This is a genomic window from Frigoribacterium sp. CFBP 13707, from assembly GCF_014842245.1.
In the GTDB taxonomy this organism is placed as follows: Bacteria; Actinomycetota; Actinomycetes; order Actinomycetales; family Microbacteriaceae; genus Frigoribacterium; species Frigoribacterium endophyticum.
Map to the genome: position 1 here is coordinate 456,686 of NZ_JACYVL010000003.1, position 56,928 is coordinate 513,613.

Annotated in this window: 49 protein-coding genes and 1 pseudogene (2 of these 50 only partly in view); 16 read left to right on the forward strand and 34 right to left on the reverse strand. The window is 72.5% G+C overall.

The window, feature by feature from the left end; all coding sequences use genetic code 11:
• The 4 genes from IFT45_RS09095 to IFT45_RS09110 form a co-directional block, all read right to left on the reverse strand.
• Window positions 1–163 carry the beginning of a hypothetical protein gene (locus tag IFT45_RS09095; protein WP_192045655.1) on the reverse strand. 1,220 nt of this gene lie to the left of the window's left edge, so the window shows 163 of its 1,383 coding nt (coding positions 1–163); the start codon lies at window positions 161–163; its stop codon lies beyond the left edge, outside the window.
• A 109-nt stretch (window positions 164–272) separates the two neighbouring features.
• Entirely contained in the window at window positions 273–1,661 is a 1,389-nt protein-coding gene (locus IFT45_RS09100; RefSeq protein ID WP_371810931.1) for a glycosyltransferase family 2 protein, read from the reverse strand.
• On the reverse strand, window positions 1,658–2,707 hold the full coding sequence (locus IFT45_RS09105; protein WP_192127725.1) for a hypothetical protein: 1,050 nt from the start codon (window positions 2,705–2,707) through the stop codon (window positions 1,658–1,660). The genes IFT45_RS09100 and IFT45_RS09105 overlap by 4 nt, the downstream gene beginning before the upstream one ends.
• The gene (locus IFT45_RS09110) at window positions 2,704–3,639 is read right to left on the reverse strand and encodes a WcbI family polysaccharide biosynthesis putative acetyltransferase (protein ID WP_192127727.1); all 936 of its coding nucleotides are present in this window, start codon (window positions 3,637–3,639) and stop codon (window positions 2,704–2,706) included. The genes IFT45_RS09105 and IFT45_RS09110 overlap by 4 nt, the downstream gene beginning before the upstream one ends.
• 329 nt (window positions 3,640–3,968) lie before the next feature.
• On the opposite strand from IFT45_RS09110, the gene IFT45_RS09115 reads away from it, so the two are divergent.
• The 11 genes from IFT45_RS09115 (at window position 3,969) to IFT45_RS09165 (ending at window position 16,906) form a co-directional block, all read left to right on the forward strand.
• Complete coding sequence (locus tag IFT45_RS09115; RefSeq protein WP_192127729.1) at window positions 3,969–6,281, forward strand: glycosyltransferase; 2,313 nt, start codon at window positions 3,969–3,971, stop codon at window positions 6,279–6,281.
• Window positions 6,278–7,336 (forward strand): glycosyltransferase, encoded by a 1,059-nt coding sequence (locus IFT45_RS17800; protein WP_192045652.1) that lies wholly within the window; start codon window positions 6,278–6,280, stop codon window positions 7,334–7,336. Before IFT45_RS09115 ends, IFT45_RS17800 begins: the two co-directional genes overlap by 4 nt.
• The gene (locus IFT45_RS09125) at window positions 7,324–8,172 is read left to right on the forward strand and encodes a galactosyltransferase-related protein (RefSeq protein WP_371810932.1); all 849 of its coding nucleotides are present in this window, start codon (window positions 7,324–7,326) and stop codon (window positions 8,170–8,172) included. Before IFT45_RS17800 ends, IFT45_RS09125 begins: the two co-directional genes overlap by 13 nt.
• Window positions 8,173–8,203: 31 nt before the next feature.
• On the forward strand, window positions 8,204–9,238 hold the full coding sequence (locus IFT45_RS09130) for an iron chelate uptake ABC transporter family permease subunit (RefSeq protein ID WP_192127731.1): 1,035 nt from the start codon (window positions 8,204–8,206) through the stop codon (window positions 9,236–9,238).
• A 120-nt stretch (window positions 9,239–9,358) separates the two neighbouring features.
• A complete protein-coding gene (locus IFT45_RS17805) occupies window positions 9,359–10,309 on the forward strand; it encodes a FecCD family ABC transporter permease (RefSeq protein WP_371810941.1) in 951 nt (316 codons plus the stop codon).
• Window positions 10,306–11,211 (forward strand): ABC transporter ATP-binding protein, encoded by a 906-nt coding sequence (locus IFT45_RS09140; RefSeq protein WP_192127733.1) that lies wholly within the window; start codon window positions 10,306–10,308, stop codon window positions 11,209–11,211. Before IFT45_RS17805 ends, IFT45_RS09140 begins: the two co-directional genes overlap by 4 nt.
• Window positions 11,212–11,233: 22 nt before the next feature.
• Window positions 11,234–12,262 (forward strand): ABC transporter substrate-binding protein, encoded by a 1,029-nt coding sequence (locus IFT45_RS09145; RefSeq protein WP_192127735.1) that lies wholly within the window; start codon window positions 11,234–11,236, stop codon window positions 12,260–12,262.
• 163 nt (window positions 12,263–12,425) lie between these two features.
• The gene (locus IFT45_RS09150) at window positions 12,426–13,817 is read left to right on the forward strand and encodes a GntP family permease (protein ID WP_056054456.1); all 1,392 of its coding nucleotides are present in this window, start codon (window positions 12,426–12,428) and stop codon (window positions 13,815–13,817) included.
• A 79-nt stretch (window positions 13,818–13,896) separates the two neighbouring features.
• Window positions 13,897–14,664 (forward strand): SDR family oxidoreductase, encoded by a 768-nt coding sequence (locus tag IFT45_RS09155; protein WP_056054451.1) that lies wholly within the window; start codon window positions 13,897–13,899, stop codon window positions 14,662–14,664.
• A 19-nt stretch (window positions 14,665–14,683) separates the two neighbouring features.
• The gene (locus IFT45_RS09160; RefSeq protein WP_192127737.1) at window positions 14,684–15,697 is read left to right on the forward strand and encodes a zinc-binding dehydrogenase; all 1,014 of its coding nucleotides are present in this window, start codon (window positions 14,684–14,686) and stop codon (window positions 15,695–15,697) included.
• 162 nt (window positions 15,698–15,859) lie between these two features.
• Window positions 15,860–16,906: an NAD(P)-dependent alcohol dehydrogenase gene (locus IFT45_RS09165; protein ID WP_056054448.1), complete on the forward strand. Its 1,047-nt coding sequence runs from the start codon at window positions 15,860–15,862 to the stop codon at window positions 16,904–16,906.
• A 122-nt stretch (window positions 16,907–17,028) separates the two neighbouring features.
• On the opposite strand, the gene IFT45_RS09170 is transcribed toward IFT45_RS09165, so the two are convergent.
• From IFT45_RS09170 to IFT45_RS09185, 4 genes are all read right to left on the reverse strand, one after another.
• Window positions 17,029–18,357, reverse strand: a complete 1,329-nt coding sequence (locus tag IFT45_RS09170; RefSeq protein ID WP_192127739.1) for an ABC transporter substrate-binding protein — start codon at window positions 18,355–18,357, stop codon at window positions 17,029–17,031.
• A 116-nt stretch (window positions 18,358–18,473) separates the two neighbouring features.
• Window positions 18,474–19,307, reverse strand: a complete 834-nt coding sequence (locus IFT45_RS09175; protein WP_056055866.1) for a carbohydrate ABC transporter permease — start codon at window positions 19,305–19,307, stop codon at window positions 18,474–18,476.
• An 89-nt stretch (window positions 19,308–19,396) separates the two neighbouring features.
• Window positions 19,397–20,341, reverse strand: a complete 945-nt coding sequence (locus IFT45_RS09180; RefSeq protein WP_243861369.1) for a carbohydrate ABC transporter permease — start codon at window positions 20,339–20,341, stop codon at window positions 19,397–19,399.
• Window positions 20,338–22,380, reverse strand: coding sequence for a beta-galactosidase (locus IFT45_RS09185; RefSeq protein WP_192127741.1), 2,043 nt, complete (start codon window positions 22,378–22,380; stop codon window positions 20,338–20,340). The genes IFT45_RS09180 and IFT45_RS09185 overlap by 4 nt, the downstream gene beginning before the upstream one ends.
• Window positions 22,381–22,611: 231 nt before the next feature.
• Here IFT45_RS09185 and IFT45_RS09190 point away from each other — a divergent pair, with 231 nt between their 5' ends.
• On the forward strand, window positions 22,612–23,631 hold the full coding sequence (locus tag IFT45_RS09190; protein WP_056054433.1) for a LacI family DNA-binding transcriptional regulator: 1,020 nt from the start codon (window positions 22,612–22,614) through the stop codon (window positions 23,629–23,631).
• A gap of 73 nt (window positions 23,632–23,704) precedes the next feature.
• Here the strand turns inward: IFT45_RS09190 and IFT45_RS09195 are convergent, their stop codons facing one another.
• The 10 genes from IFT45_RS09195 to IFT45_RS09240 all read right to left on the reverse strand — a co-directional run bounded on the left by IFT45_RS09195 (window position 23,705) and on the right by IFT45_RS09240 (window position 36,831).
• Window positions 23,705–24,943, reverse strand: coding sequence for an alpha-hydroxy acid oxidase (locus tag IFT45_RS09195; protein WP_192127743.1), 1,239 nt, complete (start codon window positions 24,941–24,943; stop codon window positions 23,705–23,707).
• A gap of 30 nt (window positions 24,944–24,973) precedes the next feature.
• Window positions 24,974–26,491 (reverse strand): rhamnulokinase family protein, encoded by a 1,518-nt coding sequence (locus IFT45_RS09200; RefSeq protein ID WP_192127745.1) that lies wholly within the window; start codon window positions 26,489–26,491, stop codon window positions 24,974–24,976.
• Between the two features lie 7 nt (window positions 26,492–26,498).
• Window positions 26,499–28,544, reverse strand: a complete 2,046-nt coding sequence (locus IFT45_RS09205) for a bifunctional aldolase/short-chain dehydrogenase (protein ID WP_192127747.1) — start codon at window positions 28,542–28,544, stop codon at window positions 26,499–26,501.
• Between the two features lie 72 nt (window positions 28,545–28,616).
• Entirely contained in the window at window positions 28,617–29,780 is a 1,164-nt protein-coding gene (rhaI, locus tag IFT45_RS09210) for an L-rhamnose isomerase (RefSeq protein WP_192127749.1), read from the reverse strand.
• The gene (locus tag IFT45_RS09215; RefSeq protein ID WP_082514342.1) at window positions 29,777–30,247 is read right to left on the reverse strand and encodes an L-rhamnose mutarotase; all 471 of its coding nucleotides are present in this window, start codon (window positions 30,245–30,247) and stop codon (window positions 29,777–29,779) included. The genes rhaI and IFT45_RS09215 overlap by 4 nt, the downstream gene beginning before the upstream one ends.
• Window positions 30,248–30,323: 76 nt before the next feature.
• Window positions 30,324–31,823, reverse strand: a complete 1,500-nt coding sequence (locus IFT45_RS09220) for an L-fucose/L-arabinose isomerase family protein (RefSeq protein WP_192127751.1) — start codon at window positions 31,821–31,823, stop codon at window positions 30,324–30,326.
• Window positions 31,824–31,932: 109 nt separating this feature from the next.
• A complete protein-coding gene (rhaS, locus tag IFT45_RS09225; RefSeq protein ID WP_056054413.1) occupies window positions 31,933–33,000 on the reverse strand; it encodes a rhamnose ABC transporter substrate-binding protein in 1,068 nt (355 codons plus the stop codon).
• A gap of 69 nt (window positions 33,001–33,069) precedes the next feature.
• Window positions 33,070–34,167 (reverse strand): ABC transporter permease, encoded by a 1,098-nt coding sequence (locus tag IFT45_RS09230; RefSeq protein WP_192127753.1) that lies wholly within the window; start codon window positions 34,165–34,167, stop codon window positions 33,070–33,072.
• Window positions 34,160–35,191 (reverse strand): ABC transporter permease, encoded by a 1,032-nt coding sequence (locus IFT45_RS09235; RefSeq protein ID WP_167259077.1) that lies wholly within the window; start codon window positions 35,189–35,191, stop codon window positions 34,160–34,162. The genes IFT45_RS09230 and IFT45_RS09235 overlap by 8 nt, the downstream gene beginning before the upstream one ends.
• Complete coding sequence (locus IFT45_RS09240) at window positions 35,188–36,831, reverse strand: sugar ABC transporter ATP-binding protein (RefSeq protein ID WP_192127756.1); 1,644 nt, start codon at window positions 36,829–36,831, stop codon at window positions 35,188–35,190. Before IFT45_RS09240 ends, IFT45_RS09235 begins: the two co-directional genes overlap by 4 nt.
• Before the next feature lie 224 nt (window positions 36,832–37,055).
• Between IFT45_RS09240 and IFT45_RS09245 the strand changes: the two genes are divergently transcribed.
• Complete coding sequence (locus IFT45_RS09245; protein WP_056054408.1) at window positions 37,056–38,078, forward strand: LacI family DNA-binding transcriptional regulator; 1,023 nt, start codon at window positions 37,056–37,058, stop codon at window positions 38,076–38,078.
• Window positions 38,079–38,112: 34 nt separating this feature from the next.
• On the opposite strand, the gene IFT45_RS09250 is transcribed toward IFT45_RS09245, so the two are convergent.
• The gene (locus IFT45_RS09250; protein ID WP_192127758.1) at window positions 38,113–38,439 is read right to left on the reverse strand and encodes a hypothetical protein; all 327 of its coding nucleotides are present in this window, start codon (window positions 38,437–38,439) and stop codon (window positions 38,113–38,115) included.
• Between the two features lie 108 nt (window positions 38,440–38,547).
• Between IFT45_RS09250 and IFT45_RS09255 the strand changes: the two genes are divergently transcribed.
• The gene (locus IFT45_RS09255; RefSeq protein ID WP_156369925.1) at window positions 38,548–38,724 is read left to right on the forward strand and encodes a hypothetical protein; all 177 of its coding nucleotides are present in this window, start codon (window positions 38,548–38,550) and stop codon (window positions 38,722–38,724) included.
• A 189-nt stretch (window positions 38,725–38,913) separates the two neighbouring features.
• On the opposite strand, the gene IFT45_RS09260 is transcribed toward IFT45_RS09255, so the two are convergent.
• The 4 genes from IFT45_RS09260 to IFT45_RS09275 form a co-directional block, all read right to left on the reverse strand.
• The gene (locus IFT45_RS09260; RefSeq protein WP_192127760.1) at window positions 38,914–39,618 is read right to left on the reverse strand and encodes a response regulator transcription factor; all 705 of its coding nucleotides are present in this window, start codon (window positions 39,616–39,618) and stop codon (window positions 38,914–38,916) included.
• Window positions 39,615–40,802, reverse strand: coding sequence for a histidine kinase (locus IFT45_RS17810; protein ID WP_192127762.1), 1,188 nt, complete (start codon window positions 40,800–40,802; stop codon window positions 39,615–39,617). Before IFT45_RS17810 ends, IFT45_RS09260 begins: the two co-directional genes overlap by 4 nt.
• Window positions 40,803–40,912: 110 nt before the next feature.
• Window positions 40,913–43,147 carry an MMPL family transporter gene (locus IFT45_RS09270; protein ID WP_192127763.1) on the reverse strand — a complete coding sequence of 745 codons (2,235 nt, stop codon included), beginning with the start codon at window positions 43,145–43,147 and terminating at the stop codon, window positions 40,913–40,915.
• Window positions 43,148–43,481: 334 nt separating this feature from the next.
• Window positions 43,482–43,970: a helix-turn-helix domain-containing protein gene (locus IFT45_RS09275; RefSeq protein ID WP_192127764.1), complete on the reverse strand. Its 489-nt coding sequence runs from the start codon at window positions 43,968–43,970 to the stop codon at window positions 43,482–43,484.
• A gap of 29 nt (window positions 43,971–43,999) precedes the next feature.
• Here IFT45_RS09275 and IFT45_RS09280 point away from each other — a divergent pair, with 29 nt between their 5' ends.
• Window positions 44,000–45,031 (forward strand): ABC transporter permease, encoded by a 1,032-nt coding sequence (locus IFT45_RS09280; protein WP_192127765.1) that lies wholly within the window; start codon window positions 44,000–44,002, stop codon window positions 45,029–45,031.
• A gap of 49 nt (window positions 45,032–45,080) precedes the next feature.
• On the opposite strand, the gene IFT45_RS09285 is transcribed toward IFT45_RS09280, so the two are convergent.
• The 5 genes from IFT45_RS09285 to IFT45_RS09305 all read right to left on the reverse strand — a co-directional run bounded on the left by IFT45_RS09285 (window position 45,081) and on the right by IFT45_RS09305 (window position 51,031).
• Window positions 45,081–45,974, reverse strand: a complete 894-nt coding sequence (locus IFT45_RS09285; RefSeq protein ID WP_192127766.1) for a 3,4-dioxygenase subunit beta — start codon at window positions 45,972–45,974, stop codon at window positions 45,081–45,083.
• A 117-nt stretch (window positions 45,975–46,091) separates the two neighbouring features.
• The gene (locus tag IFT45_RS09290; protein WP_192127767.1) at window positions 46,092–47,627 is read right to left on the reverse strand and encodes a mannitol dehydrogenase family protein; all 1,536 of its coding nucleotides are present in this window, start codon (window positions 47,625–47,627) and stop codon (window positions 46,092–46,094) included.
• Window positions 47,628–47,685: 58 nt separating this feature from the next.
• The gene (locus IFT45_RS09295) at window positions 47,686–48,594 is read right to left on the reverse strand and encodes a carbohydrate ABC transporter permease (RefSeq protein WP_082514337.1); all 909 of its coding nucleotides are present in this window, start codon (window positions 48,592–48,594) and stop codon (window positions 47,686–47,688) included.
• On the reverse strand, window positions 48,591–49,583 hold the full coding sequence (locus IFT45_RS09300) for an ABC transporter permease subunit (RefSeq protein WP_192127768.1): 993 nt from the start codon (window positions 49,581–49,583) through the stop codon (window positions 48,591–48,593). Before IFT45_RS09300 ends, IFT45_RS09295 begins: the two co-directional genes overlap by 4 nt.
• A gap of 86 nt (window positions 49,584–49,669) precedes the next feature.
• Window positions 49,670–51,031, reverse strand: a complete 1,362-nt coding sequence (locus IFT45_RS09305) for a sugar ABC transporter substrate-binding protein (protein WP_192127770.1) — start codon at window positions 51,029–51,031, stop codon at window positions 49,670–49,672.
• A 164-nt stretch (window positions 51,032–51,195) separates the two neighbouring features.
• On the opposite strand from IFT45_RS09305, the gene IFT45_RS09310 reads away from it, so the two are divergent.
• Window positions 51,196–52,131 (forward strand): AraC family transcriptional regulator, encoded by a 936-nt coding sequence (locus IFT45_RS09310; RefSeq protein WP_156369923.1) that lies wholly within the window; start codon window positions 51,196–51,198, stop codon window positions 52,129–52,131.
• Between the two features lie 45 nt (window positions 52,132–52,176).
• Here the strand turns inward: IFT45_RS09310 and IFT45_RS09315 are convergent, their stop codons facing one another.
• The 6 genes and pseudogenes from IFT45_RS09315 to IFT45_RS09335 all read right to left on the reverse strand — a co-directional run.
• Entirely contained in the window at window positions 52,177–53,133 is a 957-nt protein-coding gene (locus tag IFT45_RS09315; RefSeq protein WP_056054373.1) for a PfkB family carbohydrate kinase, read from the reverse strand.
• Window positions 53,130–53,693 carry a zinc-binding dehydrogenase gene (locus IFT45_RS17135; protein ID WP_235491208.1) on the reverse strand — a complete coding sequence of 188 codons (564 nt, stop codon included), beginning with the start codon at window positions 53,691–53,693 and terminating at the stop codon, window positions 53,130–53,132. The genes IFT45_RS09315 and IFT45_RS17135 overlap by 4 nt, the downstream gene beginning before the upstream one ends.
• A gap of 87 nt (window positions 53,694–53,780) precedes the next feature.
• A pseudogene (locus IFT45_RS17140) lies at window positions 53,781–54,134 on the reverse strand (alcohol dehydrogenase catalytic domain-containing protein); the annotation flags it as partial.
• A 166-nt stretch (window positions 54,135–54,300) separates the two neighbouring features.
• Window positions 54,301–54,795 (reverse strand): lipocalin-like domain-containing protein, encoded by a 495-nt coding sequence (locus IFT45_RS09325; protein WP_056054366.1) that lies wholly within the window; start codon window positions 54,793–54,795, stop codon window positions 54,301–54,303.
• A 14-nt stretch (window positions 54,796–54,809) separates the two neighbouring features.
• The gene (locus IFT45_RS09330; RefSeq protein WP_192127773.1) at window positions 54,810–55,802 is read right to left on the reverse strand and encodes an aldo/keto reductase; all 993 of its coding nucleotides are present in this window, start codon (window positions 55,800–55,802) and stop codon (window positions 54,810–54,812) included.
• Between the two features lie 50 nt (window positions 55,803–55,852).
• Window positions 55,853–56,928: the 3' portion of a sorbosone dehydrogenase family protein gene (locus IFT45_RS09335; protein ID WP_371810934.1), read on the reverse strand. It continues 67 nt past the right edge of the window; only the last 1,076 of its 1,143 coding nucleotides appear in the window; the start codon falls outside the window, past its right edge; its stop codon occupies window positions 55,853–55,855.

Sequence of the window (56,928 nt, forward strand, 5' to 3'; positions counted from 1 at the left end):
GGCGGAGCTCCTGGTCGGTCGCCTCGGGCGGGGCGGTGGCCTCCGCCTCGGGCGACGTGCGGGGCACCGGCTCGACGAAGGTCGAGCGGTGCCGCTGGGGCGCGTCGTCGGCCTCGGGCACCACGATGGTGTCGCCCTCGGCCGTCCGCACGCTGTCGGTCATGGCGGGACGGTACCTCGGGCGGCACGCCGGGCCGGGGAGGCTCGCCGGTGTGACCAGCAGGAACGACGGAGTCGCGGGGCCGTCGGCAGGCCCGTGCGGTGCCTGCCCCTCAGCCCCACCCGCCGAGCCACGCCGCGAGGGAGGGCTCGCCGACGAGGGGCTCGAGGCCGTCGGCCGCGCGGCGCTCCGTCCGGAAGAGGTCGCTGCGCTCCCAGCGCGCCCGCCGCAGCTCGGCCCGCCGGGACGTGACGCGGGCGACGACGACGGGCGCGGCTCCGCCGGCCTCGTCGCCTCTGCCGCCCTCCCGCCCACCGTCCTCAGGCTCCACGGCGCACAGCTCGACGGTGCCCAGCTCGCCGACGCCGACCTCGGCCACGGCCCGGACGAGGGCCACACCGTCCCGGACCCTCACCTCACCAGGCAGGTCGACCGTCACCCGGGCACCCGTCACGATCTCGGGCCGCGTGGCGACCGCCGCCGCGGAGACGACGCGCGGGTCGCCGCCGACGGCCGACGCGACCTCGCTCGGGACGACGACCCGCGCCTCCGGCAGCACCGCCAGGACGGAGTCCGCCGTGAGGAATGCACGCCCCGGCGACAGGGCGCGGCCGAGGCGGACGACGACGTCGACCGGCCCGTCGCCCCCCCGCAGCGCTCGGGGGCGGGAGCCGGACACGGCCACCAGCCTGCTGAGCGTGATCGTCTCCGCGTTCTGACGCCGCTGCCGGGCCTCGTCGTCGCCGGAGCGACCGGCCCAGTCCGGGCCGTCGTGCCAGGCGACCGCATCGCGGACGTGCGCGAGCACGGCCCCGCCCCGCCAGGCGCGGTGGACCCACTCCCAGTCCTCTCCCCCGTACTCGATGAAGCCCTCGTCCCAGCCGCCGACCTCCTCGACGAGCCACCGGCTGCAGGCCGTGACGGCCCCGATGACGTGGCGGTACGACCGGTCGTCGGCGTCGAGCAGGTCGCGGCTGGCCCGGTGGGCGTCGTCGAGCCACGCGGGCGACGGGAGCTCGGCGGCCGGCCCCGCGACCTCGACCGGTGCGTCGACCGGGACGCCGCCGAAGTCGGCGTGCCGGCGGCGCCCCACGGCCACCACCTCGGGCGCGAGGGCCGGCAGCCGGGTCACCGCGGCGACGTAGCCCGGCTCGGGCGCCGTGTCGGCGTCGAGGAAGACGAGCACGTCGCCGGTCGCGGTCCGCACGCCGAGGTTGCGCGCGGCGGCCAGCCGGAAGCCCTCGTCGCGCTGCCGCACGAGCACGACGCCGGGCGGCACGACGGGCGCCTCGGGCGACCCGTCGTCGACGACCACGACCTCGAGGCGGTCGGCGGGGTGCGTCTGCCGGGCGAGGGCCGCGAGCGTCCGGTCGAGCTCGGCCTGCTGACGGTAGTGGGGCACGACGACGCTCACGCGGGGCGGCTCCGCGGGGAGGTCGCCGTCGAGCAGGTCCCAGCGGTTGCCGGGCAGGCCCCGCCCCCACGGCGGCCGCGCGGTCACCAGGCCACCTCGTCGGCCCACCAGCGCACCGAGGCCGCCGCGACGTCGGCGAGGCCGGGCGCCGTCACCGCCGTCGGCCCGAGCCAGGTCGAGGCGGGGTCGGCGAGGGCCGCCGCCAACGCCGTCACGAGGTCGTCGGGGTCGACGAGGGTCAGGGTGCCCGGCCGCAGCTCGGCCATCTCGCGGGAGTACCTCGTGTCGGGGACCAGCGGGCGCCGCCCGGCCGCGATCCAGGTCGCGATCGATCCGGAGGCCGAGACGTGGCGGTGGGCGGCGACGGGCACCGCGGCCCGGCGGCAGCGCTCGAGCAGCTCGTCGTCGTCGAGGTAGCCCGTGACCTCCAGTGAGACTCCGCGGGAGGCGGCGCCGGCCACGAGCTCGGCGAGCTCGCCCTCGTGGCCCGTCGACGCGCGCCCCAGGGCCGCGACCCGCAGGGCCGACCCGGCGGCCCGCAGCGCGACGACGGCGTCGACGAGCTCGGCGTGGCCCTTGCCCGGGTAGAAGAACCCGATGACGGCCGCCGTCCCGTCCGGCCGTGGGCGCTGCCCGGGCGCGGGCACCGGCCCGACGGGGTCGACGGCCAGGGGCAGGACGGCCGCCCGGGCGCCCGCCCCGGCGAGGACGTGCTCGTCGAGCAGCAGCGCCTCGTGCCGGCTGTTGCAGACGACGCCCGCGGCCGCCTCGACCACGCGCCGGTAGCACTCGGCGCGCCGCGGGAGGTTGCGCTCGCCGTCGGAGGGCTGCGGGAGGTCGTGCAGGGTGACCGTGAGCGACGTCCGGCGCGCGAGGTCCTCGACGCGGTCGGCCGCCTCCTCGGGGGACCCTCCCCAGAGCCGGTCGGTGAAGTGGAGGTGGGACCGGGCCGGAGGCGCGGTGCCGGTGAGCGCGTCGGGCCCGACCGCGAGGTCCCGCCCGACCAGGGCCGCCACGGCCTCGGCGACGCGACGGGCGTACGTCGAGACCCCGTGCTGCGGGTCGTCGGTGACGACGAGGGCCGGCAGGCCGGCGGAGCCGGACGCCGAGGGCGCCGGCACCGGGCCGCTCACGACAGCCCCAGCAGGCGCAGCGCGTCTTCGTGGCGGGCGAGCGCCGCCGTCACGACCTCGGGGTGGTCGGCGTACCAGCCGAGGTGCGCCTCCTCGACCTCGGCCGCCTCGACGCGGCGGCCGCCGACGACCCAGTGGTCGGTCGGCGCCTCGTCGAGGCCGAACGCCTCGACGACGACGGCCTCCCGGGGCGCGTGCACGCTGTCGAGCAGGGGGCGCCCCGGGTCGACCTCGTGCTCGGGCAGGGCGAGCCGACGACGGACCCGCTCGGCCAGCGAGCGCCAGACGGGGTTGCCGGGGTGGTTGAGCGTGCGCATCTGGGCGAAGGAGGGGCGGTCGAAGAGGTCGGAGACGACGACGGCGTCGTGGGCCTCCTCGCGCCGGCGCAGCTCGGCCCGGGAGAGCTCGGCGACCGCCCGCACGGACTCGGGCCGGAGCGGGGGCAGCGGCGAGGGCGCGTCGACGGCGCCGCCCCGCGCCGCGGCCCGCACGACGAGCCGCAGGTCGTGGTACTCGACGACGGGCGGCACCAGCGACGCGTCGCTCGGCGGCCGGACGATGGCGTGGGCCGGGTAGAGGCCCGCGAACCGGATGACGGGCACCCGCACGACCCGGGCCCGCGCCGGCAGCGCCGCCGCGAGCTGCGCCGTCCCGAGGGGCAGGCCATGGTAGTCGTCGCGGACGGGCTGCGAGACCAGCAGCTCCGCCCGGGCGAGCCAGCGGGCGAGGTGCGGGAGGTCCGTGGCGACCAGCTCGTGGACGGCGGGCGTCCGCACCGTCCGCAGGCCGCCTCCCTCGAGGGCGATGCGGAGCGACTCCGCCTGGCAGTTGCCGACGACGAGCGCGACGGCGCCGTCGCCCTCGGGCTCGCTGAGCCCGTAGAAGTCGCCGTAGTGGCGCGTGCGGCCGTCGACGACGGGGGTGGTGGTCACGATGGGGTCGCCTTCCTGCCGGCGACGGTCGTGGCGGGCAGCCCCAGCTTGCCGGGTCCGGGGCCCTCCCGCCCGGCGCGGATCAGAGGGGTACACGCACACAGGGCCTGAGAGCCTCCCGAGGACTAGCGTCCGTGGAGGCCGCTCCCATCGGCTCACCCCCTCCTCGACACCGACCGGCCCCCGGACGTCAGCAGGGTCCTGCGGACTCGTCCGCCCCGCCCCAGACGACACGCCGAGGAGGCACGATCATCGATCCCCTGAACGACCGGGTCGCTCCCCCGCAGCCGCTGCTCCGGGTCGCGTCCGTCCCCGCCGCCCACCCCTACGTGCGCGCGCTCGACGCGGCGGACCGCCCCGCCACGGTCGTCCGCCTCGCCGACCCGGCCCCGGCCGGCGCCGGCCCCGGCCAGTGGTGGCCCCCCGTGATGGTCGACGCCGGCTGGGTCCGGGCGCACGCCGACGAGTTCGACCTCCTGCACGTCCACTTCGGCACGGAGTCGTTCACCCTCGAGCACCTCGTGGGCGTCGTCGCCGCGCTGCGCGAGGTCGGCAAGCCGCTCGTCTACACCGTCCACGACCTCGAGAACCCCCAGCTCGTCGACCAGGGCGACCACGCCGCCCAGCTCGACCTCCTGGTGCCCGCCGCGGACGTCGTCCTGACCCTCACGCCCGGGGCCGCCGCCGAGGTGGCCCGGCGCTGGGGGCGCGAGGCCGTCGTCGTCGCGCACCCCGACCTGCTGCCCCTCGACGCCGAGGCGCCCTCCGGCCGGGCGTCCGACGCGCTGGTCGTCGGCGCGGCGCTCCGCGACCTGCGACCGAACATCGACGCCGTCCGCGCCGTCGAGACGCTGCTGGCCGCGGCCGAGCTGCTGCGCCGCGACGGCACCGACGTCGTCGTCCGCGTCGACCTCAACGAGCGCGTGCGGGACGAGGAGGCGCGGGTCCGCGTGGCCGCGCTGGTCGCGTCGGACCCCCACGCCGTCCTCGACGTGCACCCCCGCCTCTCCGACGACGAGCTCGCCGCGTCGCTCGCCGACCTCGACGTGGCCGTGCTCCCCTACCGGCACGGCACCCACTCCGGCTGGGTCGAGCTCTGCTGGGACCTCGGCGTCCCCGTCGCCGGCCCCCGCGTCGGCTACGCGGCCGAGCAGCACCCGGACTCCTTCGCTGCGTTCGACGCCGGCGACCCTCCCGCGCTCGCCGAGGCCCTCCGCACCCTGACCGACGGCCGGGGAGGCCGTCCCGGCAGCGCCGCCCGGGCCGAGCTCGTCGCGCGCCGGCGCCTCGTGCGCCGGGTGCAGCGGCGCACGGTGGCCGCGACGCACGACGAGGCCTACGCCGCCGCGCTCCGCTCGGTGGCCGACCGCTCGGGCGCCTCCGCGCCGGAGCCGCGCGGCCGGGCGGACGCCGCCGAGCCGGGCGACGCCTCCGGCCGCGACGGGGAGCCCCTCCGCATCGCCGTCGTCGCACCGCTCCGGTACCCCATCCGCCAGCCGCACGCGGGCGGGCTCGAGTCGTCGGTCTGGAACCAGGTGCGGACGCTCCGTGCCCGCGGCCACCACGTCGTGCTCTGCGCCCCCGAGGGCAGCGACTTCCTGGAGGGCGGGCCGACCGAGTTCACCCTGCCGCCCGTGGTGTGGGACGACCCCTCCGAGGCCACCGACACGACGTACCCGGCCGGCTACCTCGAGCGGGCGCTGCCGGCCCTCGACCGGGCGCTGGCCTGGGTCGCCGACCACGCCGACCAGTTCGACGTCGTCGAGAACCACAGCCTGCACGGCCTGCCCCTCTCGTGGGCGGGCCGACTCGGCGTGCCCGTCGTGTCGACGCTGCACACGCCGACGCTGCCCGACCTGCTCGAGCACCACGCCCGCGGGCCCGAGCCGCGCAGCGCCTTCCTCGCCGTCAGCGACCACACGGCGCGGGAGTGGCGGGCGGCGGGCGTCGAGTCGCTCGTGCTGCCGAACGGCGTCGACACCGACCTGTGGCCGCTCGGGCCGGGCGGCGACGACCTCGTCTGGTCGGGGCGGCTCGTGCCCGAGAAGGGCGCCGACCTGGCGATCGCAGCCGCCCGGCGGACCGGTCGGCGCCTCGTGCTCGCCGGCCGCGTCGGGGACGCGGCCTGGTTCGAGGAGGCCGTCGAGCCGCACCTCGGCGACCGGGTCCGCTACGTCGGCGAGCTCGACCAGCGCAGCCTCGCCGACCTCGTCGGCCGCAGTGCCTGCGCGCTCGTCACGCCCGTGTGGGAGGAGCCGTTCGGCCTCGTCATCGCCGAGGCGCTCGCCGTCGGGACGCCGGTGGCGGCCTTCGACACCGGCGGCGTCTCGGAGGTCGTCGGCTCGTCGGCCGGAGCGGGCCTCGTCGCCATGGGCGACGCCGACGCGCTGGCCCACGTCGCGGAGGGGCTCGCCGCGCAGTCGCAGAGCACCCCCGGGTTCCGGGCGCGCATCCGCGAGGACGCCGTCGACCGGCTGTCGCTGCGGCACCGCGCGGGCGTGCTCGAGGGCCTCTACCGGTCGCTCGTCGAGACCCGCCGAGGCGTCTCGTCGACGTCGTCGCCCTCCCCGGTCGACACGGGCACGGTCGACACGCTCGACTCCCTCGACGTGACCGACGCCGGCGCCCGGGCCGACGCGTGAGCGACGCCCCGCCGCTCGTCGGCTGGTACGTCCACCACCACGGGGCCGGCCACGTCACGCGCTTCACGGCCGTGCGCCCGCACCTCGCCGCGCGGGTGGTCGTGTTCAGCAGCCTGCCCGCCCCCGCCGGCCTCCCCGCCGACACCGAGTGGGTGCTCCTGCCCCGCGACGACGGGCCCGTCGCGCCCCGCTCGGGCGACGGCGCCGACCTCGACCCCCGCGACGCCTCCCCGACGGTGCGGGGCCTGCTCCACTGGGCCCCGCTGCACCACCCCGGCCACTCCGGGCGGCTGGCCGCGATCGCCGGCTGGGTCGGCGAGCACCGGCCCGCGGCGTTCGTCGTCGACGTCTCGGTCGAGGTCGCGCTGCTCGTCCGCCTCCTCGGCGTGCCGCCCGTCGTCGTCACCCAGCCGGGCGACCGCTCCGACGAGCCCCACCTCCTCGCCTTCCGCGCCGCCGAGCGGGTCCTCGCGCCGTGGGCGCCGGGCCTCCACGCCTCCCCCGCCCTCGACGTCGCCGCCGACCGCGTCCGGACGGTGGGGGGCATCTCCCGCTTCGCCGGTCGACCCCGCGCGGTGCGCCCCACGGCCTCGGCGGGCCCGCGGGTGCTGGTGCTGCCGGGAGGGGGCGACGGAGGCGCGGGTCGCCTCGCCGACGACGTCGCGCGCGCCGCGGCGGTCACCCCCGGCGCCTCGTGGACCCTGCTGGGCGGCGAGGCGGGCGCGTGGGTGGACGACCCCTGGGAGCTCCTGTCGACGGCCGACGTCGTCGTGACGGCGGCCGGGCAGAACAGCGTGGCCGACCTCGCCGCCGCCGGGGCCCGCGCCGTCGTCGTGCCGCAGGGCCGCCCGTTCGACGAGCAGGGCGCGACGGCGCGCCTGCTGGCCGACCGCGGCCTCGCCGTCGTCGTCGACGGGTGGCCGGCCGACGAGGCGTGGCCCGCCCTCCTCGACCGGGCGCTGGCGACGACGCCCGACTGGTCGACCTGGCAGGTCGAGGGCGCGCCCGCCCGGGCCGCGGCCGTCGTCGCGGAGGTGGCCTCGTGGCAGCGCTGACGGTCGCCGTGACGCTGTGCTCGGAGGCGCGGCTCGGCCACCTGCGGGCCCAGCGGGTCCGCCTGGGCCGGCTGGCGCCTCCGGTGCCCCACGTCGTCGTGTGGCTCGACGAGTCCCCGGCCCCGGAGGGCGCGGGGCTGGAGGACGCCGTCGTCGTGCACGTCCCGCCGGGGCCGGACGGCCTGCGGCTCGCCGAGGGCCGGAACCGCGGCGCCGCGGCGGCCCGGGCGCTCGGGGCGAGCCTGCTCGTGTTCCTCGACGCGGACTGCGTGCCCGGGCCCGACCTCGTCCGCGGCTACGAGGCCGCGGCGGCCCGGCACCCCGGCGCGCTGCTCTGCGGCCCCGTCACGTACCTGTCCGAGGGCGCGAGCCTCGCCGAGCTCGACCGTGACCCCGCGGGGCTGACGCGCCCGCACGCGGCCCGGCCCGCGCCTCCCGCCGGCCGCACCGTCGTCGCCCGCGACGGCGACCACCGGCTGTTCTGGTCGCTCTCGTTCGCGCTCGACGTCGACACCTGGGCCCGCGTCGGCGGCTTCTCCGCGGAGTACGAGGGCTACGGCGGGGAGGACACCGACTTCGCGTTCGCGGCGCACGCGGCGGAGGTGCCGCTCGTCTGGGTGGGCGGCGCGCACGCCTACCACCAGTGGCACCCGACCTCCTCGCCGCCGTGGCAGCACCTCGACGACATCCTCCGCAACGGGCGAGTGTTCGCTGAGCGCTGGGGCAGCTGGCCCATGGAGGGGTGGCTCGCCGCCTTCGAGGAGGCCGGGGCGATCGAGCGCCGCGGCGGGGGCTGGGCACGGACGACGCGTGCGGCGACGGGGCAGTCGGCCTGACCTCGTGGTGAGGGTAGGCTAACCTCACCTGGTGACCTCGTCCGCTCCTCCCCTCACCACCTCCAACTTCGGTACTGCCCGGCGGGCCGCTCCCCGGGGCGTGCTCCTCCTCGCCGCCCTGGTCGTCGTCGTCGCGGCGAGCCTCGCCCTCGGCAGCGCCGTCCTCTCGCCGGCCGCCGTCGTCGGCGCCCTCCTCGACCCGGCCCGCGACGTCGGGGCCGTGGTCTGGGGCTCCCGCGTGCCGCGGACCGTCCTCGGGCTGCTGGTGGGCGCCTCCCTCGGCCTCGCGGGCGCCGTGATGCAGGGGCAGACGCGCAACCCCCTGGCCGACCCGGGGCTCTTCGGCGTCTCGGCCGGGGCGAGCCTCGCCGTCGTCGTCGGCGTGTACGTGCTCGGCACGAGCTCGGTCGTCGCGACGCTCTGGCTCGCGCTCGTCGGCGCCGTCGTCGCGAGCGTCGTCGTCTTCTCGGTCGCGGCCCTCGGGCGGGGGCTCGCGAGCCCCGTGCCGCTGGCGGTCGCGGGGTCGGCGGTCTCGGCCTTGCTCGTGGCGCTGACGTCGTTCCTCGTCCTCTCCGACGAGACGACGCTCGCCGCGTACCGCATCTGGGTCGTCGGCTCGCTCTCCGGCCGCTCGCTCGACGGGGCGGGGCCCGCCGTCGCCGTCGCCCTCGCCGGAGCGGCCCTGGCGGCGGTCAACGCCCGGTCGCTCGACACGCTCGCCCTCGGCGCCGAGCTCGCCCGGGGCCTCGGCGAGAGCCTCCTCCAGGCGCGGCTGGTCGGGCTCGGGGCCATCACCCTGCTGACGGCCGCCGCGGTCGCCGTCAGCGGGCCGATCGGCTTCGTCGGGCTCACGGCCCCGCACCTGGCCCGCGCGCTGGTCGGGGGCGGGCACGCCCGGCTGCTGCCGGCCTCGGCGCTCGTCGGCGCGGTGGTCCTGCTCGCCTGCGACGTCGTCGGCCGACTGGTCGGCGGCACGTCGGAGCTGTCGGTCGGGGTGGTGCTCACGGTGCTCGGCGGGGCGGCCTTCGTCGCGATCGTCCGCCGCGGGACGGCGGCCGCGCTGTGAGCCGGCTCGACGCCCGCGCGCCCGCCGNCTCGGCCACCGGCACGGCCTCGTGCCGTCGGCGGGCCCCGCGCGGCCGCCGCGACGGCGGGCTCGCTGCTGGTCGTCGTCGCCCTCGCTCTGCTGGGGCTCGCCGCGGGGTCGTCGTCGCTCGGGGTCGCCGACGTCGTCCGCACCCTCGCCGGAGGCGGCACGCCCGCCCAGGAGCTCATCGTGCTCGACCTGCGCCTGCCCCGGGTCGCCGGGGCGCTCGTGGTCGGGGCGTGCCTCGGCCTGGCCGGCGCCCTCACGCAGACCTTCGCGCGCAACCCGTTGGCGACCCCCGACATCCTCGGCGTCACCTCGGGCGCCGGCCTCGGCGCCGTCGCGGCGATCGTGCTGGCCGGCGGCGGGTACTCCGTGACGGGAGGGCTGCTCAGCGTCGGCGTCCCGACGGCCGCGGTCGTCGGGGCCCTCGTGGCCGCCGTGGCGGTGTACGCGCTGTCGTGGCGGGGCGGCGTCGACGGCTACCGGCTCGTGCTCGTCGGCATCGGGGCGACCGCCGCCCTCGGCGGGCTCACGAGCTGGCTCGTCGCCCGCGCCCGGATCACCGACGCCGCGGCGGCCAGCCAGTGGCTCGTGGGCAGCGTCTCGGGCATCTCGTGGGCGAGCGTCTGGCCCGCCCTGGTCGTGTTCGCCGTCGTCGCCCCGCTGGCGGCGACGCAGACGAGGGCGCTCGACGTCAGCCAGCTGGGCGACGACCTGTCGCGGGGGCTCGGCGTCGCCGTGCAGCGCCACCGGCTCGTCGTGCTCGCCTGCGCCGTGCTGCTGACCGCCGCCGCGGTGTCGGCCGGGGGGCCGCTCGAGTTCGTCGCGTTCGTCGCGCCGCAGCTCGCCCGGCGCGTCGCCGGCACGGGCCGCCCGCCCCTCGCCGCCTCGGCGACGTTCGGGGCGCTCGTCGTCGTCGCCGCCGACCTCGCCACCCGGACGCTGCTGCCCGGCGAGGTGCCCGTGGGCATCGTCACCGCCGTGGTCGGCGCCCCGTACCTGATCTGGCTGCTCGTCCGCCACCGTCGAGAGGACCGACCCGCATGACCGCCCCCACCCGCGACTCCCCCGCCTCCCCTGCCTCCCCTGCCCGCGACTCCCCCGGCCCCGCGCTCCGCGCCCGGGGGGTGACGCTCGGCTACGACCGGCGGATCGTCGTCGACGGGCTCGACCTGTCGATCGAGCGCGGCACCGTCACGACCCTCATCGGCGCGAACGGCAGCGGGAAGTCGACGGTGCTGAGCGCGCTCGGCAGGCTGCTGGCGCCGGTCGCGGGCGCGGTCGAGCTCGACGGCCAGCCCCTCCGCTCGCTGCCCGGCAGGGCCGTGGCGCGACGGCTGGCGGTCCTGCCGCAGAAGCCCCTCACCCCGTCGGCGACGACCGTCCGCGACCTCGTGTCGCGCGGTCGACACCCGCACCAGAGCCTGCTGCGCCCGTGGACGCCCGCCGACGCGGCGGCGATCGACGACGCCCTCGACGCGACGGGGCTCCGCGACCTCGCGGGGCGCGACGTCGGGTCGCTCTCCGGCGGGCAGCTGCAGCGCGCGTGGCTCGCGCTCGTCCTCGCGCAGCAGGCCGACGTGCTCCTGCTCGACGAGCCGACCACCTTCCTCGACCTGGCCCACCAGCTCGAGATCCTGCGGCTGGTGCGGTCGATCAACCGGCGGCGCGGCACCACGGTGGTGATGGTGCTGCACGACCTCACCCTCGCCGCTCGGTACTCCGACCGGCTCGTGGTCGTGGGCGCCGGGCGAGTGCTGGCCGACGGGACGCCGTGGGAGGTCCTGACGCCGGAGCTGCTGCAGGAGGCGTTCGACCTCGACGCCGTGGTGCTGACCGACCCGACGAGCGGTGCTCCGCTCGTGGTGCCGCGCGACCCCGACCTGCACCCCGCCGTGGATCCCGCCGGCGAGCCCGGCCACGCGGACGCCGGTGGCGCCACGAGGTAAGGGTAGGCTACCCTTACTCTTCGTGACCATCTCGACGGCCGTGCGCCGCCCCCTCCGCCCCTTCCGCCTCCTCGCGCCCGTCGCGGCCCTCGCCCTCGTGCTCTCCGGCTGCTCGACCGACGCGGGGGGCGACTCCCCCGCCGCCGACGGCGCCGACACCGGCGCCTGGAGCTTCACCGACGACACCGGCACGACGGTCGAGCTCGACCACCGCCCCGAGCGCGTCGCGAGCTTCACCGACTACGCGATCGGCCTGATGAGCTACGGCGTCGAGCCGGTGGCCCTGTTCGGCCGCTACGACGTCGCGAGCGACGCGCGCCTCGAGGGCGCCGACCTCCAGGACACCGCGATCGTCGGGAACTCCTACGGCGAGATCGACCTCGAGGCCCTCGCCGAGGCCGCCCCCGACCTGATCGTGACGGGCATCTACCCCACCGACCGCGAGGGCACCCTCGACCTCGAGGCGCCGTACTACGGCTTCGCCGACGCCGAGCAGCAGGCCCAGCTCGAGAAGATCGCCCCGGTCGTCGCGATCGAGGTCGGCGGCTCGGGCCTCGACGTCATCGACAGCGTCAACCGGCTCGCCTCGGCGCTCGGCGTGGACGACGCGACGATCGCCGACGCGAAGACCGAGTTCGACGCCGCGGCGGCCGACCTCACGGCGGCGGCCGACGAGAGCGACGTCGAGGTGACGGCGATGTACGCCGACGCCGACGGCGTCTACGTGACGAAGCCCGCCGACGAGCCCGAGACCGAGCTGTACCGCAGCCTCGGCGTCCGGTACACGGACCTCCACCCGGACGGGTACTACTACTGGGACATCTTCAGCTGGGAGAACGCGAGCCAGATGATGACCGGCGACGTGCTGCTGGTCAACAACGAGGGCTTCCAGACCGCGGACCTGGAGGCGCAGCCCACCTTCGCGTCGCACCCCGCCCTCGCCGCGGGGCAGGTGCACGACGGCTGGTCGGGCGCCGCCCTCGACTACCGCTCGCAGGCCGAGCACATGACCGAGCTCGCCGAGATCCTGCGCGAGTCGCGACCGCTCTGACGCTCGTCGAGGCGAGGGTGCGTCGTGCCCGCCGCCGTGTCCGGGTCAGTCCGTTTGCAAAAGTCCTACTTTTCATGGCACCCTGACCCGGACGCAGGGCCCGCACCGGGCTCCGGCGTGGGACGGCGCACCTCGCCCGACGAATTCAACGGAGAAGATCGACATGGACGACTGGACACAGACTCTGGAGGCGGGGCCGCTCCTCGCCATCGCGGCGGGGGCCATCGCGCTCATCCTGCTGCTGGTCATCAAGTTCAAGCTGCACGCCTTCCTGACCCTCGTCATCGTCGCGGCGCTGACGGCGCTCGTCGCCGGCGTCCCGACCGGCGCCATCGCCGAGCTGCTCGTGACGAGCTTCGGCACCACGCTCGGCTCCGTCGCCCTGCTGGTCGGCCTCGGCGCGATGCTCGGCCGCCTCGTCGAGTCGTCGGGCGGCGCCCGGGTGCTCGCCGACCGGATGGTCGACGTCTTCGGCGAGAAGCGGGCGCCGTTCGCGCTCGGCCTCGCCTCGCTCATCATGGGCTTCCCGATCTTCTTCGACGCCGGCCTCATCGTCATGCTGCCGATCGTCTTCGCCGTCGCCCGCCGCATGGGCGGCAAGTCGATGCTGCTCTACGGCATCAGCGCCGCCGCCGCCTTCTCGGTCATGCACGTCTTCCTGCCCCCGCACCCGGGCCCCGTCTCGGCGACCGAGCTGCTCGGCGCCGACCTCGGCATCGTCCTGCTCGCCGGCCTCGTCATCGTCTTCCCGCTCTGGTACGTCTCGGGCTACCTGTGGGCCAAGTACGTCAACGCGCGCATCCCCCTCCCCGTGCTCTCGCTCTTCGGCGACGAGAAGGACGACGTGCAGGCCGGCAACCCGCCGAAGGCCAGCACGGTCATCGCCGTCCTCGCCGTGCCGCTCGTGCTGATCCTCCTCAACACCGGCCTCACCTCCCTCTCGTCCGTCGGCGTCGTCGACGGCGACGCCACCTGGGTCCAGGCACTCGTGCTCGTCGGCACCAGCGGCATCGCGCTGCTCATCTCGGTGCTCGTCGCCGCCGTCGTCCTCGGCCGTGCCCGCGGCGTGAGCGGCAGCGCCCTCGAGAAGGTGCTCGAGAGCGCCCTCGGCCCGATCTGCTCCGTCGTGCTCATCACCGGCGCCGGCGGCATGTTCGGCGGCGTGCTCCGCGCCTCGGGCATCGGCGACGCCCTCGCCGACGTCCTCGGCGACCTCGGCCTGCCCGTCATCGTGGCCGCCTGGCTGATCGCCGCCATCCTGCGCCTCGCCCAGGGCTCGGCCACGGTCGCCCTCGTGACGGCCGCCGGCCTGATCGCCCCCGCCGTCGCCCTGGCCGACCTCAACCCCGTCCAGCTCGCCGCCGTCGTGCTCGCCACCGCCGCGGGCTCGGTCTTCGCCGGTCACGTCAACGACTCGGGCTTCTGGCTCGTCGGCCGCCTCATGGGCATGGACGTCAAGACGACGCTCCGCGTCTGGACCGTGCAGCAGGCGGTGGAGTCGGTGCTCGGCTTCGCCGCCGCCCTCCTGGTCTTCGGCGTGGGCGCGCTGCTCTAGCCCTCCCCCGCCCCCGCACGGCCCCGCCCGTCCCCGCCCTTCCCGGAGTCCGCCGGCAGGGCCCCTCGAGAGGAACATCGTGAACGACCTGTTCGACCTGACCGACCGGCTGGCCCTCGTGACCGGCTCCTCCCGCGGCCTCGGTCGCACCCTGGCGACGGCCCTGGCGGAGGCGGGGGCCCGGGTCGTCGTGCACGGTCGCGACGCCGCGGCCCTGGAGGAGACGCGCGACGAGATCGAGCGCGCGACCGGCCGCCGCCCCGCCGCGACGCTCTTCGACGTCACCGACGCCGCGGCCGTCGAGTCCGCCGTCGCGGACCTCGTGGCGGAGCACGGCGTGCCCGACGTCCTGGTGAACAACGCCGGCGTGCAGCGTCGGGCGCCCTTCACCGAGTTCCCGGTCGAGGACTGGGACGCGGTGGTGAGGACGAACCTCTCGAGCGTGTTCTACGTCTCGCGCTTCGTGGCCCCGGGGATGGTCGAGCGCGGCTCGGGCAAGATCGTCAACATCGCGAGCGTGCAGTCGATGCTCGCGCGGCAGACGATCGCGCCCTACTCGGCGACCAAGGCCGGCGTCGCCCAGCTGAGCCGCGGCATGGCGGCCGACCTGGCGCGGCACAACGTGCAGGTCAACACCCTGTCGCCCGGCTACTTCGCGACCGAGATGAACACCGACCTCTGGCAGGACGAGACCTTCGACGCCTGGCTGCGGCAGCGCACCCCCGCCCAGCGCTGGGGCCGGGTGGAGGAGCTGCAGGGCACCCTCATCTACCTCGCCTCGGCGGCGAGCGACTTCGTCTCGGGGCAGAACATCTTCGTCGACGGCGGCATGACGAGCGTCGTCTAGAGCAGTGGAGGACACGACCATGAAGACCATCCAGATCGACGGAGCCCTCAGCCTGGCCGAGCGCTACGTGCCCCTGCCCGAGCCCACGGAGGGCGAGGTGCGCATCCGCGTCGAGTGGGTCGGCATCTGCGGCTCCGACCTGCACTACTACTTCGAGGGCGCCAACGGGGCCTTCGTCGTCGAGGAGCCCCTGACCCCCGGGCACGAGCTCTCGGGCCGCGTCGACCTCGACCCCAGCGGCCGCCTCGCGCCCGGCACCCCCGTGACGGTCCACCCGGCCCGCCGGGGCACGCCGTCGCCCGGCGTCGAGGACGCCCCGCACCTCTGGCCCGGCGGCTCCTACCTCGGCAGCGCGTCCACCCGACCGCACACGCAGGGGGCCCTCAGCGAGCACCTCGTCGTCGACGCCGCCATGGTGCGGGTGCTGCCCGAGGGCCTGCCCCTCGACCGGGCCGCCCTCGCCGAGCCCCTCGCCGTCGCCCTCCACGGCGTCGGCCGGGCGGGCGACGTCACCGGGGCGCGCGTGCTCGTGTCGGGGGCCGGGCCGATCGGCCTGCTCGCCGCCGCGGCCGCCCGGGCCCGCGGAGCCGCCCACGTGACCGTGGTCGACCTCCTGCCCGAGCCCCTCGCCCGGGCCACGGCGGTCGGGGCCGACGTCGTCCTGCGCCTCGGCGTCGACGAGGTGCCCGCCGAGGCCTTCGACGTCGTGCTCGAGTGCTCGGGCGCCTCCCCCGCGATCAGCGCCGCGTTCGTCGCCGCGCGTCGTCGGGGCGTCGTCGCGCAGATCGGCATGGTGCCCGACCAGCCCCGACCCGTGAACCTCGCACCGGCCATCTCGAAGGAGCTCACGGTCGTCGGGGTGTTCCGCTTCGACGACGAGATCGACGAGGCCGTGCGCCTGCTCACCGACGACCCGTCGCTGGAGGCGGTCGTCACCCACCGGCTGCCGGCCGCCGAGGCCGTCCGCGCCTTCGAGGTCGCGAAGGACTCCTCGGCCAGCGGCAAGGTGCTCGTCTCCGCCTGGCACGGCTGACGACGCGCCTCCCGACGGGAGCAGGCGCGGAGCGGGCGCGGAGGGGGCACTGACGGGGCCTGCCTCCCCGGAGGTGCCGCGCGTAGCGTGGTGGGAGGCGACCGGAGCGGCCTCGTGTCGGGCTCCGCGCCTCCCCCTCACCACCACCCTTGGAGCACCCCCATGCGCACCGTCACCGCCTACGCCGCCCCGTCGGCCACCGAGCCCCTCGTGAAGACGACCATCGAGCGCCGCGACGTCGGCCCGAAGGACGTCATGATCGAGATCGCCTACGCCGGCATCTGCCACAGCGACATCCACACCGTCCGCGGCGAGTGGGGCGAGATCCAGTACCCGCAGGTCGTCGGCCACGAGATCGTCGGGACCGTCTCCGAGGTCGGCTCGGAGGTGACGAAGCACCAGGTCGGCGACCGCGTCGGCGTCGGCTGCATGGTGAACTCGTGCGGCGAGTGCGAGTACTGCCTGCGCGGCGACGAGCAGTACTGCGCGAAGGGCAACGTCGGCACGTACACCGGCGTCGACCCCGCCGACGGCACGATCACCCAGGGCGGCTACTCGCAGGCCGTCGTCGTCACCGAGGACTTCGTCCTCCGCGTGCCGGAGTCGCTCGACTACGACAAGGTCGCGCCGCTGCTCTGCGCCGGCATCACCCTCTACTCGCCGCTGCACCACTGGGGCGTGACCGAGGGCACCAAGGTCGCCATCGTGGGCATGGGCGGCCTCGGCCACATGGGCGTCAAGATCGCCGCGGCGCTCGGCGCCGAGGTCACCGTGCTCTCGCAGACGACCTCGAAGGAGGAGGACTCGCTCCGGTTCGGCGCGAAGGCGCACTACGCGACCAGCGACGAGCAGACCTTCACCGACCTGGCGAACTCGTTCGACCTGATCGTCAACACCGTGTCGGCGAAGATCGACATGGGCGCGTACCTCAGCCTCCTGAGGGTCGACGGGACGCTCGTCAACGTGGGCGCCCCGTCGGAGCCCCTCGAGGTGCCGGCGTTCGCTCTCATCCCCGCGCGTCGCAGCTGGGCCGGCTCGGCCATCGGCGGCATCCGCGAGACGCAGGAGATGCTCGACTTCTGCGCCGAGCACGGCATCCTGCCCGAGACGGAGCTGATCAGCGCCGACCAGATCAACGAGGCCTACGAGCGCGTCCTGGCGTCCGACGTGCGCTACCGCTTCGTCATCGACACGGCGACCATGGCCTGAGGCCCGCGCGGGGCGACCCGCGACGACGACGACGCCCGTGCCGGAGGAGGTCCTCCGGCACGGGCGTCGTCGTGTCGCGGTGCTGCGGTGCGGCGGTGCTGCGGTGCTGCGGTGCTGCGCCGCTACTTCACCGCGATCGACTGCGCCTCGAGGGCCGCGATCGTCTTTTCCTGGCCGTCCTTGAGCGCGTCGAGCAGGGTGCCGTCGCCGGAGGCCGCGGTGCCGAAGCCGTCCGAGATGTCGCTGTAGGTCTGCGTCATCGTGGGGCCCCAGGTGAAGGGCTGGATGTTCTCGGCGGCCTTCGCGAAGTCCTCGTAGATGGGCTGGTCGCCGTAGAACTCGACGCCGGCGGTCAGGGCCGGCAGGTCGGCGCCGGTGGTCGAGGCCGGGTACAGGTTGGCCTCCTTGTTGAGGGCGTCCAGCGCCTCCGTGGAGGTGTTCAGCCAGATCAGGAACTTCGACGCCTCGGCGGGGTGCTCGCTGCCCTTGAAGACGACGTTCGACGATCCGCCCCAGGCGGCCGAGGCGCTCTCGCCCTCCTCCCACTGCGGCATGGGCGCGACGGCCCACTTGCCCGACGTGTCGGGCGCGCCGCTCGAGATGGTGTTGGCGCCCCAGACGGCCGAGACCCAGGTCCAGTCCTGGTCGGTGTTGTACGCGTTGTTCCACTCGTCGGTGAAGCTCGGCAGCGTGCTGACGAGCCCCTTCGAGATGAGGTCCTGCCAGTAGTCGGCGACCTTGGTGGAGGCCTCGTCGGTCATGTCGACGCTCCAGGTGCCGTCGCTCGTGTCGAACCACTGGCCGCCGGCCTGCGAGACGAGCCCGGCGAACTGGTTGACGTCGCCCTTGGCGAAGTTGGTGATGCTGCCGCCCATCTCCTTGATCGTCACGGCGTCCTCGGCGTACTGCTCCCACGTGGTGGGCACGTCGAGGCCGGCCTGCTCGAAGAGGTCCTTGCGGTAGTACAGCGCCATGGGGCCGGAGTCCTGCGGGATCGCGTAGACGGAGTCGTCCTCGCCGAAGGTGACCTGGTTCCAGAGTCCGTCGGAGAAGTCGGCCTCGGCGTCGGAGACGCCCTCGCACGAGGCGATGTTCGCGAGGCCGTCCTGCACGCGGAACGCGGGCAGCGTGTCGTACTCGACCTGACCGATGTCGGGGGCGTTGTCGGCCTTCAGCTGGTTGAAGAAGTTCTGGTAGGTGCCGCTGTTGCCGTTCGGCACGATCGAGACCTTGACCTGGATGTCGGGGTTCTCCTCGTTCCAGAGGGCGACGACCTTGTCCATGTTGGGCACCCAGGTCGTGAAGTTCAGGGTGACCTCGCCCGAGGAGGCCTCGCACGAGGCGGAGTCGCCGGAGGCGCTGTCCGAGCCGCTGCCGGAGCTGCAGCCGGCGAGGGCGATGGTCGAGACCACGGCGGCTGCCGCGATCGTGAGGACGCGGGATCTGTTCATGCTGATTCCTATCGAGGTGCGTGACCGGGGTGCCCGGTCACGGGTGGGAACGACGCTGTTGCCGTGGGGAAGGGAAGTCGAGGAGGCGCGGTGCGGGTCGAGCGGGCCGGGCCGGCTCACTTGAGCCCGCCGGCGCCCAGGCCGCTGCGCCAGAAGCGCTGCAGGCTGAGGAAGGCGACCAGGAGGGGGATGATCGAGACGAACGCCCCCACGAGCACCAGGGTGCGCAGCTCGGGGTACTGGCTCACGTTGGAGTTCCAGGTGTAGAGGCCGAGGGTCACGGGGAAGAGCTCCTGCGACCGCAGCATCACGAGGGGCAGGAAGAAGTTGTTCCAGATCGCGACGAACTGGAAGAGGAACACCGTCACCAGGGCGGGCGACATGAGGCGGATCGCGACGGTGAAGAAGGTGCGGAGCTCGCTCGAGCCGTCGATGCGGGCCGCCTCGATGATCTCGTCGGGCACGCTCGACGCCGCGTAGATCCGGCTCAGGTAGACGCCGAACGGGCTGACGATGCTCGGCAGGAAGACCGCCCAGAAGGTGTCGGTCAGCTGCACCTGGCTGAAGATCAGGAAGAGCGGGAGCGCGAGCGCCGTCGCGGGCACCAGGACGCCGCCGAGGAAGACGTTGAACAGGGCCTCGCGACCGCGGAAGCGGTACTTCGCCAGGGCGTAGCCGCACATGGCGGAGAGGATCGTGCCGAGCCCGCCGGCGACCGTGGCGTACACGATGCTGTTCAGCATCCACCGCGGGAAGATGCCGTCGTTGTAGGTGAAGAGCTGCCCGATGTTGCCGACGAAGTCCTGCAGCGACGTCGCCGAGAACCAGAGCGCCGGCCCGCTGTTGAAGTTGTCGAGCGTCTTGGTCGACGAGACGAACAGCCAGAAGATCGGGATGAGGAAGTAGAGCGTGAAGGCGCCCATGATGATCATCGCGGCGGAGCGCGACATGACGCTCTCGCGGGGGCCGCGGCCGCGCTTCGGCGCCGGCGTGCTGGCGTCGTCGAACGACTGGGCGGGACGGGTGGGTGCGTCGACGGTCACTGGTCGGCCTTCCGCTGGGTCAACCGGAGGAAGCCGATCGAGAGGATGAACGTCGCGACCGCGAGGACGACGCTGAACGCGGCGGCGAGGTTGAAGTTGGGCACCGACGACGTCGAGTAGACGAGCATGTTCGGCGTGAAGGTCGACGAGATCGTCGACGTGAACTGGCGGAACACCAGCGGCTCGGTCAGCAGCTGCAGGGTGCCGATCACCGAGAACACCGCGGTGAGCACGATCGCCGGGATGACGAGCGGGATCTTGATGGCGACGGCGATGCGCCACTGCGAGGCGCCGTCCAGGCGCGCGGCCTCGTAGATCTCGGTGGGGATGGCGAGCAGCGACGAGTAGATGATCAGCATGTTGTAGCCGACGAAGACCCAGGTGACGACGTTGGCGATGGCCCACAGCACCGTGCCGCCGTCGAGCAGGCCCACGCTCGAGGTCACCGCGGAGAACGGCGAGAGGCTCGGCGAGTAGAGGTAGCCCCACATGATGGCCGCGATCACGCCGGGGACGGCGTACGGGGCGAAGAAGGCGAGGCGGAAGAAGCGCTTGCCGCGGAGGAGGGGCGAGTCGAGGAGCAGGGCGAAGAGCAGGGCCAGGAAGAGCATGACCGGCACCTGCACGACGCCGAAGAGCAGCACCCGGAGGATGGACGACCAGAACTCGCCGTTCTGGAAGACCAGCGCGTACTGCGCCAGGCCGCCGAAGACCTGGGTGGGGGCGCCGAAGGTGCCCTCGCGCTCGATCTTCTGGAGCGACTGCCAGACCGCGTAGAGGATGGGCGTGAGGTAGAAGGCCGCGAAGAGCACGCCGAACGGGAGGACGAAGATCGCGATCGCCTTGCGGTAGCGGAACCCCCTCCTGCGGCCGGGGGCCTCGGGTCGCGGGGCCTCGTCGGTCGCGCGGCGACCTCGCGAGCGGGCGGAGGTGACGGTCATGATGCCTTCCTGTCCTGGCGGATGATGTGCGAGCCGCCCGCGGCGAGCTCGACGGGCCCCGAGACGTGCTGCTCGGAGACCAGGTCGTAGCCGGAGAACTCGTGGACGACGACGTCGTCGGAGTGGTTGAGGACGAAGATCCACTCGTGCTGGTCGCCGACGCGGCGGACGACCTCGACCCCGGCGCGGCCGGCGACCTCGCTGCGGGGGGCGACCCCGGCCTCGTCGACGGCGCGGGCCACGACGTGGCGGAGCGTCGCGGCGTCGAGCTCGGTCGAGACGTACCAGCCGAGGCCTCGGCCGTGCGCGTTCCGCGTCACGGCGGGGCGACCGGCGAGCGTGCCGGAGGCGTAGCCCAGGACGGCCTCGGCGCCGACGAGCTCCACGGGCTCCGACCAGAGCGACCCGGTGGCGCCGACGGGCCCGCCCGAGATCTCGACCCGGCCGCCGACCGGCAGCGGGGAGAACTCGTCGACCCGCACGCCCAGCAGGTCGCGGAACGCCCCGGGGTAGCCGCCGACGCGGACCGCGTCGGTCTCGTCGACGACGCCGCTGAAGAACGTGACGAGGGCCGAGCCGCCGGCCGCGACGAACTCGTCGACCACGGCCGCGTGCTCGTCGCGGACGAGGTAGAGGCTCGGCACCACGACGAGCGCGTAGCCGTCGAGGGAGGCGCCGGGCGCGACCACGTCGACGGTGACGCCGAGCTCCCAGAGGGCGCCGTAGAGCCGGTGGACCTGCTCGATGTACGAGAAGTCGGCCGTGGGGTGCGCCTCGAGGTCGGCCGCCCACCAGTTCTCCCAGCTGAAGACGAGGGCGACGTCGGCGACGACCCGCGAGCCGCGCAGCTCGCCGAGCCGGCCGGCGAGGGCGCCGAGCTCGACGGAGTCCCGCCAGGTGCGCGACGAGGTGCCGGCGTGCGGCAGGAGCGCCGAGTGGAACTTCTCGGTGCCCTTGACGGAGGCGCGCCACTGGAAGAAGCAGATGCCGTCGGCGCCGCGGGCCACGTGGGAGGCGGTGTTCCGGAGCATCTCGCCCGGCGCCTTCGTGAGGTTGCGGGGCTGCCAGTTCACGGCTCCCGTCGAGTGCTCCATCAGGATCCACGGCGCGCCGCCGGCGAGGCCCCGGGTGGTGTCGGCGGCGAACGAGAGCTCGACCTCGGGGCGCTCGAGGCGGTGGTCGAGGTAGTGGTCGTTGGCGATCACGGCCATGTCGCCCGCCCAGGTCCAGTAGTCCTGGTTCCTGATGTGCGCGGCCACCATGAAGTTGGTCGTGATCGGCACCGCACTGGCGAGCCGGATGACCTCGGCCTCGGCCCGGTAGTGCTCGAGCAGCGCGTCGGAGCTGAAGCGGTGGAAGTCGATGGTCTGCGCCGGGTTGACGAACGACAGCGTCGCCCGCGGGGGCAGCACCTCGGTGAACGACGAGTAGCGCTGGCTCCAGAAGGCCGTGCCCCACGCGTCGTTCAGCGCGTCCACGGTGCCGTGGCGCGCCTCCAGCCAGGCCCGGAAGGCGAGGGCCGACTCGTCGCAGTAGCAGAGTGCGTTGTGGCAGCCGAGCTCGTTCGAGACGTGCCAGAGCTTCAGGGCCGGGTGCGAACCGTAGCGCTCGGCGGTCGCCCGCACGAGGTCGAGGGCGCGCTCGCGGAAGACCGGCGAGCTGGGGCAGTAGGCCTGGCGGCCGCCCGGCCAGCGCGTCGTGCCGTCGGCCGCGACCGGCAGCACCTCGGGGTGGCGCGTGGTGAGCCACGGCGGCGGGGACGACGTGCCGGTGCCGAGGTTGACGCCGATGCCGGCCTCGTGCAGCAGCTCGATGACCGTGTCGAGGTCGTCGAACCGGAAGCGCCCGGGCTCGGGCTCCACGTGCGACCAGCCGAAGATGTTGATCGCGACCAGGTTGACCCCGGCCTCGCGCATCAGCGCCACGTCCTCGACCCAGGTCTCGCGCGACCACTGCTCGGGGTTGTAGTCGCAGCCGAAGACGAGGCCGTCGAGCCCGAGGTCGAGCGCGGTGCGCTGCGGGAGGGTCTGGGTGAGCACGGGGGCCTCGGCTTCGTCGTCGGGTTCTCCCCCGCCGACGCCAGGCCGGAGCCCTTCGTCTGTGAAGGTTCACACACAGTTTCTGTGATCGTTCCCACACACCACCGACGAGGGCCGGGGCGAGTGTTTCTGGGAACGTTCACAGAGTAAAACCCAGGCTCTCCGGTTTGTCAACACGACGGGCCCCGAGATGCCGGGCCCGGCCGTCCAGGGTCGGCTAAGGTGACTCCCATGCCTGGTCAGCCAGCCCCCCGGCGCCGGGCCACGATCCACGACGTCGCCGCCGAGGCGGGCATCTCACGAGGCACCGTCTCGAGGGTGCTCAACGACGAGCCCTACGTGTCCGCGCAGGCCCGGGAGGCCGTCGAGGCCGCGGTGGCGAAGGTCGGCTACGTCCGCAACGCGGCCGCGCGCAACCTCGTCACGCAGCGGTCGCGGGCCGTCGCGCTGATCGTGCACGAGCCGCACTCGGTGGTGCTCGACGACCCCAACATCGGCAACATCCTGATCGGCACGAACGCGGTGCTCTCGCAGGCCGACCACCAGCTCGTCACCCTGATGATCGACTCCCGCCGCGACAGCGACCGCGTCGTCGAGTACCTCCGGGGCGGCTTCGTCGACGGCGCGATCATCCTGTCGGCCCGCACCGGCGACCCGATCTCGCAGGCGGTCGCCGAGCTGCGCCTCCCCGCGTCGTTCGTCGGCCACCCGCTCGACGCCCCCGACATCCCCTACATCGGCATCGACAACGCCGCCGCGGCCGAGGCGATCGTGCGTCGCCTGCTCGGCACCGGCCGGCGCCGGGTCGGCATGCTCGCCTCCGGCCTGGACCGCGACTCGGGCCAGGACCGCCTCGCGGGCTTCCAGGCCGCCCTCGGCGACCTCTTCGACCCCGACCTCGTCGTCCGGAACCCGTTCTACAGCTACACCGCCGGCGTCGACGGCATGACGGAGCTGCTGCGACGCGACCCCACCGTCGACGGCGTCTTCGCCGCGTCGGACGCCGTCGCGGCCGGGGCCCTCGACGTGCTGCACCGGCGGGGCGTCGACGTGCCGGGGCAGGTCGGCATCGTCGGCTTCGACGACAGCTCGTGGGCGCTGCGCTGCACGCCGGCGCTCTCGACCGTGCGGCAGCCGGCGGAGGACCTCGGCCGCCGGGCCGCCCAGCAGGTGCTCGACCAGCTCGGGGGCACCGACCGCGCCGTCGGCGTCCTGCTGCCGACCGACATCGTGTGGCGCGACAGCGCCTGACCGGGCCCGCAGGGGCCCGGGGCCGGGGGCCGGCGTGCGGCGGCCGCCACTCCACAGCCGCCGCCCCGGTTCGTCAGCTGCGCGCGCGGGGCACGAGCCGCTCGAGCTGCGTGACGTGGCGCGGCTCCAGCTCCTCGAGCGAGTTCACGCCGAGGAGGCGCATCGTGCGCGCGATCTCGACCGAGAGGATCTCGATCGCCCGGTCGACGCCCTCGCGCCCGCCGGCCATGAGGCCGTACAGGTAGGCGCGGCCGACCAGCGTGAAGCGCGCCCCGAGCGCGACCGCCGCGACGATGTCGGCCCCCGACATGATGCCCGTGTCGAGGTGCACCTCGGTGTCGGCGCCGACCTCCTTCACGACGTCGGGCAGCAGGTGGAACGGGATCGGTGCCCGGTCGAGCTGTCGTCCGCCGTGGTTCGAGAGGATGAGGGCGTCGACGCCGAGGTCGGTCACGCGCCGCGCGTCCTCGACGGTCTGTACGCCCTTGACGACGAGCTTCCCCGGCCACTGCGACTTGATCCAGGCGAGGTCGTCGTAGGTCACGGTGGGGTCGAACATGGTGTTGAGCAGCTCGGCGACGGTGCCCGACCAGCGGTCGAGCGAGGCGAAGGCCAGGGGCTCGGTGGTGAGGAAGTCGATCCACCACCACGGGCGGGGCAGGGCGTCGACGATCGTGCGGGGCGTCAGCGACGGCGGGATGGTCATCCCGTTCCGGGAGTCGCGGAGGCGCGCACCGGCGACCGGCACGTCCACCGTCACCAGCAGGGTGTCGAAGCCCGCCGCGGCCGCACGGTCGACGAGGGCCATCGACCGGTCGCGGTCCTTCCACATGTAGAGCTGGAACCAGTTCCGGCCGCCGGGTGCCGCCTCCGCGACGTCCTCGACCGACGCCGTCCCCATCGTCGACAGGCTGAACGGGATGCCCGCCGCCGCCGCCGCGGCGGCTCCCGCCTTCTCCCCCTCGGTCTGCATCATGCGGGTGAAGCCGGTCGGCGCGATGCCGAACGGCTGCTCGACCCGCTTCCCGAGCACGTCCCAGCCCGTGTCGACGGTGGCGACGTCGTGCAGGATCGCCGGGTTGAACTGCACGTCCCGGAAGGCCTGGCGGGCACGGCGCAGCGAGATCTCCGCCTCCGCCGAGCCGTCGGTGTAGTCGAAGGCCGCGGTGGGGGTGCGCCGCTTGGCGATCCTCCGCAGGTCCTCGATGGTGAGCGCCTCGCGCAGGCGCTTCGCCTTGAGGTCGAAGGTGGGCTTCTTGAACTGCATCAGCGGGGCGAGGTCGTGCAGGTTCGGCAGGCGGCGGTCGACCATGGGTGGTCCTTCCGGGTCGGGGTGGAGAGGTCAGGAGGCGCGGGCGGGGGCCGCGAGCGGCGACGTCCGCGGCCGGTAGGTCACGACGGCGTGCGACGCGGCGACGAGGGCGCGCAGCGACTCGAGCGACGACGAGCGGTCGACGAGCCCGACCGCACGGGCCTGGACGAGAACGTTGCCGAGGGCGGTCGCCTCGACCGGCCCGGCCAGCACCGTGCAGCCGGTGCGGTCGGCCGTGAGCTGGCAGAGCAGCTCGTTCTGCGAGCCGCCCCCGACGACGTGGACCGTGCGGACGGTGCGGCCCGAGAGCCGCTCGGCGTCGCGGAGGGTCGCCGCGTAGGCGGCCGCCAGGGACTCGAGGATGCTCCGCACCGTCTCGGCGCGGCTGCGCGGGGGCTCGACGTCGTGCTCGGTGCACCACGCCTCGATGCGCGCGGGCATGTCGCCCGGCGGGGTGAACCGCTCGTCGGTCGCGTCGAAGACGGAGACCGGCCGCGTCACGGCGGCCGCCTCGCCCAGGAGGGTCGCCAGGTCGCTGCTGCGCTCGGCGGCCGAGGTGCCCGAGCGGCTCCAGGCGCGCATCGACTCGCTGAGCAGCCACAGACCGGAGACGTTCTTGAGGAACCGCACGCGGCCGTCGACGCCGCCCTCGTTCGTGAACCCCGCCGCCCGCACGTCGTCGCCGAGCAGCGGAGACGACAGCTCGAGGCCGACGAGGGACCACGTGCCGCTCGACACGTAGGCGGCGTCGTCGCCCGTCATCGGGACGGCGACGACGGCCGACGCGGTGTCGTGCGAACCGACCGCCGTGACCTCGAGCGAGGGCGGAGCGCCGACCGCGGCGGCGACCGACGGCCGCAGCGGTCCGAGCGACGTCCCCGGGTCGACGAGCGGCGCGAACAGGCCGGGGTCGAGGCCGAGCCGCCGGACGAGCTCGGCGTCCCACTCTCCTGTCACGGGCGACAGCAGGCCGGTCGTCGAGGCGTTGGTGCGCTCGGTCGCCGCCGTGCCGGTGAGCCACCACGAGAAGAGGTCGGGCACGAGCAGGGCTCGGTCGGCGGGCGAGAGGACTCCCGTCGCCCGGTCGGCGGCGAGCTGGAAGACGGTGTTGAAGGGCAGGTGCTGGAGGCCCGTCCGCGCGAAGAGCTCCTCCGGCGGCACGACGGCGTGCACGGCCTCGACCCCGGCCGCCGACCGCTCGTCGCGGTAGTGGTACGGCGAGCCGAGGAGGCGGCCGTCCCGCAGCAGCCCGTAGTCCACGGCCCAGGAGTCGACCCCGATCGACACGACGGCGGGCTCGTCGCGGAGGGCCTTGGTCAGCCCCGCGGTGACCGACCGCCAGAGCCCGAGGGCGTCCCAGTGCAGGCCTACCCGGCCCGCGACTCCCCCCGGCTCCCCCTCCGGCACGGCGACGGGCTCGTTCGCGAAGCGCGCGACGTGCTGCAGGCGCACGCCGTCACGGTCGACCCGGCCGACCACGACGCGGCCGCTCGTCGCCCCCAGGTCGACCGCGACGACGGCTCCGCCGGTCGTGCGCACTGTGCTCATCGCCGGCTCACCGGAGGAAGGCGGCGGCGACGCCCGCGTCGACCGGCACGTGCAGCCCGGTCGTGTGCGAGAAGTCGCTCGTGCAGAGGGCGGCGACGGCCGCGGCGACGTTCTCGGGCACGACCTCGCGCTTGAGGATGGTCCGCTGGGCGTAGAACGCCCCGAGGTCCTTCTCGTCGACGCCGTAGGTCGCGGCGCGGTTGGCCCCCCACCCGCTGGCGAAGATGCCCGACCCGCGCACGACGCCGTCGGGGTTGATGCCGTTGACGCGGATGCCGTGCTCGCCGAGCTCGGCCGCGAGCAGCCTGACCTGGTGCGCCTGGTCGGCCTTCGTCGCGCTGTAGGCGATGTTGTTCGGGCCGGCGAAGACCGAGTTCTTCGACGAGATGTAGACGATGTCGCCGCCGAGGCCCTGGTCGACGAGCACGCGCGCCGCGTTCTTCGCGACGAGGAAGGAGCCCTTCGCCATGACGTCGTGCTGCAGGTCCCAGTCGGCCTCCGTGGTGTCGAACAGCGACTTCGAGAGACTGAGGCCCGCGTTGTTGACGACGAGGTCGAGGCCGCCGAACGCGAGAAGCACCTCGGCGATCGCCGCCTTCACGGCCGCCTCGTCGCTGACGTCGGCCGCGACGCCGCGGGCCACGTCCGGCCCGCCGATCTCGGCCGCCGCGGCCTGCGCCTTGGCGAGGTCGAGGTCGGCGACCACGACGCAGGCGCCCTCGGCGGCGAGCCGGGTGGCGATGGCCTTGCCGATGCCCGACGCGGCACCCGTGACGAGCGCGACGCGGGTGGCCAGCCGCTTCGGCGCGGGCCGGCGCTGCAGCTTGGCCTCCTCGAGGGCCCAGTACTCGATGCGGAACTTCTCGGCCTCGTCGATCGGCGCGTAGCTCGAGACGCCCTCGGCGCCGCGCATGACGGCGATCGCGTTCACGTAGAACTCGCCGGCGACGCGCGCCGTCTGGGCGTCGGCCCCGTACGAGAACATGCCGACGCCCGGCACGAGCACGATCAGCGGGTCGGCGCCGCGGATCGCCGGGCTGTCGGGCGTCGCGTGCCGGTCGTAGTAGGCCTGGTAGTCGAGGCGGTACTGCTCGTGCAGCTCGCGGAGGCGCGCGATCGACTCCTCGACGGTCGCGTCGGCCGGCAGGTCGAGCACCAGCGGCCGCACCTTCGTGCGGAGGAAGTGGTCGGGGCAGCTCGTGCCGAGCGCCGCGAGCCGCGGGTGCTCGGTGCTCGCGAGGAAGTCGAGCACGACGTCGCTGTCGGTGAACGCGCCGACCTGCGGCCGGTCGTGGGAGGCGATGCCACGGACGACCGGCGCGAGGGCCGCGGCCTTCGCGCGACGCTCCTCGGCGGGCAGGGCCGCGTACCCGGCGAGCGGGGGCCCGAACGGCTCGGGCCGCGAGTGCTCGTCGAGCCAGGCCTGCGCGGTCTCGATGATCCAGCGCGAGGCCGCCTCCGCCTCCTCGCTGGTCTCGCCCCACGCGGTGATGCCGTGCCCGCCCAGGATCGTGCCCCGCGCCTCCGGGTGCTCCGCCTTGATGGCCGCGATGTCGAGGCCGAGCTGCCAGCCCGGCCGGCGCCACGGCACCCAGACGACCGCGCCGCCGAAGATCTCGGCCGTCAGCCGCTCGCCGTCCGCCGCCGTCGCGATCGCGATCCCCGCGTCGGGGTGCAGGTGGTCGACGTGCGCCGCGTCGACGAGGCCGTGCATGGCCGTGTCGATCGACGGCGCCGCCCCGCCCTTGCCGTGCAGGGCGTAGTCGAACGCCGCGACCATCTCGTCCTCGTGCTCGACGCCGCGGTAGACGCCCGCCAGGCCGCGCAGCCGGTCGAGCCGCAGCACCGCGAGGCCGCCCTCGGTGAGGGTGCCGAGGTCTCCGCCGCTGCCCTTGACCCAGAGCAGCTCGACCGGCTCGCCCGTCGCGGGGTCGGTCGCGGTGCCCTTGGCCGAGGTGTTGCCGCCGGCGTAGTTCGTGTTGGCCGGGTCGGCACCGAGGCGGTTGCTGCGCGCGACGAGGTCGGCGGCGGGGGTGGGCGTGGTGCTGGTCACGAGGTGGGGTCCGTTCGAGGTGAGGAGGGGCGGGTCGAGGGGGCGCGGGAGGCGCGGGTCGGGGTGCGCGGATCAGGTCCAGCTGAGCTGCGTGCCGCCCGCCCGCTCGGCGGCCAGGCGCTCGGGCGTGCCGCTCGTGAGGTAGGCCGCCATCGGGTCGCGGGGCAGGCCGCGGCCCTCGCGCCAGTCGGCCAGGGCCGGGCGCACGTCGGTGTAGAACGCGTCCATGAGCACGGCGTGGGCGCCGAGGACGTCGTGGGAGGCGCGGGCCGCGTCGAGCGCCGGGCGGTCGACGAGCAGGGCGCGCGCCGTCATCTCCTGCACGTTCAGCACGCTGCGGATCTGCCCGGGGATCTTGTCCTCGACGTTGTGGCACTGGTCGAGCATGAACTGCACGGGCGAGCCCTCGTCGAGCCCGCCGCCGTCGGCGACCTCGAACAGGATGCGGAAGAGCTGGAACGGGTCGGCCGCCCCGACGATCAGGTCGTCGTCGGCGTAGAAGCGCGAGTTGAAGTCGAAGGAGCCGAGCTTGCCGAGCCGCAGCAGCTGCATGACGATGAACTCGATGTTCGTGCCCGGGGCGTGGTGGCCGGTGTCGAGGCAGGTCAGCGCCCGGTCGCCGAGGGCGGTCACCTGCGCGTAGCTCGTTCCCCAGTCGGGGACGTCGGTGTGGTAGAACGCCGGCTCGAAGAACTTGTACTCGAGCACGAGGCGCTGCTCGTCGCCGAGACCTGCGTAGATCTCGGCGAGCGACTCCGCGAGGTGGTCCTGGCGCTGCCGCAGGGAGTCCTGGCCGGGGTAGTTGCTGCCGTCGGCGAGCCAGATCTTGAGGTCGCGCGACCCGGTCTCGTGCATGATCTCGAGGCAGCGCAGGTGGTGGTCGACGGCCTTGCGGCGGACGGCCGCGTCGCTGTGGGCCAGGCTGCCGAACTTGTAGGCCTCGTCCTGGAACGTGTTCGAGTTGACGGTGCCGAGGGCGACGCCCTGCTCGGCGGCGAACGAGCGGAGGGCGCCGAAGTCGTCGACCTCGTCCCACGGGATGTGCAGGGCGACGCTCGGGGCCAGGCCCGTCACGCGGTGCACCGTGGCGGCGTCGGCGATCTTCTCCTCGGGCGTGCGGGGCGTGCCCGGCGTGCCGAACACCTTGAACCGCGTGCCGGAGTTGCCGAACGCCCAGCTGGGCAGCTCGATGGCCTGCCGCTCGAGCACGGGGACGATGGACTCGAAGGTGGTCATGAGGTCTCTTCCGTGGTCGTCGTTCCGGTCGTCGTCGTCGACGCCGGGGTCGTGGGGGTGAGGGGGGTGACGCGTGGCCCGGGGCTCGCGTCGGCGGCCGCGGGGCGGCCGCCGCCCGGCAGGCCGAGCTGACGCTCGAGGTTGAAGACCTGCGTCAGCAGCTCGAGGCCCTCGTCGGGCGGGGTGCCGTCGAGCGAGGTGAAGAACTCGGCCATCGAGGCCTGCCAGCGCGCGTTGACCTCGGTCTCGGCCATCGCTGCCTGGGCGGCGACCAGCGACTCGGCCTCCACGTAGCCGACGAGCAGGCCGTCGGCAGCGGCGAAGAGCGAGTAACCGTGCCAGCCGCTGTCGTGGAGGGCCTGCAGCATCTCGGGCCAGACCGCGGCGTGGCGCCGGGCGTAGTCGTCGAGTCGGTCGGGGGCGACCTGCAGCCGGAACGCGTAGCGCTCGTGCTCGTCGGCGGTCATCAGGAGATCTCCGGTTCGTCGTTGAATCGTTTCAATGGACTGAGCGTATCCCGGGGGGCACGCGGTGTCGAGCAGGTCAGGGCGTCGAGCGGCCGATGCTCCGGGCGAAGCCGTCGGCGTCGTCGAACGGCGCCGAGACGTGGCGGTGCTCGATGCCGAGGAGGGAGGCGGCGGCGGCGACGTCGCGGGCCACGTGCCCGGTGCAGAGACCCCAGTGGTGGCCGATGCCCGTCCGGGACCACTCGTCGACCCACTCACCGGGGTCTCCCCCGAAGTCGACACGGGAGGTCGTGTTGCCGATCGACAGGTGCGGCCCGGGCACGACGGCCCCCTCGCTCGTCACGAACGAGAGGCCGCCGTCGCGGTCCTGCCCGAGGCCGAAGGTCGTGACCGGGCCCGGCTGCACGTCGAACTCGACGCTGACGCCGTGCCCGCGCTTGCCGTGGAACACGCCGAGGCCGCGCAGCACGGGCCTCGCCGACGACAGCGCCAGGTGCCCCGGCCCGTCGTGGCCCATCTCGACGACGCCGTCCCCGAAGTGGATCGCCTGGATCTCCGTGAACGAGCCGCCGACGCCGAGCGACTGCGCCGCCAGCATCGCGACCGAGGTCCGGAGCTCGTACTCCCCCACGGCCGGCAGGCCGCGGGCGTTGAGCAGCGAGGCGCCGAGGATCATGCCGGCGCCGATGCGCTCGTGCAGCTCGCCGTCGAGCCCGCGGTGGTAGTAGGCCAGCGAGTCGAGGTCGAAGTCGTCGACGAGGCGGTCGAGGGCGACGGAGACGCGTGCTCCCCAGTCGAGGTCGTCCTCGTCGACCGACGGGTGGACGTCGAAGACCCGGCGGGCGAGCGCCGAGCGGTCCCGCACCTGCGCGGCGGTCACGTCGTCGACCCGCACCCGGAGGTCGTCGAGCTCGAGCACCTCGACGTGCGAGCCGAAGTGCGTCGAGACGAGGGTGAGGTCGGTCGACACGTCGAGCATGCCCGGGTACAGGTGCCCCATGAGGCCGTGCCGCGCCTCCCTCAGCCGGGCGCGGACCCCGGCCGCGTGCACCCACCGCTCGATGCGGGCCCAGGCCCGCTCGCTGCGGAGGTGGCCGGTCACCGACCGGAACTCGACCCCGGCTCGCCGGAAGACGTTCGCCACCTCGGGCACCGGGCACTGGCCGCAGTACGCGAGCCACAGCCCGGTGTCGAAGGTCGCGTGGTCCATGGCCTCGCTGGGCTGGAGGTCGATGACGAGCACGGGCACGCCCGCCCGCTGCGCGATCGGCAGCACCATCGACGAGGTCAGGTACGTCGTGAGGAAGACCACGACCAGGTCGCAGTCCGCCGTGCGCAGCGTCTCGGCCGCGCCCCGCGCCTCCCTCGCGTCCGAGATGAAGCCCGTGTCGACGACCTCGGCGTCGAGCCCGCCGAAGCGGTCGACGACGTAGCGGGTGGACTCCTGCAGCTGGGGCAGCAGGCCGGGGAACTGCGGCCAGTAGGTGCCGAGCCCGCCCGCCACCAGCCCGACGCGGGTGGGGCGACGGCGGATCGGGGGCAGCAGGTCGGTGGCCGGCGGGGGCGTGGCGCTCATGGGGGTCGCTCCGTCGCGAGGGATGAGGGCGGGCAGGGGCGGCACGGGAGCACCGCGGGGCGGTGACGGAGGCGGCCGGCTGGGCCGCCGCCCCCGTCACGGACGACGACTAGAAGTCGTAGTCGTCGATGTTGTCGGCGTCGAACTCGGTCGGCGGGCCGACGATGATGATCCCGTCGGCGCCGACGGTGCGCTCACCGAGGTCGCCGGCGGTGAACGTGTCGCCCTCGGCGCCGGTGATGGTGCCGTCGACCAGCGCCTGGCCCGCGTAGGCCGCGACCTCGCCCAGCTGCGCCGGGTCCCAGAGGGCGAAGGCCGTCACGGTGCCGTCCTTGACAAACTCGCGCATCTCGTTGGGCAGGCCGAGCCCGGTGAGCGCGACCTTGCCCTTGTACTCCGAGGTCGAGAGGTAGCGGGCGGTGGCCGCGATGCCGACCGTGGTGGGCGAGATGATGCCCTTGAGGTCGGGGTTCGCCTGCAGCAGGCCCTGGGCCTCCTGGAACGACTTCGCGTCGTCGTCGTCGCCGTAGACGGTGGAGACGATCGAGATGCCCGCGTAGTCCGGGTTCGTCTCGACCTCCTCCTGGATGTACTTGATCCACTCGTTCTGGTTCGTGGCGTTCGCCGTGGCCGACAGGATGGCGATGTCGCCCTCCCCGCCGATCTGCTCGCTCATCTGGCGGATCTGGATGAGCGCGACGTCCTTCGCCTCGACCTGGCTGACGAACACGTCGCGGTAGTCGGGGTTCGTGTCGGAGTCGAACGCGACGATCTTCGCTCCGCCGTCGCGCGCCTCCTTCAGGGCGGGCCCGACCGCGTCGGGGTCGTTCGCGGCGATGACGATGACGTTCGTGCCCTGCTGGGTGAGGGTGTTGAGGAAGGTGACCTGTGACGAGGCGCTCGCCTCGAGCGGGCCGACGACGCTGTAGTCGTAGCCGATGTCCTTCGACGCGGCCTCGCCGCCGCCGAGGACGACGTCGGTGTACGGGTTGTTCAGCTGCTTCGGCACGAAGGCGATCGACGACGAGCCGCCGCCCGAGCCGGAGCCCGAGCCGGCGTCGTCGCCGCCGGCCGTCAGGGCGCAGCCGGAGGCGACGAGCGAGACGGCGGCGACGGTCGCGGCGGCGGCGAGGCCTCGCCGGAGGGCGCGGCCGCGGGGGAAGGTGGGGAACTCCATCGTTCTGTCCTTTGCTGTGGGGTGGGGTGGTGCCGGGGTGGTGCTGGGGGTCGGGTGGGATCGGGGAGGTCAGGCGGGATCGGCGGAGCCGTCGAGGACGGCCCTCGCGGCCCGCCTCGCCCGGGCCCTCTCGCGGACGACCGCGATCAGGCTCGGGGTGACCACGCTGCCGACGAGCAGCAGCCCGGTGACGACGTTGAGCACGACGTCGCTGATGCCGCCGAGCCGCAGCGCGTAGCTGATGCTCGAGATGATCAGCACGCCGGCGACGACGCCGGGGATCGAGCCCCGGCCGCCGAAGATCGAGACGCCGCCGAGCAGCACGGCGGCGATGACGGCCAGCTCGATGCCGGTCGCGTTGTCGCTGCGGGCGCTCGAGTAGCGGAGCGTCCAGTAGATGCCGACCAGGGCCGAGACGACCCCGGTGGCGACGAACATCCAGAACTTGGCGCGGCCGACGTGCACGCCGACGAAGCTCGCGGCCTCCTTGCTGAAGCCGATCGCGGGCAGGGCCCGGCCGAACGAGCTGAAGTGCAAGAGGACCCCGAAGAAGAGGATGACGACGACGACGCCGACCATCACCGTCGGGACTCCCGTGCCGCCGATCTTCGAGGTGAAGAACGACGTGAGGCCGGGAGGGAAGTTCGCCACCGCGTCGTCACCGATGACGACGAGCGCGAGACCGCGGTAGAGCGCCAGGGTGCCGATGGTGACCGCGAGGCTCGGCAGCCCGACCGTCGTCACGAGCGCGCCGTTGAGCGCACCGCAGACGACGCCGATCAGCACGCACACGACGAAGATCTCGGGGATGCCCCAGCCGGCGGCCCAGAGCACGCCCATCGTCGCGCTCGTGAGGCCCGCGGTGCTGGCGACCGAGAGGTCGATCTCGCCGGTGATGACGACCAGCGCCATCGGCATGGCGATCATGAGGATCGGGATCGCGTCGAGCAGCAGGAACCCGGTGGTCTGGACGCTGGCGAAGCGCGGCACCGTCAGGGCGCAGACGAGCAGGGTCGCGAGCAGCGCCCAGACCATGATCGCTCCGCGACCGGTGAGGAGGCGGCGGCGGCGCAGCGCCCGTTCGGCGCGCTGCCCGGGGTCGCGGGTGGCGCTCCCCGACGGGGAGGCGGGGGCCTGGGGGGCGCGGGTGACGGTCTGGTCAGGCATTGGTGGCCTCGCTCGTGCGCAGTCGTCGGGCCTTGCGGATCGAGGCGATCCGCTCGACGAGGATGGCGGTCAGGATGAGGACGCCGACGATGGCCTGCTGCCAGAACTTGTCGACGCCGAGGGCGGTGAGGCTGCTCGTGATGGTGGTCAGCAGCACGGCACCGATGGCCGCGCCGACGACGCTGCCGGAGCCGCCGAAGATCGCGATGCCGCCGACGACGGCCGCGGCCACGATGTCGAGCTCGAGCCCGGTGCCCGTCGTCGCGCCGACCGAGTTGAAGCGGCTGGCGTAGAGCACGCCCGCCAGGCCCGTCAGCGTCCCGTTGAGCACGAACGCCGTCACGACGCGCCGGCTCACCGGGATGCCGAAGAGGCGTGCCGCCTGTTCGTCGGAACCGATGGCGTACAGGTCGCGACCGGGCCGGGTGCGGGCGAGGAACACCGCGACCAGCACGACGACCACGACGGCGATGACCGTGATGATCGGGACGCCGAGCACCGTGTCCACCGACAGGCGGCCGAAGGCGGCGGGGCGGTCCCCCGCGAAGTACTGCTGGCCGCCGGCCCACGCGTTGTTGAGGCCGCGGTAGATGTAGAGCATGCCGAGGGTGATGACGAGCGACGGCACCCGGGCCACCGTGACCAGGAACCCGTTGACCGCGCCGAGCACCGCGCCGATCGCGAGGCCGAGGAGGAAGACGACGACGATCGGGATCTCCGGCGCGGCCGCGAACACCGTGCCGGTCGCGAACGCGACGAGGCCGAGGATCGAGCCCACCGAGAGGTCGATGTTGTTCGTGATGATCACCGCGCCGAGGCCGACGGCCATGATGACCGTGATCGTCGCGTTGAGCATGAGGTCCTTGACGCCCTGGGCCGAGACGAAGAGCGGGTTGGCGATCGTCGTGACGATCACCAGCACGACGAGGGCCGAGGCGACCGGCACCTCGCGCTGACGGAGCACCGAGGCGAGGGGGCTGCGCCCTGACGTGGCGGCGGGCGCGAGAGCGTGGGACGTGGTCATCGGGTGGCCTCTGCGGTCGGGGGCATGGACGGGGACGGGGCCGGAGGCGCGGGCTCGGCGGGCGCCCCGGTCGCGGTCGGGTCCGCCGCGGGCGCCCCGGTCGCGGTCGGGTCCGCCGCTCCCGACCCGGTCGCGGCGTGCATCACGCGCTCCGCCGTGGCCTCGGCGCGGTCGAGGGTCGCGGTCAGACGACCCTCGTGCATGACGAGCACCCGGTCGGCCATGCCGAGCACCTCGGGCAGCTCGGACGAGATCATCAGCACCGCGATGCCGCGGCCCGCCAGGTCGCTGATCAGCCGGTGCACCTCGCTCTTGGTGCCGACGTCGATGCCGCGGGTCGGCTCGTCCACGATCAGGAAGGTCGGGTCGGTCGCCAGCCACTTCGCCAGCACCACCTTCTGCTGGTTGCCGCCCGACAGGGTCGCGACGGGGAGCTCCTGGCTGCCGGTCTTGACCTGCAGGCGCCGCGACCACTCGGCCGCGGCCTCGCGCTCGCGGCGCGCACTCACCAGGCCGGCCCGGCTGAGCGTCCTGCGCAGGGTGAGCGTGGTGTTGCGGCTCACCGACATGTCCATCACGAGACCCTGCCTGCGGCGGTCCTCGGGCACGAAGCCGATGCCGGCCGTGATGGCAGCCAGCGGGCTCCGCCGCGCGAGGGGCTTCCCGTTCACGGTGACGCTGCCGGCGTCGTAGCGGTCGATGCCGAACAGGGCGCGGGCGACCTCCGTCCGGCCCGCCCCGACGAGCCCCGCCAGGCCGACGATCTCGCCGGCCCGCACCTCGAACGACACGTCGTGGAAGACGCCCTGCCGCGTCAGCCCCTGGACGGTCACGACGGGCTCGCCGATCCGCGCCTCCTGCTTGGGGAACAGCTGGTCGACGTCGCGGCCGACCATCGCGCGGACGACCTCGGCCGTCGTGACGTCGCCGGTGGCGTGCTCGGAGATGAAGGCGCCGTCGCGCATGACGGTGATGCGGTCGCTGAGCCCGAAGACCTCGTCGAAGCGGTGCGAGATGAACATGATGGCGCTGCCGCGGTCGCGGAGGGCCCGGGCGACGCCGAAGAGACGCTCGACCTCGACGCCGCTGAGGGCCGCCGTCGGCTCGTCCATGATCAGCACCTTGGCGTCGAGCGAGATCGCCTTGGCGATCTCGATGATCTGCTGGTCGGCGATCGAGAGCCCCTCGGCGACGCGGTCGGGGTCGATCGGGACGCCGAGGCGCTCGAACAGGGCCCGGGCGTCGGCCCGCATCTTGCCGCGGTCGATGAAGCCGAGGCGCGAGGTGGGCTGACGGCCGACGAAGATGTTCTCGGCGACGGTCAGGTCGGGGAAGAGCGTGGGCTCCTGGTAGATGACGCTGACGCCCGCCGCCTTGCTCTCCGCCGGCGTGCGGAAGACGATCGGGTGGCCGTCGAAGAGGAACTCGCCGGAGTCGGGCTGGTGCACGCCGGCGAGGATCTTCACCATCGTGGACTTGCCGGCGCCGTTCTCGCCGACTAGCGCGTTGATCTCGCCGGCCCGCAGCTGCACGCTGCCGCTGGCGAGGGCCACGACCGCTCCGAAGGTCTTGCGGGCGTGCCGCAGCTCCAGGACGGGGGCCGTCGGCGAGTAGCCGGAGGCCGGGGGGTCGATCGTCATCGATCGTTCTCCTCATCGAGAAATGAATCGTTTCAACAGCTCGTGGGGACGACAGTAGGGGCGGGCGGGTCCGACGTCAAGCACGGCGTGCCGCGGGCCGTGTCGTCGCCACGCGGGAGGTGCGGCCCGCCCCGCCCGCAACCACCCGTCGGCCTACACTCGTCACCGTCGGCGGACGCACGTCGACCGTCGCCCGCCCGGGCGCCGACGACGGAGGGGGCCCGGTGGAGTCGGTCAGCATCCGCGACGTCGCGACCACCGCGGGCGTGTCGGTCGGCACCGTCAGCAACGTGCTGAACCACCCCGACAAGGTCAGCCCCGCCACCGTCGAGCGCGTGCACGCCGCCATCGACGAGCTCGGCTTCGTGCGCAACGACGCGGCGCGCCAGCTGCGCGCCGGGGCCAGCCGGGCCGTCGGCCTGGTGATCCTCGACGGGGCGAACCCGTTCTTCTCCGACGTGGCCCGGGGCGCCGAGACCGCGGCGGAGCGCGCGGGCCGCGTCGTCCTGCTCGGCAACAGCGACCAGCAGGTCGAGCGCGAGGCACACTACCTCGACCTCTTCGAGCAGCACCGCGTGCTCGGCATCCTCATCTCCCCCGTCGGCGACGTCACCGCGAGGCTCGCCCGACTGCGACGCCGGGGCACGCCGGCCGTGCTCGTCGACCGACGGGCCGACCTCACCGACTTCTCCTCCGTCTCCGTCGACGACGTGCGCGGCGGCCAGCTCGCCGTCGAGCACCTCGTCTCGATCGGCCGTCGTCGCCTGGTGGTCGTCGGCGGCCCCCTCGATCTGCAGCAGGTCGCCGACCGCGTCGCGGGGGCCCGGGAGGCGGTGCGCGCCGCGGGCCCGGAGGTCACCCTCGAGGTGGTCGAGGTCCCGGGCCTCACCGTCGAGCACGGCCGGGCGGCGGCGGCGGCCCTCATGGCCAGGCCGGCGGCCGAGCGGCCGGACGGCGTCTTCGCGGCGAACGACCTCGTGGCGATGGGCGTGCTCCAGTCGCTGGTGATGCTCGGCGACCTGCGGGTGCCCGACGACGTCGCCCTCGTGGGCTACGACGACATCGACTTCGCCCAGGCCGCCGTGGTGCCCCTGACGTCGGTGCGCCAGCCCAGCGGCCTGATCGGCCAGACGGCGATGGAGATCCTGCAGGAGGAGATCGACGACCCGACGCGCGAGCCACGGCGCGTCGTCTTCGCTCCCGAGCTCGTCGTGCGGGCCAGCACCGTGGCGGGCGCCTCGGGCTGAGGCGCGCCGGGTGCTGCTCGGGGCCCGGACCTGCTCACCGTTCGAGAGGGACTGCGAGGAGGCGCGCCTCCCGTCGTGCGGGCGCGAACCACCACCCGAGGAAGCCGCCCATGAGCGTCGCCCCGGCCGCCGCCCACGCGGGCGACCCGGAGCGCCGGCGGACGGCGAGCAGGAGTGACGTGCCGACCACGAGGTTCGTCGACGACCACGCGGCGTTCTCGCGGGGCGACGAGAGGCCCACCCCCGGGGGCGTCGCGAACGGGCTGGGGAACTCACGCCGGCGCAGCGCCGCCGCCCCGTGCGGAACGGCGTTCGCGAGGAACGCACCGGCCAGGAAGCGGGTCACCGTGACGACGATCATCGCTCGACCCTAGGCTCGGGGCTCGGGCACCGCGCGCCGAGACCCGGCTGGCCTCGCGTCGCGCACCTCGTCGCTCGCCCCCTGACTCCTCCGACCTGAAGGCCCTCCATGCTGTTCGCGATCACCCTCCTCGTCCTCGGTCTCGTCGGCGTCGTCGGAGGCGCCCTCATCGTCGCGCGGCGGGCGGGCGGCAGCCCGGCCCCGGGCATCGTCATCATCGTGCTGGGTGCGGTGGCGGCCGCGCTGGCGGTGGCGCTGTCGACGCTCCCCGGCGTCCCGGCCTGACACCTCACCCCGCACCGCAGCCGCCGCCCTACCGGCGACGGTGCCGTCCGACGAGACTCCCGAGGAGGGCCAGCCCGCAGACGGTCGGCAGTGGCCTGGACTCGCGCCGAGCACCCTCGGTCGGAAGGCTCGCGAACTCGGCGCCTGGGAACCGAGTGCTCGTGACCAGAAGAACACGGGGTCTCGTCGCTACGGGACGAGCCCGCCCCGGTAGGCGAAGGCCACGAGCTGAGCCCGGTCGCGGGCCTGCAGCTTGGTCATCGCGCGAGACACATGGGTCTTGACCGTGAACGGCGAGACGAACATCTCGGCCGCGATCGTGGCGTTGTCCTTGCCTGCCGCAGCGGCCACGACCACGTCCCTCTCGCGTGGTGTCAACCGGTCGAAGAGCGCCGCGACTGCTGTGTCGACAGCAGGGGGCGTCGCTTCGGAGACCTGCCTGATGAGAGCTGCGGTGGCCCGCGCCGACAGGACTCCCCCGCCCCGTGCCACGTCGACGATGCCCGCGACGAGCTCGGCCGGCCCGACGCCCTTGCTGAGGAACCCGTCCGCACCGGCCCGCAACGCCTCGAGCACCGTCGCGTCGTCGTCGAAGGTGGTGAGGACGATGATCGACGGCCGACCCGGGGAGCCCGCTGAGCCCGCGGCACGGATGCGCCTCGTGGCCTCCACGCCGTCGATGCCCGGCATGCGGACGTCCATCAGGACGACGTCGACCGTCTCCGTGAGCACTCGCTCGACGGCGAGGAGGCCGTCGGCGACGTCATCGACCACCGTCACCTCGTCGCTCGCCTCGAGGATGCCGCGCAGCCCGAGCCGGATCATCAGCTGGTCGTCGACGATCAGCACCCGGACCGGGCCAGGACGTCGGTCGACCCTGGCGTCGTCGTTCATGAGCCGCTCCTCTCGTCCATGGTCACGGTCGCCACGACCCGGAAGACGTCGGGCGTGCGGGACACGACGACGTCGCCTCCTGCACTCCGGGCCCGTTCCGTCATCCCCACGAGACCCAGGCCCCGCCGATCGGCCGGCCGGTCCGGTCCTGGCTCGTGGACCGGGTTCGTCACGTCGATCGTGATCGCCCCGACGCTCGCCGTGACTGACAGGTCGACCGGACCAGCACCGTGCTTCAGCGCGTTCGTGAGGCCCTCCTGCACGATGCGGTAGACCGCGGTGTCCACGGTGACGTCCAGATGATGCGGCAGCTCGCCGAGCTGTACGCGGATGACGAGCCCCGACGCCGAGAACGAGTCGAGCAGGGCGGGAAGCGCCGCGACGCCCGGAGCCGGCCGCCGGTCGTCGTCGTCTGCCGAGGGGCCGGAGGCGCGGAGCAGCGTCAGGATCTCCTGCGTCTCCCGCAGCACCGCCTGCACACCCACCCGTGCGTCGGCGAGTGCGCGGCGTGACGCGTCCGCCCCGTCGGGCAGCCCCACCTCGGCGAGCCCGAGGTGCATGCTCACGACGGCGACCTCGTGCCCCACGACGTCGTGCAGGTCACGGGCGATGCGGACGCGCTCCTCGGCCACTCGACGTTCCGCCTCGACCTCGCGGGTCAGGACGGCCTGCCGGGTCTGCTCCTCGAGCGACCGCCACCAGCGGTGCTGGCTGAGCACGGCGCTGCCGGCGGCGGCCCCGGCGATCGAGGTCATCGCCGCGAGCGTCACTTCAGGGCGACCGAGCTCGAACGACGCGACCAACGCCTCCGACAGGGCTGTCACCGCTCCGGTGAGCAGGCCGGCCACGAGGGGGGAAGCGCCCCGCACGGTGACCGAGAAGACCGTGAAGACGCCGATGGTCCAGAGCGTGATGGGCTCCCAGCCGGACACGGCGGCGACGACCGCGGCGGCGAGCACCACCGCGAGTCCCGCCCACGCGCGGCGGCGGGCGACGAGGACACCCGCCAGCACGACGACCAGGGCGACCCAGCCACCCGCGGGAGCAGGTGCAGCGTCGCCGAGGAGGTGGATCACCTCGCCGACCACCGCGGCCAGCGATACGACGAAGGCGCCGTGGTCGAGCACGGCAGGCCGTCGGAACCAGGCCTCCGGCTGGAGGTACTGCGGGGCGGTGTCGGTCACGGCGCCATCCTCTCGCTTCGGCGGTGCAGGTCGGATCGCACACGGCGGCGGACCGGGCACGACCGCTGTTCGGTCGTCCCGGCCCACAGCCGTCTCACACGGTCACGGGGTCACGCCCGCACGAGCTCGGGGTCGTGCTCGTCGGACGACGTGGCGTCGCGAGAGGCCTCGTCCTGTGCGTCGAGCGCGTGGCCCTCGATGTCGAGGCGGGGCAGGAGGCGGTCGAGCCAGGCCGGAGTCCACCAGGCGGCCTTCCCCAGCAGCGCGAGCGCCGCCGGCATCAGCACGAGCCGGACGAGGAACACGTCCGCGAGCACGCCGACGACGAGGCCGAAGGCGATGGAGGCGGCGACCGCCATCGTGCTGGACGCGAACCCTGCGAAGACCACGGCCATGATGCTGCCCGCCGCCACGAGCACGGGAGCCGACCGGGTGAACCCGGCGACCACCGCCTCCTTCGGGCTCATGCCCTTCGAGTGCATCTCCTGGATGCGCGAGACGAGGAACACCTGGTAGTCCATCGCGAGGCCGAACAGCACCCCGACCAGGAGGATCGGCAGGAGGCTCAGCATCGGGTCGCCCTGCGGCGCGGGGATGAGCGCGTCGAGCCAGCCCCACTGGAAGATCGCGACGCTGCCGCCGAAGGACGCGAGCAGCGACAGGAGGTAGCCGAGGGTCGCGATGACGGGGATGACGAGCGATCGGAAGAGGACCGTCAGGAGCACGAGCGACAGGACGGCGATCAGGATCACGTACTTGATGAGGGCCTGGTTCAGGGCGGCGTCCTCGTTGATGTAGATCGCGGCCTCGCCGGTGACCTCGAGGGTCACGCCCGAGACGGAGGCGTCGTCGCGGACGGCCGAGACGAGGTCGATCGTGCGGTCGTCGATCGGGCTGCCGGTGGGCACGACGCTGTACATCACGGCGTCGCCGTCGTCGGAGACGAGGCCGGGCGAGACCGACTGCACGCCGTCGAGACGGGACAGCTCGGTGGACACCGCCTCGGAGCGGTCGCCGGCGTCGGTGCCCTCGGCGAGGACGACGAGGGGGCTCTGCACGCCGCCGAACTCGTCGAGTACGAGCGTGTAGGCGGCACGCTCTGTCGACTCGGGGTCGGTGCCGCCGGGGACGTTGAAGGCGGTCTTCATGCTGAGGGTCGGCAGGGCGACGAACACGAGGACGGCGACGCCGGCGACCATCGAGAGCACAGGATGTGCGACGACGGTGCGGACCCAGCCGGCGAGGAAGCCCCGACGTGACGGTGTGTCCGCTGCGCGCGCGGTCTCGCGGACGTGACGTTCACGCCGCGGCAGCACTCGGCGTCCGAGGGTGCGCATGAGCACGGGGAGGAGCGTGAGGGCGATGAGGACGGCGATGGCGACAGCCGCGGCGGCGGCGACGCCCATCTCGCTGATGTCGCGCATCCCGACGACGAGCAGCCCGACGAGGGCGACGATGACGGTGAGGCCGGCGAAGACGACGGCGGTGCCGGCGGTGCCGACCGATCTCGCGACGGCGTCCTCGACGCCCCGTCCCTCGCGGAGCTCGGCGCGGAACCTGCTGAGGATGAAGAGGCTGTAGTCGATGCCGACCGCCAGCCCGAGCATGGCGGCGAGGATCAGCGTGTTGTCGCCCATCGGGAAGAAGGCGCCGTAGGTCAGGATGCCGACCACGCCCACGCCGACTCCGAAGGCGGCGACGAGGAGGTTGGCGCCGGCCGCGAGCAGCGAGCCGAAGGTGAGCACGAGCACGAGCAGGGCGGCGATCACGCCGATGCCCTCACCGATGCCCGCCTCGGGGGCCTGCGTCTCGAGCAGGTCGCCGCCGAGCTCGACCCGGAGGTCGCTCGGGGCGGACCGCTGCAGGTCGAGGGCCGCGTCGTACTTCTCGGTCTTGTCGGCAGTGTCGCCGAGGTCGGAGTACGACAGGGTCGCGACGGCCGTGCGGCCGTCCTCGGAGACGAACGGCGCCGCCGGGTCGAGCGGATCGGACACGGAGGTGACACCCGGCAGATCCGTCGCGACGGCGAGGACGTCCCCGATGGCGACCGAGTTCGCGGCGTCCGAGACGGTCGTGCCCGACGGCACCTGGAAGACGAGCTGCAGCGTGTCCGCAGCCGCGTCGGTCTCGGTGTCGGTCGCGGGGAACTCGTCGTGCAACCGGTCGAGGGTCTGCGCGGCCGCGGTGGACGACGACGCGGACCGCTCGGCCTCGGCCGGTGCGTCGCGCTGGGAGCCGATCGCGAAGGCGGCTACGAGGGCGGCGAAGACGACCAGCCACACGCCGGCGACGAGCAGCCGGTGCCGGGCGCTGAAGCGTCCGATCCGGGAGAGGAACAGGGACATGGCGGACTCCTTGACGAGAGGGCTGTGGGGACCGCGGCAGGGACGCCTCGGGATGTCCCCATGGTTCCGCGGACGGCCCCCGGTGCCGTCGTCCCTCCGGACCGATGTGCCTACTCCCCCGGGAGTAGGCCGGCACCACGAACGCATTCACCGATCAGCGAGTCATGCGCTGCCGCTCACGACCTTCCGCTGTGGTCCTGGCCGAACTCGACGACATTCTCGCTTCGGGGAGGTGATGGCGCTCATGCTCGACGAGAGCCTCCTCAGGCTGCGTCGCTGATACAGGTCAGACCACCGTTCTGCCGTCGACGGCACCGGCGAGGCCGGCGAGACCTCACAGGTTCACGTCGAGCCGCCCCGGCGCTTCTGTCTCCGCGGCAGTGGACAGGGTTCCTGGCACTAATGCCCGCCCGCATGCCCGGCAGTGCAGTTCTGCCACGAATTCATGACCGCAGTCGTCATGGACGATCTCCAGGCGTTGCATGTACGGGTCGCCGTAGAGGTCGCCCCATTTCTTCAGGACGAGGATCACCTGAGCCAGATCGCGCCCCTTCGAGGTGAGTTCGTAGCCCGCCGGGCGACCCTCGCCAGGGACGGCCCGCACGACGCCCGCGTCGGTCAGCGACCGCAACCGGGCGGCGAGTACGTCGCGGGGTGAGCCCACGGCCCGCAGGATCGCCGTGTAGCGAGCGGCACCGAAGGCGAGCGCCCGGACGATGTGCAATGACCAGCGATCGTCCACAGCTGCCAGGGCGAACGTCAATGAATCACCCTGCGGTTTGCTTTTCAAACCGCTTGGCTTAGAGTCGTCGAGGTTTGACATTCAAACCACACTAGTGGAGGAGCCCACCCATGTCGGCTGACACATCCGCCCCCATCGAGAGACCCACGGCGCGGGAGATGCCGGGGCAGACCACGAAGCACGCGGCGTGGATCTCAGTCGTGGTCACCGGACTCGTCATCGGCACCGTGTTCATCAGCTTGTTCGTCGGGCTGCAACGTGCCCCCGTGCCGTCACACCTGCCCCTCGCCGTCACCGGAACGACTCTCGCGGCTGCCGCACGCGACGCGCTCGGTGACAGAGCGGACGTGTCCGCGGTCGACAGCGAAGCCGAGGGGCTGGCCTCAGTTCGGCGCGGCGACACTGTGGCCTCGCTGAGCGTCTCCGACGGATCACTCCACGTCGCGTACGCCGGCGCTCGAGGCCTCAGCGAGAGCTCGGCTGCCCGAGCTCTCGCGACAGGGCTCGCCGAGTCGTCGGGCCTGGAAGTCAGCGAAGATGACGTCGTGCCGCTCAGTCCGTTCGACAGCAAGGGCCTCGTGTCGTTCTACGTGACCTTCGGAGTCGCATTGGCTTCCTTCATCCTCGGCCAGGGACTCACCGGAGCGGCTGGCCGTGTCCGCCTGCGGCACCGCCTGCTCGTCACGGCAGCCTTCGCCGTCGTCATCGGCAGCGTCGCTGCGACGGTCGTCGGCACGATGTACGACGCCCTGCCAGCCCCGTGGCCTCTCCTCGCGGTGACTCTCGTACTGCTGTCCGCCGCGTGTGCGCTGACGACCGAAGCCCTCGGGGCTTGGCTCGGAGCCGCGGGCATCGGCATCGCCGTCCTGCTCCTCACGACCACCGGCAACGCGCTCAGCAGCGCCACCATCGGCCAAGATCTGCTGCCCTCGTGGGCTCAGTTCTTGTCTCCAGCCCTTCCGGCGGGAGCTGCCGTTCGAGCCGTCACGGACTTCGGGTACTTCGCCCCGTCCGACGCGCTGACGTCCCTCCTCGTCCTCGTCGGCTGGGCCGCCGTCGGGCTCGCGCTCATCACCGTCAAGGCCTCTCGAACTCGCCGTCGCGCTGTTGCACACACCCCGGCACACGTCGCTGGGTCGTGACACCCCCGGATGCGGAGGGCTGCGGGGGTCCTGACGTTCGCACGCAGTGTCAGCGTGCGCCGAGACGCACCTCGAGTGCCGCGCTCAACCCGCCTCCGGGGCTGCCGGTGACGTTCGCCGTCTGGAGAGCTGCAGAGTCGTCGCCGAAGACGATGTCGGTCGCGAGGGAGAGCTGGTCCAGGTTCTCGAGAGATCCCTCGTAGGAGGCCTGCCCGTAGACCTCTCGGCTGATGCTCTCGGGCAGCGCGAGCTGGGACGTCAGGACGGGGTCTTGTGACCCTGTCACCGACTCGAGTCGGGGGTAGACCTCGAAATGGACGTGCGGCCAGCGTCCGGGGTAACAACCGGGGAATACCGAGGCGAAGGTGGCCGTGCCCGAGGAGTCGACCTGTTGGACCCCGCGAAGGTACGTCTCGGTCTCGAGGCCGGGCGAGTACATCGAGTAGCCCCCTCGGGAATCGCACTGCCACACGTAGACCGCCGCATCACTGACGGGAAGGCCGCCGTTGCCCGCGTCGGTGATGGTCAGCGCGATGACGAGCGGCACTCCAGCTACTGCGCGTCCACCCCCGATGCTGGAGGTGATGTCCTGCCGGACGATCCCGGAACGATCGAGGACGTCGATGCCGTTCGACCCGTCGCCCGGAAAGGGCCCCGCGATCTCTTCCGGAGTGTCCAGCATGCTGGAGCCTCCGATGGGCGGCTGTGACGACGATGGCGAGCCCTGTGCTGTACAGGCTGCGAGGGCGAATGCGCCGGCGCCGAGGCCCAGGAGCTTGATGGCGCGACGCCTGTTGATCACGGTGGTGACGTCGAAGGCGGCCCCCTGATCGACGACCTCGTCGTGAGGCCGCGCCAATGGGCGTCCTTCGAACGTCTGCCCTTGTGACGTGGTCTCGGGCTGGGGGATGAGCCCCGCGGGCTCACCGGCAGGCTTCGTCATGTGGCCCACGGTAAGGCGCTGACCTCGGCGGCAACCAGGCCCTGTCGGGACCACCCTCGCGCCCGGTGACCTGGAGGGCGAGGTGCAGCTGCGCCTCGGGAAGCATCGTGGACTCGGTCACTGCAAGCGTGTCACGGTCGAGTGCGCCCCGTCCTCGAGGAGCCCGGTGAGCGCGTCGAGGTAAGGCTCAGTGAAGCGGGGTTCGTCCACGAGGTCGCCGAAGAGCTCGCGATCACGGAGGAAGGCGAGCCTGTCAGCGCGCTGGCTCAGGGCTGTGGTCGTCAGCCGGTCGGCCAGTCGGTCAACGACCGTGATGGGTTCGCCGTGCTCGTCGGTGCCCTCGGCGTAGCGGGCCCAGCTCGCGACGATCGCGGCCGACCGAGCCACGTCACCTCCCGACGCGATGTTCTCGCGCACGACCGGCAGCAGCCATCTGGGGATGCGGTCGCTCGACTCGGCGCAGAGCCGGGCGAGGGTGTCCCGTACCTCGGGGTTGCGGAAGCGCTCGATCAGTGTCGACTTGTAGCCGTCGAGGTCGATGCCGGGAACGGGCGGGAGCGTGGGCGTGGCCTCGCGGTCCATGTAGCTGCGGAGGAAGGTCGCGATCGCTGGGTCGGCAGTCGCCTCGTGGGCGTAGCGGTAGCCCGACAGGTAGCCGAAGTAGCACAGGCCCTGGTGGCTGGCGTTGAGCAGCCGCAGCTTCATGAGCTCGTACGGTTCGACGTCGTCCACCAGTTGCACGTCGACGTGCTCGTACGGCGGCCTCCCGAGGGGGAAGTCGTCCTCGAGCACCCACTGGAAGAACGGCTCGGCCACCACTGGCCACGCATCATCGACGCCCAGCACGTCGCGCACCTCGGCCAGGTCGTCGTCGCTCGTGACCGGGGTGATCCGGTCGACCATGCAGTTCGGGAACGAGACGGACTCGCGCATCCAGGCGCCGAGGTCCGGGTCGACGAGGTCGGCGTAGGCCGAGAACATCTTCTTCGCCACGTGTCCGTTGCCGGGGATGTTGTCGCACGACATGACGGTGAACGGCTCCATGCCCCGCTCGCGGCGACGCTGCAGGGCCGCCGCGACGAGACCGAACGTCGTGTGCGGCAGTCCGCCTGAGACGACCGTCTCGACGTCGGCGCGGACGACCGGGGTCGACTCATCGAAGTCGCCCGTCACGTGGTGGAAGTTGTAGCCGCCCTCGGTCACGGTCAGCGAGACGATCCGGGTCTCGGGCGACGCCATCTTCTCGATGACCCCCTCGGGGTCGTCGACGGCCAGCAGGTACTCGACGATGCTGCCGACGACGCGGGCTTCACGTCGGCCGTCCGGGTGCTTGAGGACGAGCGTGTAGAGGCCGCCCTGGGCGTCCATCACCTCTTTCATGCGACGGTCCTGCTCGAGCACACCGACGCCGCAGATCGCGAAGTCGCGCGCTTCGCCCGCCGCGAGGAGGCGGTCGATCACCATCGCCTGGTGGGCCCGGTGGAACCCGCCCACGCCGAAGTGCACGATGCCGGCCGTGAGCCCCTCCCGGTCGTAGGTCGGCACCGAGACACCACGCGCCGCGAGGGCGGCGAGGGTGTCCGGCCGGAGGGGCAGGGGCTCACGTGCGGCGTGGGAGCCGGGAACAGGGCTCTCGTGGTTGTCGTTCGTCATGATCTCTCCGTGAGACGGGGGTGCAGGTGGAGGCGCGGAGCGGGCTGGCGTGGACGAGCTACTTCACGGCGCCGAGGCTGAGGCCCTGCACGAGCTTGTCCTGTGCCGCGAAGCCGGCGACCAACACCGGGAACGACACAGCGACGGCGGCTGCGCAGACCTTCGCGAGGAACAGGCCCTGACTGGTGACGAAGCTGGTGAGGAACACCGGCGCCGTGAACGCCTGGGTGCTGGTGAGCACGGAGGCGAACAGCAGCTCGTTCCAGCTGAAGATGAAGCAGATCAGTGCTGTCGCCGCGAGGCCCGGTCCGGAGATCGGGATGATGACACGGCGGAAGATCGACAGGAGGTTCGCGCCGTCGAGCGCAGCGGCCTCGAGGATCTCAACGGGGATCTCTGAGAGGAACGACCGCATCATCCACACCGCGATGGGGAGGTTCATCGACGTGTAGAGCACGATCAGCAGCCCGATCGAGTCCAGGGCGCCGATGCGAGAGGCGATGAGGTAGATCGGGAGCAGCCCGGCGACCATCGGCAGCATCTTCGTCGAGAGGAAGAAGAACATGACGTCCGACCACTTCTCCACGGGACGGATCGACAGGGCGTACGCGGCGGGCAGTGCCAGCACGAGCACGAGCAGGGTCGAGATGATCGACGCGGAGGCGCTGTTGATCAGCGGCGGCCAGGGGCCGGCACCCGAGTTCGCGCCGAAGAAGTTCGCGTAGCCATCGAGGGTGAGAGGCGCGAAGAGCGAGGGCGGGTTCGTGGCCGCGTCGGTCTCGGAGTGGAAGCTCGTCAGCACCATCCAGGCCACCGGGGCGAAGAAGGCCAAGCCGACGATCCAGGCTGCGAGGCCCGCCAAGCCCCCGCGGGCCCGGCTTCCGAGCGTGCGTCCCGCCGTGGCTCCCGGGGCCGATGAGGCTCGGACCGAACGGGCAGCGCGGCGTGGGGTGGTGAGGGTGGTCATCGGTTCTCCTCCTTGAGAAGCGTGGACACGGTGCGGAGCGCGAAGTTGGCGATGATGAGCGAGCCGATGACGACGATGACGCCTGCCGCGGATGCTGCGCCGTAGTCGTGCGCCTGGAAGAACTGTTGGTAGATCGTGTACGGCAGGTTCGCGGTGCCGAGCCCGCCGGCGGTGATCGTGAAGACGGCGTCGAAGTTCTGGACGATGTAGATCGACCCGAGCAGCGCTGCCAGCTCCAGGTAGCGCTGCATGTGGGGAAGCGTCATGTAGCGGAAGATCTGCCAGGCGCTGGCGCCGTCGACGCGTGCAGCCTCGAGCACGTCGAGGGGTCTGCTCTGAAGGCCTGCGAGCAAGATCAGCATCATGAACGGAGTCCACTGCCAGATCAGTGCCGCCTCGACCGCGATCAGCGGGTTGTTCGTGATCCAGTCGGGCTGCGGCGCGGTGGCGCCGAAGAGGCCGAAGAACCAGGTGAGCGCGCCGTTGAACAGGCCGTACTCGGGGTTGTAGAGCGCGTGCTTCCAGACCAGTGCCGCAGCGACGGGCACCACGAGGAACGGCGCGATCATGATCGTGCGCACGACCCCGCGACCGAGGAACTTCCGGTCGAGCAGGAGCGCGATCAGGAGCCCGAACATGAGGCTGACGAGAACAACGGCCACGGTCAGGACGATGGTGGTGACGACGGAGGCGCGCATGGTCGCGTCGGTGAAGACGTTGACGTAGTTGTCGAACCAGCCGAAGGCGATGTCGTTCGGGTAGAGCGAGTTCCAGTTGATGAACGACACCACGATGGTGATGACGAACGGCACCTGGGTGACTGCGATGACGAAGATCAAGGCAGGGAGCAGCGGTGCGCGACGTGCCCAGGCGCCGGCCTTGGCGAGTCGGGCTGCGTCTCGGCGCGGCTGCCGGAAGCGGGGCGCCGTGGGGCGCGGTTCCGCCGGGGTCGGCGTACGGCCGACGGATGGGGCGTGTGTCGATGTCACTGGACGTCCTCGTCTCTGGTGGGCACGATGTCGTGGCAGGAGGGTGCGCAGGGGGCGACGGCGTGTGGCCGCCGCCCCCTTCGTTGTCACTCCTGGTACTTCTCGGCGACCTTCTCGGCAAGTTGCTGGCCCTCGGCGACGGCATCCGTCACGGATGTCTGCCCGGCGATGGCAGCGCTGATCTCCTGGGAGGCCTGGGTCGCCATGTCGGCGAACTCGGGGATCGCCACGAACTGGATCCCCGGGGCCGGGCGGGGCTGCACACCCGGGTCGTCCGGGTCGGCGGTCGTGATGGCGTCCTCGGTCTGCTGGTAGAACGCCCCGGCGGATGCCTGGTAGTCGGCATTGTCGTAGGTGCTGGCGCGCTTGCCGGCGGGGACGCTCGACCAGCCGATCTTCTCGCCCACGAGCTGCTCGTACTCCTTGCTCGATGCCCACGCGATGAACTCGGCTGCGGCGTCCTGGTTCTTGCCGGCCTTCTGGATGCCCCAGGCCCACGAGTACAGCCAGCCGGAGCTGGCGGTCTCCTTCACCGGCGCTGCGACGTAGCCGAGCTTGCCCTTGACGGGCGAGTCGTCGGCCTCGAGGCTGCCCGCTGCGGCCGTGGAGTCGTACCACATGGCCACGTTTCCCTGCTGCAGGTTGTTGAGGCACTCGGTGTAGCCGGCCTGGGCGGCACCGTTCTCTCCGTGCTCTCTCACGAGGTCGACGTAGAACTGCACGGCCTCGGTGAACTCGGGGCTGTCCGCCTGAGCGGTCCAGTCCTCGTCGAACCACGTGCCACCGAAGGTGTTCACGACACTGGTCAGCGGGGCGTACACCTGCCCCCAGCCGGGCTGTCCCCGGAGGCAGATGCCCTTCATGCCGTCCTCTGCTCCGTCGACCTCGGCCGCGAGCTCGGCGACCTGGTCCCACGTGGGCTTGTCGGGCATCGTCAGCCCGGCCGCGTCGAAGACGTCCTTGCGGTACATGAGGAACGAGCTCTCCCCGTAGAAGGGCTCGGCGTACAGCTTGCCGTCTGCCGCGGTGAGGGACTTCGTCATGGGCTCGAGGATGTCGCCCTGATCGAACTCCGCGCTGGCGGCGACGGTGTCGTCGAGAGGCGTCAGCCACCCGTTCGTGGCGTAGAAGGGGACCTCGTAGTTGCTGATGCTCGCGACGTCGTACTGGCCGGCCTGGCTGGAGAATTCCTGGCTGATCTTGGCGCGGACGTCGTTCTCTGGCAGCACTGTGTAGTTGACCTTGATGCCGGTGTCGGCCGTGAAGGCATCGGCGGTCAGTTTCTGCAGGTCGACCATCTGGGGGTTGTTGACCATGAGGACGTTGACCTCTTGGTCTCCCCCGTCGGCCCCCGTCGATCCGCCTGCGCCGCCGCACGCCGCGAGGGCCATGGCCATGATCGAGGCACCGGCCACTGTCGTGGCGATGCGCCTGTGTCGTCTGTTCATCGGAAGGACTCCTTCGTTCTCCGGGCGGGTACCCACCGCCGTGGTGAGCCCTGGGGCGATGCCGCTGCTGCGAGGCGCCGTCCGGGCACGAGTCTGACTTCATGACGGAACACGAACTAGCGCGCCCACCTCCGAGAACTGGTACGAATTTGTATGCTGTCGCCATGGATGCACATGGCCCTGGATCGGACACGGCGACGATGCTCGCTGAGCGCCTGACCGGGATGCGAGCGGCGAGGGAGATCATCACGGCCGACCCGGACCGGTCGGTGCGGTGGGCTCAGCACGACTACCCGAGCCCTGTGGCTAGGTGGAATTACCATCCGGAGTACGAGATCCACTTGATCCGCTCTGGCACTGGCCGATTCATCGTCGGTGACCATGTCGGTACGTTCGAGGCCGGCCACGTCTCCCTCATCGGGTCTGGCCTGCCACACGACTGGGTGAGCGACCTGGCCGATGGCGAAGCCCTCGTTAACCGCGACGCCGTCATCCAGATCGACCCGGCGTGGATCACCCAGGGTTCAGCTGTGATGCCGGAGCTTCGGGAGGTGCAGCCGCTCCTCCTAGCGTCCTCAAGGGGGATCGAATTCACCGGCGAGTCCGCCGTTCGAGCCGCGGCCCTCATCGAGAAGGTGGGAGTCACGAACGGTCTGGACCGACTGCGACACGTGTTCGAGTTGCTCACCGTGCTGGCTCGGTCACCTCACGAAGAACGGCTCCTTCTGGCGACCGAGTTCTTCCAGCCGCAGCTGGACGATCGCGCCGCCGCGATCGTTGACGTCGTTCTCGAGTACGCCTTCGCCGGGCACACGGGCGAGATCAGCATGGCTGAGGCTGCTGCCACCGTCGGCATGTCCGACGCCACGTTCTCGAAGTACTTCAAGCGTGCGACAGGTCAGAACTTCAGCGAGCTGGTGCGCAAGCTCCGCGTTGCGCACGCCAGTCGCCTTCTCCTCGAGACCGACCTCCCTGTGGCGACGATCTGCTTCGACGTGGGGTTCACGAATCTCTCGAACTTCAACCGGCAGTTCCTCCGTGAGAAGGGCTTGACCCCGAGGCAATTCCGCAACGGACTCAGTAAGGGCGACGAGGCGTGAGAGGGCTCCGCTGCGTTGTCGACTTCGACATGACACCGGTGCGCGTCACCGGAGGTCGCGAGCCCAGGGGAGATCGGCGCCGGCCCTGGAGACGGTGATGGCAGCGCAGCGGGTGGCGAGATCGGCCAGGCGACTCAGGACGCCCTCAGGCCAGTGGTCGGCGCTGCGCATCCGAACGAGGTCGAGGGCGCCGGACGACCGGGCGCCGGCGATGCCGTGAACGAGGGCGGCCATGAAGGAGTCCCCAGCGCCCACGGTGTCCACGACCTGGACGAGAGGGGGCACGGTGTGCCTGCGATCGGCATGGGTCGCGACGAGTGCCCCCTCACGACCACGAGTGAGCACCACCAAGCTCGGGCCCAGCTCCAAGATTCGGGTCACGACGTCCTCCGGGGAAAGGGAAAACCCGAACAAGGCAGCAGCGTCCTCGTCGCTCAGCTTCACGACGTCGGAGACCGTGGCGAAGCGCTCGAATGAGCGGGCCACATCGTCGGCTGCGGTGCCCAGGCCGAGCCGGACGTTGGGGTCGAACGTGACCACCGCCTCCTCGTGTTGCTCCATGAGGAGAGTGAAGGCAGTGTTCGCGCCCGGCATGAGGTGGGTCGCGATCGATCCGGCGTGGACGACGGCGGCAGGGCCGGGGACGGACACCGGTGCGATGTCCCACTCGATGTCGAACTCGTAGGATGCTGCCCCGCCGAGTCCGAGCACCGCCGTCGCCGTCGACGTGTGACCTGAGACGGGGGCCTGGCTCCAGACTTCCACGCCCGAGCGGACGAGGTGCTGATCGATGAGGGTGCCCGCGTCGTCCTGGGCGTAAGACGTCACGAACCGCACCGGGGATCCGAGCCTGGCGGCACCCGCCGCGACGTTCAGGGGTGATCCCCCGGCGTGTCGCCTCGGTTGGCCGTGTCGGGGCACCACGACGTCGATGAGCGACTCGCCGATGACGAGGACGTCACCCGGCCCCAGGGCACGAGACTCCCTGTCCGCTGCCGTCACGCGCGAGGGTCGACGACGGCCTTGAGGGATCGTGCCTCGCGCCTCGCTAGTGTGAGCGCGGCCTGCGTCTCAGCGATGCCGAACCGGTGCGTGATGACCCTGTCGACGTCGACGCCCCCCGACGCGATCAACTGCAGGGCCGTCGGGTAGGTGTTGGCGTAGCGGAAGATGCCCTGGAGAGTGAGCTCCTTCCCCTGGACGAGCGGCACGTTGATCGTGGCCTCGTCCGCGCCCATGCCCACGAGGACGGCACGGCCCGCGGAGGCGAGCGCCTCCAGGCCTGAGGCCAGCGCGGGAGCCGCACCAGAGCACTCGAGCAGGACGTCGAACTCTCCCTCGAGCGCCTCGCCCGCCCGGGTCGCGGTGAAACCTAGATCGCGAGCAGTGTCGAGCCGGAACTCGCTCACGTCGGTGACGGTGACCTGTGTTGCTCCGAAGCCGCGGGCGACCTGGGCGGCGAGCAGACCGATCGGCCCGGCCCCGGTGACCAGGACGCGGTCGCCGGCAGTCACCTCGGCCTTGCGGCACGCCCACACCCCCACCGACACCGGCTCCGCCATCGCTGCCTTCTCAGCGCTCAGGCCATGAGGGACGACGTGGGCGAACTCGGCGTCGATGACGACGTAGCGCGCGATCGAGCCATCGACCGGTGGCGTCGCGAAGAACTGGACGAACGGGCAGAGGTTGTATCGCCCGAGACGGCACTGCTCACAGTGACGGCACGGGACTCCTGGCTCGAGGGCGACAGTCTGGCCGATGCGTTCAGGCGAGACGTCCGTACCGACGCCGACGATGACTCCGGCCGACTCGTGGCCCACGACCATCGGTGCCTCCACGACGTACCGGCCGATCCGACCAGCCTCGAAGTAGTGGACGTCGGACCCGCAGATCCCGACGGCGTGGATCTCCACGAGGACTTCATGGGTCGCCGGCACGGGTGTCGGGCGCTCCTCGATACGGAGGTCACCGGCTGCGTAGAGGACGGCTGACGAATTGGACATCTCGGGCTCCTTTGCTCGGGGTGAGGCAGTGTTCGGTCCCACAGGATCCCGAGGTTACGGAGCACGGGCAAGGACGACTAGCTCACGCTCCCGCTCTGACTGGTACGAATTTGCCACCCTGCCCAACTGCAGTCGTCTCGTCCGTCGGTGGCCAGCAGGCTGGAGGTCAGCCCTGTCGCTCGTAGGTGGCCCGGAATCCCTCCGTGGGGTCCGTCGGGGTCAGGACGAGCGTGTCACCGTCGATGTCGAAGTCCCGGGCGAGGCTCTGCCCGATGAGGTCTCGGGCGAGTGCGGACTCGACCTCGACGGTGAAGGAGTCGTCGTCGACGAGCGTGACCTCGCCGTAGAAGGCCTCGTACCCGTTGACGGTGTAGGGGCCGTCGGGAGCTGCGGTGTCGGGGTTCGCTGCCTGGACGGCCATGGTGCCGGCATCGGTGAAGATCACCTGGCCGCCGTAGGGGATCTCGGCCAGGTCGCCGTCTGTTCCGACTTCCAGGGAGGTCATCTCCCATTCACCGGTCAAGCTGCTCGTCGGGGCCGTCGCTGAGGTCGTCACGGTCGCGTCGCCGGCGTCCGCGGTGGTCGAGGTGCACCCGGTGACCGCCGCGCCGACGGCGATGAGGGCGAGAGCGATGCTCGTGGTCCGGTGGGTGGTGTTCATGTGGTGCCTTTCGATCAGATGTCGGTCTGCGCTTCGAGGAAGTCGGGGTAGCGGGCTCCGACGACCGCTGAGTCGTCGGAGAGGGACGTGAGGCGCCGCGTCTGGGCGTCGGTGAGGGTGATGTCCGACGCTCCGAGGTTCTCCTCGAGGCGGTGGACCTTCGTCGTACCGGGGATGGGGATGATGAACGGCTCCCGGGCGAGCAGCCACGCGAGGGCTACCTGGGCCGGCGTGGCGCCGTGTTCGGCCGCGATGCCCTTGACGACGTCGACCAGCTGGAGGTTGTGCTCGATGACGTCGGCGCCGAAACGCGGGATGCTGCCCCGGAGGTCGCCGTCGGCGAAGGAGCTGGACGCGGTGATGGTGCCGGTGAGGAACCCCTTCCCGAGGGGGCTGTACGGCACGAACGCGATGCCGAGTTCATTGCACGCCGCGAGGACGCCGTTGTCGGGTCGACGCCACCAGAGCGAGTACTCGCTCTGCACCGCAGCGAGGGGCAGCACGGCGTGGGCTCGGCGGATGGTGCTCTCGGAGGCCTCAGAGAGCCCGTAGCGGTGGACCTTCCCGGCGTCGACGAGCTGCGACACCGCGCCGGCGTACTCCTCGACAGGGATGTCCGGGTTGATCCGGTGCTGGTAGTAGAGGTCGAGCCGTTCGACGCCGAGACGTCGGAGGGAACCCTCGGCGGCCTCCGCGACCTCGTCGGGCCGCAGCAGCCGCCCCCGGGGTTCCCGGGTGACAGGGTCGATGGCCATGGCGAACTTGGTGGCGATGACGACGTCGTCGGGTCGATCGGCGAGGGCCTCTCCGAGGAGCTCTTCGTTGGAGTGCGGCCCGTAGACCTCTGCCGTGTCGAACAGGGTCACCCCGCGGTCGACGGCTCCGCGGAGAAGCTCCACCATGTCGCGACGCTCGGCTGCAGCACCGTAGCCGCCGGTCATCGTCATGCAGCCGAGGCCGAGGGGGGACACGGCGGGGCCACCGGCTCCCAATGTGCGAGGGATCATGAGTCGCTCTTTTCGTGGATAGGAGGGGACGTGGCGGGCAGGCGCCGTCGTCAGAGGGTGAGCGGGACTCGGAGGAGCTTGTCGTCGCCGTCCCGTGGGGTGCCTTGGCTGTTCGTGTTCCCGGTGAGGAACCAGAGGTTCCCGTCGGGGCCTTCGGTGACGGCTCGGATGCGACCGAACTCACCCTCGTAGTAGTCGGTGGCTGTGGTGGGGTCAGCGACCGGGACTGCCCGCAGGACTTCGCCGCGGAGGTTCGCGATGAACACCGTGTCGGCGGTGACCGTGATGCCGCTCGGGCTGGCGTCGGCGGGTGACCATTGCTGGACGGGGTCGATGTAGTCCTCTCCCCCGGAGAAGCCCTCGGCCTCGGGCCAGCCGTAGTTGCCGCCAGCTTCGATGATGTTCAGTTCGTCCCAGGTGTTCTGACCGAACTCGCTGGCGAACATGGTCCCGTCGGCCGCCCACCCGAGCCCTTGGACATTGCGGTGGCCGAGGCTGTAGACCACTGATCCGGGGAAGGGGTTGTCGGCGGGGACGGACCCGTCGGCGTTCATGCGCAGGATCTTCCCGGAGAGCGAATCGGGGTCCTGGCTGGCTGAGCTCTGTCCGGCGTCGCCGACGCCGGCGTAGAGCATCCCGTCGGGGCCGAAGGCGATCCGGCCTCCGTTGTGGTACCCGGCGGACGCGATCCCGTCGATGATCGACTCGCCTGGTCCGAGTTCGAGGGACCCGGCCTCGCCCGTCAGGGTGTACCGCTCGATGCGGTTCCCTTCCTCCCCGGTCGAGTAGACGTACAGGCGATCGTCCTCCCCGACAGCGAGACCGAGGAGACCCCCTTCGCCATCGGGCTGCACGCCGGGAACCGTCCCGACGACGCGGGTCTCACCCGTCGATGTCAGCTCGAGGACTCGGCCCGAGTCCCGTTCACTGACCAGGGGTGTGCCTCGGAGGAAGGCGATCGACCACGGTGCCTCGAGACCTGATGCCATCTGGGTGGGGGCGTCGGCGACGAGGGGGGCGGTAGGGGACGCGCCCGAGGTGGCAGAGGACGAGGGAGGTCGGTCCATGCCGGAACCGGTGCTGGTGCAGGCGCTGAACACGGCCGATGCGAGGACACCTGCGGCGG

Coding starts and splice junctions, on each gene's coding strand:
- IFT45_RS09150 (WP_056054456.1), top strand. CDS start 12,426: ATGGACGACTGGACACAGACTCTGGAGGCGGGGCCGCTCCTCGCCATC.
- IFT45_RS09140 (WP_192127733.1), top strand. CDS start 10,306: ATGACCGCCCCCACCCGCGACTCCCCCGCCTCCCCTGCCTCCCCTGCC.
- IFT45_RS09255 (WP_156369925.1), top strand. CDS start 38,548: ATGCTGTTCGCGATCACCCTCCTCGTCCTCGGTCTCGTCGGCGTCGTC.
- IFT45_RS09230 (WP_192127753.1), bottom strand. CDS start 34,167: ATGCCTGACCAGACCGTCACCCGCGCCCCCCAGGCCCCCGCCTCCCCG.
- IFT45_RS09175 (WP_056055866.1), bottom strand. CDS start 19,307: ATGTCGCGCTCCGCCGCGATGATCATCATGGGCGCCTTCACGCTCTAC.
- IFT45_RS09270 (WP_192127763.1), bottom strand. CDS start 43,147: ATGTCCCTGTTCCTCTCCCGGATCGGACGCTTCAGCGCCCGGCACCGG.
- IFT45_RS09250 (WP_192127758.1), bottom strand. CDS start 38,439: ATGATCGTCGTCACGGTGACCCGCTTCCTGGCCGGTGCGTTCCTCGCG.
- IFT45_RS09295 (WP_082514337.1), bottom strand. CDS start 48,594: ATGACCACCCTCACCACCCCACGCCGCGCTGCCCGTTCGGTCCGAGCC.
- IFT45_RS09275 (WP_192127764.1), bottom strand. CDS start 43,970: ATGTCAAACCTCGACGACTCTAAGCCAAGCGGTTTGAAAAGCAAACCG.
- IFT45_RS09215 (WP_082514342.1), bottom strand. CDS start 30,247: ATGACCGCCGACGAGCACGAGCGCTACGCGTTCCGGCTGCAGGTCGCC.
- IFT45_RS09240 (WP_192127756.1), bottom strand. CDS start 36,831: ATGACGATCGACCCCCCGGCCTCCGGCTACTCGCCGACGGCCCCCGTC.
- IFT45_RS09310 (WP_156369923.1), top strand. CDS start 51,196: ATGGATGCACATGGCCCTGGATCGGACACGGCGACGATGCTCGCTGAG.
- IFT45_RS09200 (WP_192127745.1), bottom strand. CDS start 26,491: ATGAGCACAGTGCGCACGACCGGCGGAGCCGTCGTCGCGGTCGACCTG.
- IFT45_RS09220 (WP_192127751.1), bottom strand. CDS start 31,823: ATGAGCGCCACGCCCCCGCCGGCCACCGACCTGCTGCCCCCGATCCGC.
- IFT45_RS09160 (WP_192127737.1), top strand. CDS start 14,684: ATGAAGACCATCCAGATCGACGGAGCCCTCAGCCTGGCCGAGCGCTAC.
- IFT45_RS09290 (WP_192127767.1), bottom strand. CDS start 47,627: ATGACGAACGACAACCACGAGAGCCCTGTTCCCGGCTCCCACGCCGCA.
- IFT45_RS09190 (WP_056054433.1), top strand. CDS start 22,612: ATGCCTGGTCAGCCAGCCCCCCGGCGCCGGGCCACGATCCACGACGTC.
- IFT45_RS09330 (WP_192127773.1), bottom strand. CDS start 55,802: ATGATCCCTCGCACATTGGGAGCCGGTGGCCCCGCCGTGTCCCCCCTC.
- IFT45_RS09260 (WP_192127760.1), bottom strand. CDS start 39,618: ATGAACGACGACGCCAGGGTCGACCGACGTCCTGGCCCGGTCCGGGTG.
- IFT45_RS09285 (WP_192127766.1), bottom strand. CDS start 45,974: ATGACGAAGCCTGCCGGTGAGCCCGCGGGGCTCATCCCCCAGCCCGAG.
- IFT45_RS09280 (WP_192127765.1), top strand. CDS start 44,000: ATGTCGGCTGACACATCCGCCCCCATCGAGAGACCCACGGCGCGGGAG.
- IFT45_RS09195 (WP_192127743.1), bottom strand. CDS start 24,943: ATGGTCGACCGCCGCCTGCCGAACCTGCACGACCTCGCCCCGCTGATG.
- IFT45_RS09235 (WP_167259077.1), bottom strand. CDS start 35,191: ATGACCACGTCCCACGCTCTCGCGCCCGCCGCCACGTCAGGGCGCAGC.
- rhaI (WP_192127749.1), bottom strand. CDS start 29,780: ATGACCACCTTCGAGTCCATCGTCCCCGTGCTCGAGCGGCAGGCCATC.
- IFT45_RS09325 (WP_056054366.1), bottom strand. CDS start 54,795: ATGAACACCACCCACCGGACCACGAGCATCGCTCTCGCCCTCATCGCC.
- IFT45_RS09180 (WP_243861369.1), bottom strand. CDS start 20,341: ATGACCGTCACCTCCGCCCGCTCGCGAGGTCGCCGCGCGACCGACGAG.
- IFT45_RS17135 (WP_235491208.1), bottom strand. CDS start 53,693: ATGGCGGAGCCGGTGTCGGTGGGGGTGTGGGCGTGCCGCAAGGCCGAG.
- rhaS (WP_056054413.1), bottom strand. CDS start 33,000: ATGGAGTTCCCCACCTTCCCCCGCGGCCGCGCCCTCCGGCGAGGCCTC.
- IFT45_RS09170 (WP_192127739.1), bottom strand. CDS start 18,357: ATGAACAGATCCCGCGTCCTCACGATCGCGGCAGCCGCCGTGGTCTCG.
- IFT45_RS09305 (WP_192127770.1), bottom strand. CDS start 51,031: ATGAACAGACGACACAGGCGCATCGCCACGACAGTGGCCGGTGCCTCG.
- IFT45_RS09165 (WP_056054448.1), top strand. CDS start 15,860: ATGCGCACCGTCACCGCCTACGCCGCCCCGTCGGCCACCGAGCCCCTC.